Annotated in this window: 47 protein-coding genes and 4 pseudogenes; 29 read left to right on the top strand and 22 right to left on the bottom strand. The window is 73.3% G+C overall.

From position 1 onward, the window contains the following. Positions 1-630: pseudogene (locus tag E1265_RS04880) on the bottom strand (hypothetical protein); the annotation flags it as partial. Beyond that, positions 627-1,511, bottom strand: coding sequence for a zinc ABC transporter permease AztB (aztB, locus tag E1265_RS04875; protein ID WP_132928957.1), 885 nt, complete (start codon positions 1,509-1,511; stop codon positions 627-629). The gene aztB and the pseudogene E1265_RS04880, both read right to left, overlap by 4 nt. Before the next feature lie 60 nt (positions 1,512-1,571). Between aztB and aztA the strand changes: the two genes are divergently transcribed. The 5 genes and pseudogenes from aztA (at position 1,572) to E1265_RS04850 (ending at position 5,728) form a co-directional block, all read left to right on the top strand. Next, positions 1,572-2,360: a zinc ABC transporter ATP-binding protein AztA gene (aztA, locus tag E1265_RS04870; RefSeq protein ID WP_132928956.1), complete on the top strand. Its 789-nt coding sequence runs from the start codon at positions 1,572-1,574 to the stop codon at positions 2,358-2,360. Between the two features lie 72 nt (positions 2,361-2,432). Then, positions 2,433-3,176: pseudogene (locus E1265_RS04865) on the top strand (glycosyl hydrolase family 5); the annotation flags it as partial. 149 nt (positions 3,177-3,325) lie between these two features. Next, complete coding sequence (locus tag E1265_RS04860; RefSeq protein ID WP_207930949.1) at positions 3,326-3,982, top strand: GNAT family protein; 657 nt, start codon at positions 3,326-3,328, stop codon at positions 3,980-3,982. Between the two features lie 109 nt (positions 3,983-4,091). Further along, entirely contained in the window at positions 4,092-5,240 is a 1,149-nt protein-coding gene (locus E1265_RS04855) for a hypothetical protein (protein WP_132928954.1), read from the top strand. Between the two features lie 74 nt (positions 5,241-5,314). Continuing rightward, positions 5,315-5,728, top strand: a complete 414-nt coding sequence (locus E1265_RS04850; protein WP_132928953.1) for a hypothetical protein — start codon at positions 5,315-5,317, stop codon at positions 5,726-5,728. A 360-nt stretch (positions 5,729-6,088) separates the two neighbouring features. Here the strand turns inward: E1265_RS04850 and E1265_RS04845 are convergent, their stop codons facing one another. Continuing rightward, positions 6,089-7,075, bottom strand: a complete 987-nt coding sequence (locus tag E1265_RS04845; RefSeq protein ID WP_132928952.1) for an aldo/keto reductase — start codon at positions 7,073-7,075, stop codon at positions 6,089-6,091. Positions 7,076-7,175: 100 nt separating this feature from the next. After that, positions 7,176-7,562, bottom strand: coding sequence for a cupin domain-containing protein (locus E1265_RS04840; protein ID WP_243740536.1), 387 nt, complete (start codon positions 7,560-7,562; stop codon positions 7,176-7,178). An 89-nt stretch (positions 7,563-7,651) separates the two neighbouring features. Here E1265_RS04840 and E1265_RS04835 point away from each other — a divergent pair, with 89 nt between their 5' ends. Both E1265_RS04835 and E1265_RS04830 read left to right on the top strand, forming a co-directional pair. Beyond that, on the top strand, positions 7,652-9,091 hold the full coding sequence (locus tag E1265_RS04835; RefSeq protein WP_132928951.1) for a PLP-dependent aminotransferase family protein: 1,440 nt from the start codon (positions 7,652-7,654) through the stop codon (positions 9,089-9,091). A 175-nt stretch (positions 9,092-9,266) separates the two neighbouring features. Beyond that, positions 9,267-9,774, top strand: a pseudogene (locus E1265_RS04830) (DUF6624 domain-containing protein). Between the two features lie 21 nt (positions 9,775-9,795). Here E1265_RS04830 and E1265_RS04825 read toward each other — a convergent pair. Beyond that, the gene (locus tag E1265_RS04825; protein WP_132928950.1) at positions 9,796-10,224 is read right to left on the bottom strand and encodes a nuclear transport factor 2 family protein; all 429 of its coding nucleotides are present in this window, start codon (positions 10,222-10,224) and stop codon (positions 9,796-9,798) included. A gap of 143 nt (positions 10,225-10,367) precedes the next feature. Here E1265_RS04825 and E1265_RS37845 point away from each other — a divergent pair, with 143 nt between their 5' ends. The 5 genes from E1265_RS37845 to E1265_RS04810 all read left to right on the top strand — a co-directional run bounded on the left by E1265_RS37845 (position 10,368) and on the right by E1265_RS04810 (position 14,197). Continuing rightward, on the top strand, positions 10,368-10,775 hold the full coding sequence (locus E1265_RS37845; protein WP_207930948.1) for an ATP-binding protein: 408 nt from the start codon (positions 10,368-10,370) through the stop codon (positions 10,773-10,775). Next, positions 10,688-11,305: a hypothetical protein gene (locus E1265_RS37840; protein ID WP_207930947.1), complete on the top strand. Its 618-nt coding sequence runs from the start codon at positions 10,688-10,690 to the stop codon at positions 11,303-11,305. The genes E1265_RS37845 and E1265_RS37840 overlap by 88 nt, the downstream gene beginning before the upstream one ends. Beyond that, a complete protein-coding gene (locus E1265_RS37835; RefSeq protein ID WP_207930946.1) occupies positions 11,239-12,036 on the top strand; it encodes a hypothetical protein in 798 nt (265 codons plus the stop codon). Before E1265_RS37840 ends, E1265_RS37835 begins: the two co-directional genes overlap by 67 nt. A 541-nt stretch (positions 12,037-12,577) precedes the next feature. Beyond that, a complete protein-coding gene (locus E1265_RS38605) occupies positions 12,578-13,519 on the top strand; it encodes a DUF4240 domain-containing protein (RefSeq protein ID WP_243740535.1) in 942 nt (313 codons plus the stop codon). Positions 13,520-13,558: 39 nt separating this feature from the next. Next, the gene (locus E1265_RS04810) at positions 13,559-14,197 is read left to right on the top strand and encodes a 1,4-alpha-glucan branching protein (RefSeq protein WP_132928949.1); all 639 of its coding nucleotides are present in this window, start codon (positions 13,559-13,561) and stop codon (positions 14,195-14,197) included. Here E1265_RS04810 and E1265_RS04805 read toward each other — a convergent pair. From E1265_RS04805 to E1265_RS04795, 4 genes are all read right to left on the bottom strand, one after another. Continuing rightward, positions 14,194-14,439 carry a hypothetical protein gene (locus E1265_RS04805; RefSeq protein ID WP_132928948.1) on the bottom strand — a complete coding sequence of 82 codons (246 nt, stop codon included), beginning with the start codon at positions 14,437-14,439 and terminating at the stop codon, positions 14,194-14,196. The two genes, E1265_RS04810 and E1265_RS04805, sit on opposite strands and share 4 nt — an antisense overlap. Further along, positions 14,436-14,564: a hypothetical protein gene (locus tag E1265_RS40195; protein ID WP_279571404.1), complete on the bottom strand. Its 129-nt coding sequence runs from the start codon at positions 14,562-14,564 to the stop codon at positions 14,436-14,438. Before E1265_RS40195 ends, E1265_RS04805 begins: the two co-directional genes overlap by 4 nt. A gap of 121 nt (positions 14,565-14,685) precedes the next feature. After that, entirely contained in the window at positions 14,686-14,877 is a 192-nt protein-coding gene (locus tag E1265_RS04800; protein WP_132928947.1) for a DUF397 domain-containing protein, read from the bottom strand. 10 nt (positions 14,878-14,887) lie between these two features. Continuing rightward, positions 14,888-15,739, bottom strand: coding sequence for a helix-turn-helix transcriptional regulator (locus E1265_RS04795; protein WP_132928964.1), 852 nt, complete (start codon positions 15,737-15,739; stop codon positions 14,888-14,890). 183 nt (positions 15,740-15,922) lie between these two features. On the opposite strand from E1265_RS04795, the gene E1265_RS04790 reads away from it, so the two are divergent. The 4 genes from E1265_RS04790 to E1265_RS04775 are packed head-to-tail and all read left to right on the top strand — an operon-like array spanning position 15,923 to position 18,377. Then, positions 15,923-16,336, top strand: a complete 414-nt coding sequence (locus E1265_RS04790; RefSeq protein ID WP_132928946.1) for an ATP-binding protein — start codon at positions 15,923-15,925, stop codon at positions 16,334-16,336. 35 nt (positions 16,337-16,371) lie between these two features. Further along, positions 16,372-17,229, top strand: a complete 858-nt coding sequence (locus E1265_RS04785; RefSeq protein WP_132928945.1) for a hypothetical protein — start codon at positions 16,372-16,374, stop codon at positions 17,227-17,229. Between the two features lie 16 nt (positions 17,230-17,245). After that, complete coding sequence (locus tag E1265_RS04780; RefSeq protein WP_132928944.1) at positions 17,246-17,914, top strand: hypothetical protein; 669 nt, start codon at positions 17,246-17,248, stop codon at positions 17,912-17,914. A gap of 10 nt (positions 17,915-17,924) precedes the next feature. Beyond that, on the top strand, positions 17,925-18,377 hold the full coding sequence (locus tag E1265_RS04775; RefSeq protein ID WP_132928943.1) for a nuclear transport factor 2 family protein: 453 nt from the start codon (positions 17,925-17,927) through the stop codon (positions 18,375-18,377). Between the two features lie 97 nt (positions 18,378-18,474). Here the strand turns inward: E1265_RS04775 and E1265_RS04770 are convergent, their stop codons facing one another. Then, positions 18,475-19,329 (bottom strand): NmrA family NAD(P)-binding protein, encoded by an 855-nt coding sequence (locus tag E1265_RS04770; RefSeq protein WP_132928963.1) that lies wholly within the window; start codon positions 19,327-19,329, stop codon positions 18,475-18,477. Between the two features lie 87 nt (positions 19,330-19,416). Between E1265_RS04770 and E1265_RS04765 the strand changes: the two genes are divergently transcribed. Beyond that, positions 19,417-19,839, top strand: coding sequence for a helix-turn-helix domain-containing protein (locus tag E1265_RS04765; RefSeq protein ID WP_132928942.1), 423 nt, complete (start codon positions 19,417-19,419; stop codon positions 19,837-19,839). Between the two features lie 24 nt (positions 19,840-19,863). Here E1265_RS04765 and E1265_RS04760 read toward each other — a convergent pair. Together E1265_RS04760 and E1265_RS04755 are read right to left on the bottom strand one after the other, a co-directional pair. Then, positions 19,864-20,269, bottom strand: a pseudogene (locus E1265_RS04760) (transposase); the annotation flags it as partial. 149 nt (positions 20,270-20,418) lie between these two features. Further along, positions 20,419-20,658 (bottom strand): hypothetical protein, encoded by a 240-nt coding sequence (locus E1265_RS04755; RefSeq protein WP_132928940.1) that lies wholly within the window; start codon positions 20,656-20,658, stop codon positions 20,419-20,421. 10 nt (positions 20,659-20,668) lie between these two features. Here E1265_RS04755 and E1265_RS04750 point away from each other — a divergent pair, with 10 nt between their 5' ends. Further along, complete coding sequence (locus E1265_RS04750; protein WP_243740534.1) at positions 20,669-20,980, top strand: helix-turn-helix domain-containing protein; 312 nt, start codon at positions 20,669-20,671, stop codon at positions 20,978-20,980. Positions 20,981-20,998: 18 nt separating this feature from the next. Here the strand turns inward: E1265_RS04750 and E1265_RS04745 are convergent, their stop codons facing one another. Together E1265_RS04745 and E1265_RS04740 are read right to left on the bottom strand one after the other, a co-directional pair. After that, complete coding sequence (locus E1265_RS04745; protein ID WP_243740533.1) at positions 20,999-21,241, bottom strand: DUF6011 domain-containing protein; 243 nt, start codon at positions 21,239-21,241, stop codon at positions 20,999-21,001. Between the two features lie 13 nt (positions 21,242-21,254). After that, entirely contained in the window at positions 21,255-21,782 is a 528-nt protein-coding gene (locus tag E1265_RS04740) for a helix-turn-helix domain-containing protein (RefSeq protein WP_243740532.1), read from the bottom strand. A gap of 65 nt (positions 21,783-21,847) precedes the next feature. Here E1265_RS04740 and def point away from each other — a divergent pair, with 65 nt between their 5' ends. Beyond that, a complete protein-coding gene (gene def, locus E1265_RS04735) occupies positions 21,848-22,480 on the top strand; it encodes a peptide deformylase (RefSeq protein ID WP_132928937.1) in 633 nt (210 codons plus the stop codon). 39 nt (positions 22,481-22,519) lie between these two features. Here def and E1265_RS04730 read toward each other — a convergent pair whose 3' ends face one another. Further along, positions 22,520-23,791, bottom strand: a complete 1,272-nt coding sequence (locus tag E1265_RS04730; protein ID WP_132928936.1) for an LCP family protein — start codon at positions 23,789-23,791, stop codon at positions 22,520-22,522. Between the two features lie 116 nt (positions 23,792-23,907). On the opposite strand from E1265_RS04730, the gene E1265_RS04725 reads away from it, so the two are divergent. After that, positions 23,908-24,423, top strand: a complete 516-nt coding sequence (locus E1265_RS04725; protein WP_132928935.1) for an acyl-CoA thioesterase — start codon at positions 23,908-23,910, stop codon at positions 24,421-24,423. A gap of 15 nt (positions 24,424-24,438) precedes the next feature. On the opposite strand, the gene E1265_RS04720 is transcribed toward E1265_RS04725, so the two are convergent. Continuing rightward, the gene (locus E1265_RS04720) at positions 24,439-25,296 is read right to left on the bottom strand and encodes a DNA-3-methyladenine glycosylase 2 family protein (protein ID WP_243740538.1); all 858 of its coding nucleotides are present in this window, start codon (positions 25,294-25,296) and stop codon (positions 24,439-24,441) included. Positions 25,297-25,360: 64 nt separating this feature from the next. Beyond that, positions 25,361-26,620, bottom strand: coding sequence for an N-acetylmuramoyl-L-alanine amidase (locus E1265_RS04715; RefSeq protein ID WP_132928933.1), 1,260 nt, complete (start codon positions 26,618-26,620; stop codon positions 25,361-25,363). 139 nt (positions 26,621-26,759) lie between these two features. Between E1265_RS04715 and E1265_RS04710 the strand changes: the two genes are divergently transcribed. The 4 genes from E1265_RS04710 to E1265_RS04695 all read left to right on the top strand — a co-directional run bounded on the left by E1265_RS04710 (position 26,760) and on the right by E1265_RS04695 (position 32,255). Beyond that, on the top strand, positions 26,760-27,512 hold the full coding sequence (locus E1265_RS04710) for a TIGR03089 family protein (protein ID WP_132928932.1): 753 nt from the start codon (positions 26,760-26,762) through the stop codon (positions 27,510-27,512). Between the two features lie 39 nt (positions 27,513-27,551). After that, positions 27,552-28,508 (top strand): LCP family protein, encoded by a 957-nt coding sequence (locus tag E1265_RS04705; protein WP_132928931.1) that lies wholly within the window; start codon positions 27,552-27,554, stop codon positions 28,506-28,508. A 213-nt stretch (positions 28,509-28,721) separates the two neighbouring features. Continuing rightward, positions 28,722-30,404: an LCP family protein gene (locus E1265_RS04700; RefSeq protein ID WP_347877152.1), complete on the top strand. Its 1,683-nt coding sequence runs from the start codon at positions 28,722-28,724 to the stop codon at positions 30,402-30,404. Between the two features lie 66 nt (positions 30,405-30,470). Further along, complete coding sequence (locus E1265_RS04695) at positions 30,471-32,255, top strand: LCP family protein (RefSeq protein WP_243740531.1); 1,785 nt, start codon at positions 30,471-30,473, stop codon at positions 32,253-32,255. A 49-nt stretch (positions 32,256-32,304) separates the two neighbouring features. Here E1265_RS04695 and E1265_RS04690 read toward each other — a convergent pair whose 3' ends face one another. Then, positions 32,305-33,318, bottom strand: a complete 1,014-nt coding sequence (locus E1265_RS04690; RefSeq protein WP_132928960.1) for a glycosyltransferase family 2 protein — start codon at positions 33,316-33,318, stop codon at positions 32,305-32,307. A gap of 102 nt (positions 33,319-33,420) precedes the next feature. Between E1265_RS04690 and E1265_RS04685 the strand changes: the two genes are divergently transcribed. Then, a complete protein-coding gene (locus E1265_RS04685) occupies positions 33,421-34,509 on the top strand; it encodes an LCP family protein (protein WP_132928929.1) in 1,089 nt (362 codons plus the stop codon). Positions 34,510-34,695: 186 nt separating this feature from the next. Here E1265_RS04685 and E1265_RS04680 read toward each other — a convergent pair whose 3' ends face one another. Genes E1265_RS04680 through E1265_RS04670 form a run of 3 tightly spaced genes read right to left on the bottom strand, consistent with a single transcriptional unit; the run spans position 34,696 to position 37,494 of the window. Then, positions 34,696-36,018, bottom strand: a complete 1,323-nt coding sequence (locus E1265_RS04680) for a coenzyme F420-0:L-glutamate ligase (protein ID WP_132928928.1) — start codon at positions 36,016-36,018, stop codon at positions 34,696-34,698. Then, positions 36,015-36,980 (bottom strand): 2-phospho-L-lactate transferase, encoded by a 966-nt coding sequence (gene cofD / locus E1265_RS04675; RefSeq protein ID WP_132928927.1) that lies wholly within the window; start codon positions 36,978-36,980, stop codon positions 36,015-36,017. Before cofD ends, E1265_RS04680 begins: the two co-directional genes overlap by 4 nt. A 13-nt stretch (positions 36,981-36,993) precedes the next feature. Continuing rightward, positions 36,994-37,494: a cysteine dioxygenase family protein gene (locus E1265_RS04670; protein ID WP_132928926.1), complete on the bottom strand. Its 501-nt coding sequence runs from the start codon at positions 37,492-37,494 to the stop codon at positions 36,994-36,996. Between the two features lie 509 nt (positions 37,495-38,003). Between E1265_RS04670 and E1265_RS04665 the strand changes: the two genes are divergently transcribed. From E1265_RS04665 to E1265_RS04655, 3 genes are all read left to right on the top strand, one after another. Next, complete coding sequence (locus E1265_RS04665) at positions 38,004-38,267, top strand: WhiB family transcriptional regulator (RefSeq protein ID WP_132820341.1); 264 nt, start codon at positions 38,004-38,006, stop codon at positions 38,265-38,267. Positions 38,268-38,382: 115 nt separating this feature from the next. After that, complete coding sequence (locus tag E1265_RS04660) at positions 38,383-42,036, top strand: glycosyltransferase family 2 protein (RefSeq protein ID WP_132928925.1); 3,654 nt, start codon at positions 38,383-38,385, stop codon at positions 42,034-42,036. Continuing rightward, entirely contained in the window at positions 42,033-43,562 is a 1,530-nt protein-coding gene (locus E1265_RS04655; RefSeq protein WP_132928924.1) for a DUF5719 family protein, read from the top strand. The genes E1265_RS04660 and E1265_RS04655 overlap by 4 nt, the downstream gene beginning before the upstream one ends. Positions 43,563-43,583: 21 nt before the next feature. On the opposite strand, the gene E1265_RS04650 is transcribed toward E1265_RS04655, so the two are convergent. Continuing rightward, positions 43,584-44,048: a metallopeptidase family protein gene (locus E1265_RS04650; RefSeq protein WP_132928959.1), complete on the bottom strand. Its 465-nt coding sequence runs from the start codon at positions 44,046-44,048 to the stop codon at positions 43,584-43,586. 178 nt (positions 44,049-44,226) lie between these two features. Here E1265_RS04650 and E1265_RS04645 point away from each other — a divergent pair. Then, the coding region (locus tag E1265_RS04645) for a DUF3499 domain-containing protein (RefSeq protein WP_132928958.1) at positions 44,227-44,513 on the top strand (287 nt) is incomplete at its 3' end.

Raw genomic sequence — 44,513 nt, 5'->3', positions numbered from 1 at the left:
GCCCTCCCGGTCGTACACCGCGACCCCCTCGGCACCCGGCACCAACACCCGGCCCTCGAAGGGGACGGCGGCGGCCAGCGCGCCCGCGTCGAGCCTGGCGGCCTCGGCGATCTCGCCCTCGTCCTGCGCCTCCCGATCGAGCAGCACCACCGTGCCGTCGTCGTAGGTCAGCGCGGTGATGGCGGCGTCGGCCCGGGCGCCAAGGAGTTCGCCCCCGCCGCCCGGCACCTCGCCCACCACGGTCGGCTCGGTCCGGTAGTAGTGCGCGTGGTCGCCGTGGTCCACGGTCCAGGCGCCGCCGTCGACCACCGTCACCGTGCCGTCGTCCGCCGTGAGGTAGCCGTAACGCCCGTCGCCCGCCAGGCCGTTCGCCGCCGGCAGCGAGCCGAGACTCGTCGCCTCCTCGGTGGTCAGGTCGAGCACCCGCACCTCGCCGGTGCCGGCCTCGGCCAGCACCAGCCTGGTCTGCGGCTCGGCCGTCTCCTCGGCGCCCGCCACGTAGCCGTGCGGCGTCGCCTCGTCGCCCGGCGCCCCGGCCTCGGCCGCCGAACGGTCGCCCTCGCCGCCGCCGCACGCCGCGAGCAGCAGCGGAACCGCCGCCAGCGCCAGCCTCCGTCGTCTCCGTATCACCTGGTGAGCCCTGCCTGTTCCCTGCGTATCGTTCGGGTCGTCCGGGTCGTTGGGGTCGTCCGGGTCGTTCGGGTGGCGACGGCCGAGCCGAGCGCCGAGAGGAAGAAGCAGCTGACCGCGACCGCGGCGATGGTGGCGCCGGCGGCGGTGCCGCCGTGCCACGAGATCAGCAGCCCGAGGACCGTGGCGGCGCTGCCAAGCACCGCGGCGACCAGCATGATCAGCGGGATCCGCCGCACCCACAGCGCGGCGGCGGCCGGCGGCGCGATCAGCAGGCCGAACACCAGCAGCGTCCCGACCACGTGGAAGGACGCGGTGATCGCCAGCGTCACCAGGCCAAGCAGCGCCGCCTGCGCGAGGCCGGGCCGCAGCCCGAGCGTGCGCGCCTTGCGCTCGTCGAAGGCGAGCGCGGTGAACGACCGGTGTCCTGCCGCCGCGATCGCCGCCGCGACCGCCAAAGCCCCCGCGAGGTAGGCGAGGTCGCGGTCCCTGACCGCCAGCACGTCGCCGAAGAGCAGCCCGGTCAGGTCGACCGCGAACGACTGCGAGCGCGAGACGATGATCACGCCGGCCGCCAGCATCCCCGCGAACAGCAGGCCGATCGCCGTGTCGGCCGAGAGCCGGCGCGACCGGCCGAGCGCCGTCACGCCGAGCGCCATCGCGCCCGCGCTGAGCGCGGCCCCCACCAGCGGGCTGCCGCCGAGCAGCGAGGCCAACGCCACGCCGGGCAGCATTCCGTGCGACATCGCGTCGCCGAGGAACGCCATTCCGCGTAGCACAACCCAGGTGCCGGCGAGGGCGCAGATCAGCGAGACGAGGATCCCGCCCCAGAGCGCCCGTTGCACAAAGGACACCTGGAACGGATCGGACAACCACTCCATGGCGTATGACCATACAATGAAAATGAAAATGGTTGTCACTATGGGAAAGTGAGGTCCGTCATGCCGACGAGCCACGACGCGGTCACCCTGCGGGGCGTCACCGCCGGCTACCCCCGCCGCCCGCCCGCGCTGCGCGACGTCACCGCCCGGCTGCCGCGCGCCGGCCGCACCGCCGTCGTCGGACCCAACGGCGCCGGCAAGTCCACGCTGCTCGGCGTCGTCGCCGGCGTCCTGCGGCCCGCCGCGGGCTCCGTCGTCCACCGCGGCGACGCCGGTCGCCGGCCCGCCCTGGTGGTGCAACGCAGCGCCGCCGCCGACGCGTTGCCGCTCACCGTGCGCGACGCCGTCGCCATGGGCCGCTGGGCGCACCGCGGCCCCTGGCGGCCCCTCACCCGCGAGGACCGCGCCGTCGTCCACGACTGCCTCGACCGGCTCGGCCTACTCGACCTGGCCGGACGGCAGTTGGGTGAGCTCTCCGGCGGCCAACGGCAACGGGCCCTGGTCGCCCAGGGGCTGGCCCAGGACTCCGGGCTGCTCCTCCTCGACGAGCCGGCCGCCGGCGTCGACCTCGCCGCCGGCCGTCGGATATCGGCCGTGCTGGCCGAGGCGGCCGAGCGCGGCGTCACCGTCGTCCAGGCCACCCACGACCTCGACGAGGCGCTGCTGGCCGACCACTGCCTGCTGCTCGCCGACGGCGAACTGCTGGCCGAGGGCCCGCCGGCCGCCGTCCTCACCGGCGAGTCGTTGGCCCGCGCCTGGGGCCTGCCGCGCCAGACGCCGAACGCGCCGAGCCTGTCGAGCCTGTCGAACGTGTCGAACGGGCTTGTCGGCGACCCGAGTTGCCCCTAGAGTCCGGCGCGGCATCGCCTTGGGAGCGCTCCCCGACCCCGTACCCCACTCGATCGAGGGAGCAGCAACATCATGAGGAACCGCCTGCGCTGGACGCTGGCCATCATGGGCACGCTCGCCGCCCTGCTGACGACGGCGCCCGCCGCGCACGCCGACGTCCAGATCTGCGACCAGTACGGCACGACCACCATCCAGGGGCGCTACACCGTCCAGAACAACCGCTGGGGCACCGGCGCCACCCAGTGCGTCAACGTCACCGGCACCGGCTTCCAGATCACCAGGGCCGACGGCAGCGTGCCCACGGACGGCCCGCCGAAGTCGTACCCGTCGATCTACGTCGGCTGCCACTACGCCAACTGCTCGCCCGGCACCAACCTGCCGCGCCAGCTCTCCAGCATCGGCAGCGCACCGAGCAGCATCTCGTACAGCTACGTCGGCGGCGCGACGTACAACGCCTCGTACGACATCTGGCTCGACCCGACGCCCCGCACCAACGGCGTCAACCAGACCGAGATCATGATCTGGTTCAACCGGGTCGGCCCGATCCAGCCCATCGGCTCCCCGAGCGGCACCGCCACCGTGGGCGGCCGGAGTTGGGAGGTGTGGACCGGCAGCAACGGCTCCAACCGGGTGATCTCCTTCGTCGCGCCCTCCGCCATCAACAGCTGGAGCTTCGACGTCATGGACTTCGTCGACGTGGCCGTCGCGCGCGGCATGGCCACCAACTCCTGGTACCTGACCAGCATCCAGGCCGGCTTCGAACCCTGGCAGGGCGGCGCGGGCCTCGGCGTGAACTCGTTCTCCGCCTCCGTCAACTGACGGGCCTCCGGGTCCGGTCGTGGGGCGCCCGCAACCGGACCCGAGACGCCGAGCGGCCCGGCGGCCGTCGCCGATCGGGCGGGCCACGCCGCGCGCGGCGGAATTCGGATGCCGGCACCGGTTCCGCCGCCGCACAATGCGGTGGCATGCACACCATCCTCACCGACTACTGGCCGCTCGCCGGCCTCCGCGTCACCACGCCGCGGCTCGAACTGCGGCTGCCCACCACGGACGAGCTGGTCCAGCTGGCCGAACTCGCGGGCGAGGGCGTCCACCCGCCCGAGGAGATGCCGTTCCTCTTCCCCTGGACCGACCTCCCGCCGCCCGAACGCGGCCGCTCGGTCCTCCAGTACCAGTGGCGGATGCTCGGCCAGTGGACCCCGGAGAACTGGGCGCTCGAACTCGCCGTCTTCCACGAGGGCCGGCCGGTCGGCATCCAGAGCCTCACGGCCAGGAACCACGCCACGCTCCGCCAGGTCGAGAGCGGCTCCTGGCTGGGCCGGGCCCACCAGGGCAAGGGCATCGGCACCGAGATGCGGCACGCCGTCCTCCACCTGGCCTTCGCCGGCCTCGACGCCACCGACGCCGTCTCCGGCGCGCTCTGCCACAACGCCGCCTCGCAGGCCGTCTCCCGCAAGGTCGGCTACCGGCCGGACGGCATCGCCCGCCACGTGGTCCGGGACGTCGCGGTCACCGAGCAGCGCTTCCGCCTCACCCGCGAGGAGTGGACGGCCGGCGCCGCCGAACGGCCGCCCGTCACCATCACGGGCCTGGAGCCGTGCCTGCCGCTCTTCGGCCTCTAGCCGCGTTGCCGCGGTGCGGAACGTGACCACGGCCATGCTCGCCACCACCGGCATGCCAGGATGAGCGCGATTTGATCATGAACCGTCACCTCGGGGGAGCAACGCCACCATGACCACGAGCGGCTCCTACGACCGGCCGCCCTACCGCGTCCCCGAGCCCCCGCCCCGCCTGACCGGGCCGGCCGCCTGGGCGCTCGACGCGCTGCTGCCCTGGCGGCTGGCCCGGCGGATCTACGGCCCCTTCCGGGTGTTCCGGTTCACCGCGGCCGACGCCGTCCAGCTCGCGGCGTCGGCCGGCGGGCCGCTCGGCGCGTACGGGCAGCCGGTCGTGACCACGCTGGCGCGGCAGGCCGCCGACCCGCTCATCGAACGGCTGCTGCTGCCCCGCGCCCTGCTCTGCCTCGGCCTGCTCGCGTTCTTCGTCGGCCTGTTCACCGGCGACGGCCTCCTGGAACCGGTCGAACAGGGTTTCACCAGCGGCCTGTTGATGCTCCTCACGGGCCCGGTGTCGCTGCTCGTGGCCTGCGGCTCGCTGGTGGCCCTGGCCCGCCCCGGCACGCGCGTCACCGTGCTCCGCCTGTGCGGCCGCCCGCTGCTCACCGCGCTGCTCACGGCAGCCTTCTGCGGCCTCTTCCTGTACTGGGCGGTCAACCACTACGACCACACGCCGGACGACCCCGGCTGGCTGCTCCTGGTGCTCGTCCTCGGCCCGTGGCTCACGGTCTTCTTCGGCTCCGTCCTCTACCTGATCAACCGCAACGCGTTCGGCGTCCGCGGCCACCCGCTCGTCCGGCCGCTGACCAGCGTTCCCCTCGCCTGGCTGACCGCGGTCGCGCAGGCCGTCCTGGTCGACTCCGTCGAGGCGTACCCGGGCTCGACCCCGCTCCCCCCGTACTGGGTCGCCCTGTTCGCCGGCCCCGTCGGCGTGACGGCCACCGCGGTCGTCGAGATCGTGCTGCTGCGCCGTCGGCACGGCGTCGGCTTCCGGGGGCCGCTGCCCGGCTGGCGCCCGCCCTCGCGTCCCGTGGCTCCGGTGCCCCCGGAGATCGTCGAGCACCTCCGCGCCGACGTGGCCGCCGGCGCCGCCGCCCACTGGCGGCTCAGCACCGACCGGGACGGCGTCGTCTGGGCCACGACGCCCGCCACGCACGCCGGTCAGCAGGTCATGTGGCCGTACGTTCCCGCCTTCACCGAACGGCACCGGCCCACGTTGTGGTCTGAGGTGGAGCGGACGGCGGGGCCGCTGCGGGCACGCTGAGGTGTCCCCGGAGCGTTTCGGTGGCAAGGAGTGGAGAAGGCGCCGTGGGAACGCCGTACGAAAGGGGAGGGCCTGTGGATCCGGAGATCGCCGCGTTGGCCGGCTCGGCGGGGACGACGATCGTGACGTTGGCGGCCACCGACGCGTGGGAGCGGGCCAGGGACGGGCTCGTCGCGCTCTGGCGCCGGGTGCGGCCCGAGGGCGCCGACGCCGTTGGCGACGAACTGGCCACCACCCGCGACGAACTGGCCAACACCCCGCCCGAGGACACCGAGACCGAGGGCGAGTTGGTGGCCCAGTGGCGCGGCCGGGTCCGGCGGCTGCTGGCCACCCACCCCGAGGTCGCCGATGAACTACGAGACCTGCTGACCGAGTTGACCGAAGAGCAGGACGGGCCGCCGGCCGCCGGGCCGACCATCACCCAGCACGCCACCGCCTCCGGCCACGCCCGCGTCTACCAGGCCGGTGGCGACATGCGCATCGGCTAGTGCCGTGTCAGCCAAGGTTTGCCCGTCAAGGAGCGGCGTCCGGTGCGGTGCATCGCAAGGCGCCGGATCGCAGCTCATACCTGGCCGTATTCGCGCGATTCGGTAACGCAGCGAGGTGCCGTGCCGGGCGTCGCGACGGGGGCGAACCTTGGCTGATGCGGCACCAGGCCCCGGCGGCCGGCTCCCCGGCGGTCTTTCCGGGCCGCGACGCCGTACCCGGCCCCTCGCCGCGTTGCCCCGGGCCGCTGCGCGGCGCGTCGGGCGCTGCGCGCGCGTGCGGCCGAGTGCGAACCGCGCCGCTGCCGGGCGGATCCTCGAAGACCGCCCGGACGGGCCCGGCGGCCGGCTCCCCGGCCGGGCTCAGCCGTTGACGAAGGCGAGGCTGGTCGCGTCGTAGCGGTCGCCCGCGATCCGCTCCGGCGGGGCGGCGGCCTCGATGGCGGCCAGGTCGTCGGCGGACAACTCGACGTCGAGGGCCGCGAGGTTCTCCTCCAGATACCGCTGCCGCCGGGTGCCGGGGATCGGCACCACGTCCTCGCCCCGGTGCTGCACCCAGGCCAGGGCGAGCTGGCCCGCGGTCACCCCCTTGACCTCGGCCAGCTCGTGCAGCTTCGCGACGATCGCCAGGTTCCGCTCCAGGTTGCCGTCGGCGAAACGCGGCTGGCCGCGCCGCATGTCGTTCTCCGCGAGCCCCTCGACCGAGCTGTAGCGGCCGGTCAGGAAGCCGCGCCCGAGCGGCGAGAACGGCACGAGACCGATGCCGAGCTCACGGCAGACCGAGGCGATCTCCGCCTCCAGGTGCCGGGTCCACAGCGACCACTCGCTCTGCAGCGCCGCGATCGGGTGCACCGCGTGTGCCCGCCTGATGGTCTCCGCGCCCGCCTCGGACAGCCCGAGGTGGCGGACCTTCCCCTCCCGCACCAGCTCGGCCATGGCGCCGACGGTCTCCTCGATCGGCACCCGCGGGTCCACCCGGTGCTGGTAGTAGAGGTCGATGTGGTCCACCCCGAGCCGCCGCAGCGACGCCTCGCACGCCTGCCGCACGTAGGCAGCGTCGCCGCGGATCACGATGGGCTCGCCGAGGCGGTTGGCGAAGCCGAACTTCGTGGCCAGCACCACCTCGTCGCGGCGCCCCGCGACGGCCCGGCCGACCAGTTCCTCGTTGTGCCCCGCGCCATAGAAGTCGGAGGTGTCCAGGAGCGTCACGCCCAGGTCGAGGGCGTGGCGCAGGGTCGCCGTCGACTGCTCGTCGTCCGCCGCGCCATAGGCGTGGCTCATGCCCATGCACCCCAGGCCCTGCGCGGAGACGGCAAGTGCGCCGAGGTGTCGGGTGGGGAGTGTGGTCATGGCGTCGCCTCCTGCGATCGGAACTCTCCGTGCCAGACGCTAGGGGTTGGAGCGCGCTCGAAGTCAACGAGACGGCCAACCAGACGGCCAGCGAGCATGGTCAGTCGTTCCCGTACTGCTTCGTGTCCGGGTGCTCGACCAGCAGGACGTGGGCGTGCTCGTCGGCCACCGGCCGGTGCCGCACCCCGCGTTCCACGACGAACAGCTCGCCGGCCCGCAGCAGGACCGGGTCCTGGCCCTCGAGCTCGATGCGGAGGCTGCCGTCCCAGCACAGGAACATCTCGTCCTCGTCGTGGTGGTGCCAGGGGAACGAGCCCTCGACCCGCGCCAGCCGCACGACGGTGGTGTCGTTCACCCGCGCCAGCTCGTGCTGCTGGAAGGGGCCGGGGAGCGCGGCGATGGCCTCGGGCACGGACCGCGCGGCGGCGTGCGTCGTCGTGTCCGTCGTCTCCACCGTCTCTGTCATCTCTGTCGTCTCTGTCGTCATGCCGTGATCCTCGCCGGGGGCGCGGCCGCCGCCCAGGGCCAATGCCGCAGAATTGGTTCGTCAACCGAGCCAAAGCGGAGAGGTGGGCCATGGCCCTGACACCTGCCGATCTCGCCGACCGCCTGGGCCGCTGGTCCTCGGGTCGCGGCCCGCTCTACCTGCTGCTCGCCGCGCGGCTGCGGCGCCTCGTCGACGAGGGCGAGCTGCCGCCAGGTGCCGCCCTGCCGCCCGACCGGGCGCTGGCCGGCGCGCTCGCGGTCGGTCGCGGCACGGTCGTCGCCGCGTACGAGCAGCTCCGCGTCGAGGGCCGCATCGTCCGCCGCCAGGGCAGCGGCACCCGGGTGGCAGGTCCGGCCCGCCCTGGCCCGCGCGAGACCACCGGCGCGCCCGTCTTCCTCCACCTGCTCGAACCCAGCGACGACGTGATCCAGCTGGCCTGCGCGGCGCCCACCGCACCCCCGTCCGCGCTGCTCGCCGCCTACGAGCGGGCGCTGCCACGACTGGCCACCGTCACCGACGACATCGGCTACCGCCCCGCCGGCCACCCACGGCTGCGCCACGCCGTCGCCGCGTACTACGCGCGGCGCGGCCTGCCCACCGAAGCGGAGCAGATCGTGATCACCAACGGCGGGCAGCAGGCGCTCTCGCTGCTCGCCCGGGCCTTCGTGGAGCCGGGCGGCCGGGTGCTTGTCGAGGCACCCACCTACCCGGGCGCGTTGGAGGCCTTCGGCGAACAGGCGGCGCACCTCCGGGCGTTGCCGGTCGGCCTCGACGGCTTCGAGTCGGCGGTCGCCGCCCCGGCGCGCCGCCCCGACCTCGCCTACCTGGTCTCCACCCACCACAACCCGACCGGCGCCGTCCTGCCGCCGCTCGTCCGCCGCCGGCTGGCCAGGGCCGCGGCCGCCGCGGACGTGCCGCTCGTCGACGACGAGGTCCTGGCCCACCTGACCTTCCCGGGACACGAGACGCCGCCCCCGCTCGCCGCGTACGCCGAAAGCGGCGTCGTCACGGTCGGCTCGCTGAGCAAGAGCGTGTGGGGCGGGCTGCGCGTCGGCTGGATCCGCGCCGCCCGGCCGGTCGCCGACCGCCTCGCCCGGCTCCGCGCCGTCCACGACCTCGGCGGCAACCTGCCCGCGCAGCTCGCGGCCGCCGAACTGCTGCCGGGGTTCGAGGGGCTCTGTGCCGAGCTGGCCGCCGAGCGCCGGGTTCGACACGACCACCTCCGGGCCGAGTTGGCGCGGCTGCTGCCGGAGTGGGAGGTCCCGCCCGCCATGGGCGGCCAGACGCTGTGGGTGCGACTGCCGCACGGCGACGGCGACACCTTCGCGCAGGCGGCGCTGCGGCACGGCGTGGCCGTGGTCCCCGGCGCCGGCCTCGACGCCTCCGGCGGCAGCCGGCAGCACGTGCGCCTGCACTCCTTCGCCCCGACCGAGACGCTGACCGAGGCGGCCCGCCGACTGGCCACGGCCTGGGGCGCCTACGGCGGCGACCACGACGCCGGACAGTCCCCGCGCGCGATGGCGGTGTGACGCGGGCGCGCGCGTAAGCCGGGCTCTGGTTTCGGGGGTAGGTCCATTATGCGAGTGCGCGAGGGCGCCTGTCACCGTTCCCCAGCATGATCTTCGCGTACGTGAACTCCCTTTAGGGTTGCGAACGGGTTGCGAACGTCGAACCCAACACACTTGTCTGACCTGGGAGTCGAGAGTGGCACACGACATCGCGGCGCTGGCGGCGGAACTCGAGGAGATGGCCAAGGCCGACCATCGGCTGGCGATCCGGGGGCACGGCGAGGACCCCGCCGAGCAGCTGGCCTGGCGCCGGCTGACCGCGCGGCACGGCGACCGGCTCAACGAGATCATGGACGCGTACGGCTGGCCGACGGCGGACGCGGTCGGCGAGGAGGCCGCCCGCGCGGCCTGGCTGGTCGCCCAGCACGCCGACCGGCAGCTCGACGTCCAGCGCCGCGCCCTCGACCTGCTTGAGCAGGCGGTCGCGGCGGGCTTGGCCAGCCCGCGCGACCTGGCCCCTCCTCCGCGACCGCACGCTGGTCAACGAGGGCCGAGAGCAGATCTACGGCACCCAGATCGCCGGCGTGCGGGACGGGGCACCGGTCCCGTGGCCCTGCGCCGAGCCCGAGCGCGTGGACGACCTGCGCGCTGAGGTCGGCATCGAGCCCTTCGCCGAGTACGTGGCCAGGCACGCGCCCGCCTGACGCCGATGGCTCGCGGCCGCCTCACATGTCCGGCGGGCACCAGGCCGTCAGGTTCTCCGGGTTGATCGGCACCGAGATGTGTTCGTGCGTGATCAGCCACGTGTCACCTGACCGCCGGCAGCAGACGCTCGACCGCACCCATATCGCACTCCGGAGCCCGTTGGTGCGGTTTCCGGAGTCCAGGTGCAGCATGTGCGCGAACGCGACGTCGTCGCCGGTCGCGACGGTGAGGTCATGGGTCTCCAGGCTGATGGGGCCGTCGTAACCGGCGAACCACCGCTCGAAGTTGCGGCGCACCTCGTCCTGCCCGGCGAACCGCAGGGGCGGCACGACGTCGTAGTAGACGATGTTGTCGGCGTAGAGCGACATGAGGCGATCGACGTCCTTGGCCTGACAGGCGTCGACGCGGCTCTCCAGCAGAGCCCTGACGTCGGAATCGTTCGAGTTCATCGCGTCCTCCGGTGGTGAAACGTCGGTCCACCTGTACGACCCGACAGCCCACCGAAATGTCAGGCCACGCCCTGTTGGCGGGCGCGCGGTGTGGCGCGGGCCTTGGTTGGTAGGGAGTTCGGTGGAGAGAGGGGGTTGAGGTCGTGAGCGTGCGCAACGACGGCCGGGCGGACGGCGAGGGTCGGGTGTATCAGGCGGGTGGGGACCAGCACATCACCGAGCACCACCACCACGCGGGGATGGCGGAGCCGTCCAGCCCTGACTCGGTGCGGTGGCCGCCGGTGGGCCGGGCGCCGGTGGTGCTGCGGGACCGGGGCGAGGTGATGGCGCGGCTGCGGGCGGCCGTCGCGCCGGGCGTGGGCGGTGGGGCGTATGTGCTGCACGGTCTCGGCGGCTGCGGCAAGACCGCCGTGGCGTACGAGGTGTTCCGGCACGCGACGAGCGCCGGCGGTCGGGTCGGCCTGTGTGGGTCAACGCCTCGGACACGGCGTCGCTGCGGGCCGGCATGCTGGCGGTGGCGGCCGACCGGGGCGCGAGCGACGGCGAACTGACGGCCGCGCGCGACGGGTTACGTCCGGCGGCCGACCTGGTCTGGGACTACCTCGACCGTTCCGAACAACCCTGGCTGCTGGTGTTGGACAACGCGGACGACCCGGCGGTGCTGCGGGACGGCGGCTGGCTGCGCACCAGCGCGGCCGGGACCGTCCTGGTCACCTCGCGGCAGGCGGCGGCCCACTGGTGGCCTGGCGCGGAGCGGCTGCACATCGGCGTGCTGCCGAGACAGGACGCGGCGCAGGTGCTGCGCGATCTGGCGCCGGAGGCGGGGACCGAGGAGGAGGCGGCTCAGGTCGCCGACCGGCTGGGACGTCTGCCGCTGGCGTTGACGCTGGCCGGCGGGTTCCTGGCCCACCAGGTGATTGAACGCTGGACCCTGGCCGACTACGGCCGCAACCTCGACGCGGACCCGATCGAACTGATCGACCAGGGCGCGGATCCGGGGGCGACTCCCGCCACATGGTCAGCTCCACCTGGGAGCTGTCCCTCCGGGCACTGGCCGACGGCGGACTGCCGGAGGCGGTGACCCTACTGCGGCTGCTGTCCTGCTGGACCGGCGATCCGTTGCCGTTGTCCCTGCTGTCGGGTCTTGAACTACCCCGCGCGGAAGCCGCGTTGCGCGGACTCCTCGACCAGTCGCTGACCGAGGTCGTCCCCGGCCCGGTGCGGTGCCTGAGAACCCACGGCGTACTGCTCGACAGCGTCGCCAGGGGCATCCCAGCCGAACAACGGGCCGGTCTGGTGGAGATGGCGGCCAGTCTGCTGCTCGCGGTCCTGCCCGAGATTCCCGTGCGCGGCGAAACAGATGAGAGATACGGCTTGCTGGCACCCCACGCGATTGGTCTGCTGCGGCGGGACCGGCGTCGAGGCCGCGGCGGAAGCGTTGCTGCGATTGGTCGTGGCCACTCACCGGAGTGGCGATTATGCGGCAGCGCTCGTGCTGGCAACGGAAGGTTCGGCCCTGTCGCAGCGGGGGTTGGGGCCGGAAGATCGAATCGCCCTTCGATACACCAGGATCGTGTCGGTCGTGCGGTGCATCGACTTGGGCGCGCCGAAGAGGCAGTTGATGAGTACCGGCGGTTGCTTGCGGACGGTGAACGCCTGCTCGGGCCGGAAGACTTGGACGTGTTCGAGCTGTGTCTTGGCTTGGCTAACCCGCTCAGAGCGCTTGGGAGTGGGAGCGAGGGCGTCGCTCTCATTCACCGGGCCGTGATCGGCCGCACGGCCGCCCTGGGGCCCGATCACCCGCTGACCTGAACGCAAGGACCGCTCTGTTGGAAGCCTTTCCGGGCCCTGAGTTGGATGAGCTGGTTTCCACGGGGCCGGCACTGCTAGCGGACTGCCATCGGACTCTGGGGCCGGACGATCCGATCACGCTGGCTGCGGAACTCAACTACGGCGCGGCACTCTTTGAGACCAATCAACTGACCGAGGTGCTGCCTGCCACCCAACGCGCGCTGCTGGCGCGTGATCGTCAGTACGGTGCCGAGTATCCCTTGACTCTCTGGGCCCGCACCCTGCTGACGCAGGTGCTGTCTGGGCTTGGCCGGCGTAGTGAGGCCGTTGAACGCATCAACGCCGCTCGAAGCACGCCGGCGGGTGCTGGGGCCCACACACGCGCTGACCAAGTACACCGAGGAATGGCAGGCTCGAATCGAGCTGACCCAGGTATGGGCACGGGCGGCAGCCACGTCCGTAGATCGACGGCCGTACCGTTGCTGGGGTTCGGGAAGATCGCTGCCCGCCTACCCGCGGCACGCCCCGGCCGCTGTCACAGCCCTCCGGCATGCTCTGCCGCATGAACGAGGACGCCTTCTGGCAGCTCATCCACGACTGCACGCCTGCCACGCCCGACCCCGACGCCGAGCGACTGGCGGCGGCGCTGACGGATCGGCTGGCCGCCGGGCAGTTGGAGGTGATCGTCGGGTTCGCCGAGCAACTGGCCTGGGCGCTCCACCGGTTGGACCGCAGGGAGTACGGGAGCGAGCTGTCGGGCGACAGCTTCCTCTACGCGCGCGCCGCCGTCGTGGCCGCCGGGCGTGGGGCGTACGAGGCGGTGTTCCGTGATCCGGCGCGCTTCGTTCCCTACGCCAGGGATCTGGTCTGGGCGGAGAGCCTGGTCTACGTGCCGGACGAGGCGTACCGGCGCGTCACCGGTGAGGAGTGGGACCGCGACACCCGCTACTCCCACGAGTCCTTCGCCAACACCGCCGGCTGGGCTGTCTCCACGTCGAGGCTGATACGCCGGGCCGCCGTGCCGGACGTGTTCGTCGACGCCTCCGCGATCGACGTGGCCGGCGAGTCCCTGATGGTGGAGTTCGAGCCCGTCTGGACGGTCAACGGCCTGGTCGAGGCCGACCCGGATGGCGAGGGCATCCGCATCATGTGCGGGCAGGAGATCGGTACGGTCGCCGTCACCGCCGAACTGTGGGACGGCCCGCCGCCGTTGGACGTCGAGGGCTGGCAGGACGTCGCCGAGGTCTCCGCCTCCTGGGAGTCGCCGTTCATGGACTTCGCCACGAACCAGCGGGAGGACGACGAGGAGGCGGTGCTGCCGTTGCCCGGCCCGGGGGGCTACCGCGTGCGGGCGCACGGCAGGAACCGTGACGACGGCCACCCGCGCGGGGACGACGACCCGCCTGAGGAGTACCTCGTCCAGGTGTGGGCGGCCCCTGTCGCCGAGCCCACGCTGCACAGGGTGACCAGCGCCACCGGTATCGGGTGGCACGCCAAGGGCTAGATGAGAAGGTGTGGGGACTCAAGGGAAGGGAGCCCTCGCATGGCCGTCATCCACCGCACCACTCTCACGCCGACCAAGCTGGCGTTGCTCACCTCCTGGCTGCCCTCCCGCCCCTGGTATCGCGGTGGCGCGGGCGAACCGGAGTTGGCAAAGGCCGGTGGCTTCCGGCTGGACGACCCGGAGGGCGAGGTCGGGATCGAGTTCATGGTGGTCACCGACGCCTCCGCCGCCCGGCCGACGGCGTATCTGGTGCCGCTCACCTATCGCGGTGCGCCGCTCGACGGGGCGGAGCACGCCCTGGTCGGCACGATGGAGCACGGGGTGCTGGGACGGCGCTGGGCGTACGACGGCTGCCACGACCCGGTGGCGGTCGCCCAGTTGCTGGCCCTGGTCGAGGGCCGGGTCGAGGCCCAGAAGCAGAGCGTCAGCGACACCATCGACCGCGAGATCGCCCGCGCCTACAGGGGTGACGGCACGGACTTCACCGGCGCCGCCGTCGTCGACGACCAGGAGGGCACCGAGCTGCGGGCGCCGGACGGCACGACGCTCCGCCTGTGCCGGGTCCTGGAGGGCGCGTCGCTCCCGCCGCAGGGCGCGGCCGGGCACGTCGCCGGCGCCTGGCAGCTGCCGGACGGGACCGGGGTCCGAGGGCTGTTCGCCGCCCTGCGCGTGGCCTAGGGGTTCACGGCGTTCGGCATCCACGCCCGTAACGGCCGCTGGATCAGTTCGCGGTAGGAGTGGTGGGAGGGGTGGCGCCCGGCGTGGTCGCGCACCCAGTGGGCGACCTGTTCCTCGTCGGCGAGGGGGTCGGAGGCGTTGAGGCAGACCGCGCACTGGGCGCCGAAGACGGTGGGTTCGGCGTCGGGCTCGTCGTCGAGGGCGACGATCCACTCCTCGAACCGGTGGACCGAGCGGGTCACTTGGGGTCGCCGCCGTTCCTGCTCAAACGGTTCGCCTCGCTCTTGGCGTTGACCTCACGCAACCGTTCACGCAGCCGATCGGCGGGGCTCTTCTCCGGCTCGGGGGTTGATGGCGTGTCGTTCATGGATGTGCTCCCCTCCACCTCGGCGCGATGGCAGAGCGCAACCGTAATACTGCGGAGAGGAGCGTCACAACTGTGTGTCGCGATGGAGATGGGGAGATCCTGCGGTGGTTTGCGCCACTGGTCAGCTCAGGCGCACAAACCTGCCGGTCTTGATGCTGCGAAGAAGCGCGTGGAGGCGTGGCAGGTTGGTCGCTGCTATCACATCCGGCGCATCACTCTCTCGTACGTTCAGGAGACTGCCGGAGCGGGCCAGCTCCAGGCAGTTTCCGGCCTCTGACGAATATGACGACTTCTGCCAACGAGTATCCGGCATTTCCGCCTTCCTAGAGGTTGCGCACGATATCCAGAATGAGATCGAGCGTCTTCTCGGGGCTGACAGCCAATTCTTGCACGCGCTCAATGATGGCTCGGTAGTTCTCCAGGTGCGTCTCGGCGTCGAGCAGGACGGATGCGTGGCCGGAGTCCAGTTGGACCGTGTCGAGCGCGGGCACCGCCCCGTCGGCGTAGAGCATGGTGGTGCCCGAGCCCGGGAAGGCGCCTGCGGTGAACGGGACGACGCGCACAGTGACGTTGTCCCGGTCTGCGGCATCGAGTAGGTACTCCAGCTGACTCCGGATAACCTTGCGGCCGCCGATCTGAATCCGAAGAGCTGCTTCGTGGATGATAAAAGTGCAGTGGGGTGCGACCGTCCTGTCCAGAAGGTCCCGACGTCTCATCCGGTGTGAAAGTCTTCGGCGGAGTTCGACGGAGGTCAGGGGTGGAACGGCCGTCGCGAACACCGTCCTGGCGTATTCCTCGGTCTGTAGTAATCCGGGGATGTGAGTCACCTGCATGGAGCGGAGCGCCCTCGCGTGGTGCTCCAACTCGGCGAGGTCCAGCCAGCCGGGCGGGAGCGTCCCGCGATACTCCTCCCACCATCCCTTGACGCGCTCGTCGGCCATCGCCGCCAGCGCCTCCACGTACTCCTTGTCGGGACAGGCGTAGGCGCGCGCGAAGGTGCGCACGCGCTCCGCGCTCACGCCGAAGCGACCCGACTCCGTGTTGCTGATCCGGGCGCGGTCCATGTCCAGTAAGGCTGCCGCCTCACCGCCGTTGAGGCCGGCGCGCTCCCGCATCTTGCGCAGCTCGGCGCCAAGGCGGCGCTGTCGGGCGGTAGGTGCTGACCTGGGCGGCATCCGGTTCCCTCTCGTGTGATGAGTTGCTTGCTCTCCGTACTCTTCCATGAACCGAGGGTCGCAAAGCTGTGACTGGCAATGTAGAAAATATCTTCCTCCGTGCCGTAGGGTCATCCCTGTCTCACGTTGGGTAAGTGGACGAACCCGCTCCGCGCCCAACCGTGTTGGGAGGGAAGCGCAACCATGTCCATCGCCGTCGCCCGTTCGTACCACCTCACCGCGCCGAACGTCGTGGACACCCCGCGGGTCGCGCGGAACCACGTCGCCGAGCTGCTCACCCTCGCCGGGCACGGAGAGCTCGTGGAGACGGCGCGGCTACTTGTCAGTGAGGCGGTAACGAACGTGTACCAACACACCTCCGTCGCGCGGCTCTCGATCCGCACCGACATCGGTTCCGGGCAGGTTCGGGTGGCCGTGAAGGACGCCGCCCCACGCCGCTGGCCGGCCGTCAACGGCCTTGGATCCGACGCCGAAAGCGGCCGTGGCCTGGCGCTTCTCGACATGCTCGCCGCCGCCTGGGGTGTGACCTACCACGGCGCCCCGCGCCCGGAGGCCAAGACGGTCTGGTTCGAACTGCGGTCCGACGGGGGTTGCTAGCCTGCTGTCCTGTTCAGGACACACGGGGGAACGACATGAGTGGCATGCAGGGTTGGCCGGGCGCGGGTTACCCCCCGGCGCCCGGGCCCGGCGGTGGGCCGGCCAACACGGCCGACAACAGCGGCAAGCGGTTCGGGATATGGGCCGGAGTCATCGTGCTGACCGTGGCCGCCTCGTTCGGGCTGGCCGCCGCGACCGGGGCGGACGCCCGTGGCGGCGGGGCCAGCGCCGCGGCTCCTTCCGACCTGCCGACGTTCGACGGCACGGACGGCCTCGAGGACCTGGAGGACTTCGAGACGCCGGGCGACACCGGCCTCGGCGACGGGTCCGGTTCCGGCGGAATCGACGACAGCAGCGGCGGTGGCGGTGGTCTGGAGACCACGGCCCCCACCCCCGAGACGCCAAGCGACCCGACACTCGACGCCTTCCTGGCGGTCAGCCAGGGCGACTGCCTGGCCAACTGGATGACGGACGAGACCACCTGGAGCTCCGACATCCCCGAGGTGGTCAGCTGTGACGACGAGGCCGCCGCGCTCTGGGTCTCGCAGACCAGCGAGTTCGCCGTCGACTGCGCCGCCGGCCCCGGGCAGTCCTACTTCAGCTACACCTCCTACGGCGCCGAGGTGCAGAACATCTACCTGTGCGTGACCCGCCAGTTCGATGTCGGCCAGTGCTTCCTCGGCATGTCGGACGGCAGCGCCAACCTCCTGAGCTGGGTGGACTGTGAGGGGAGCATCGCGCCGCCCTACAGCCAGCTCTACAACGTCACCGCCGTCTACGACGCGCCGGCCAACACCGACGGCGAGGAGTGCCGTTCGGCGTCCGGTGACGACTTCTGGTGGTGGACGCTCGACAATGACTCGGTGCTGCTGTGCGCCGTGATCTACCGCTGAGTTCGGGGGAGATTCGGTGAGCAATCCATATCAGCAGCCGCAGCCGCAGCCCAACGCGTACCAGCCGACCCAGCCCGCGATGCAGCCGATGCCGCCGCAGCCGGGCTACGGCTACCCGCAACCGCCGCAGCCGCAGCCCGGCTACGGGTACCCGCAGCCGGCCCCGGTGCCCGGCGCGCCCGGCGGCTGGCCGGTTCCCGCGCCGCGCAACGGCAACCCAGGGCTCGCGCTCCTCCAGGCGCTCGTCCTCGCCCTCGGGCTGATCCTGGTCTACGGCTTCATCACCGGCGCGGTCGTCGACTTCGATTCGCTGATCGAGGAGGCGATGCGCGAGGGCACCGAGCCCGAGGTCGCCCAACTCACCTGGCTGGGCGCGCTGCTCGGTGGGATGATCGGGTTGCCGGTCGGCAGGTTCGCGCCGGGGCAGCCCGCGCTCTACTGGCTCGCCGGCCTGCTGGCGCTCGGCAGCGTGCTGTTGGGGGAGACCTTCGCCACCGCCGTCCTCGCCTCCGAGTCCACCGACGGGGCGAAGGGCGCCCTCGAGTACTTCTCCGAGGACTTCGGCGACTGCTGGGACGGCTGGACCACCGACGCGCACGGGCTGACCTGGCTCTTCGTGGCCCTCGCCCCGGCCGCCGCCGTGTTCACGGGGTACCTGCTCGGGCAGACCAGGCGCCCCGCGTAGTCTGCCCGACATGATCACGAGCAACACGAGCAACACAACTGACGCCACCCGGGAGGCCGTTCAGGCGCTGCTGGGGCGGATGGGAGAGGGCGACCCGGCGCGGATCGCGGAGTTGTTCGCCGAGCGGGTCGACTGGAAGCTGGACTGGCCGGCGGAGGAGCACGGCCGCGCCGTCACCCCGTGGATCCGGGACCGGTCCACCCGGGCGGAGGTGGCCGACCATTTCCGCCAGATCGGCGAGCACCACGTGTCGGGCGAGGCCGGCAACGTGATCGAGCGGATCCTGGTGGACGGCGCGGACGCCGTCGTCACCGGCGAGATCCGGCAGACGGCCAGGCCCACGGGCCGCCCCTACCGAGCCCGGATCGCCCTGTACCTCACCGTCGAGAACGGCCTCGTCACCCGGTACCACGTGTACGAGGACAGCCTCGCCGTCGCCCAGGCGTTCCAGAGCCACGGATAGAGAGCCACGGATAGAGAGCCACGGATAGAGCCACGGATAGAGAGCTGCGGGTAGGAGGCGGCCGGGACCCGTGCGTTCGGCGGCGCGCGTGGCCGGCTCAGGCCGTCGTGGGCCGCGCGTCGCCGGCCGGTGTCCGGTCGGGCGCCGGCCTCGTGGCGGCCGCGGCCGCGGCCGCCGTGGTGAGTGGGTCGCGGAGCGGGCGGCCGAGGATGTCCACCAGGTCGGAGCAGGTGCCGTCCAGAAAGCGGTGCCGGACGCTGGTCGCGATCGAGGCGAGCATTGGCGGCTGGAACGGCAGCAGTCCCGACCCCTCGTCGAGGAGCCTGCGCCGGTACTCACCCAGGCCGATGCTCCGGTGCGGGACTCCCAGCTGGTCGGCCACCCGCGCGGCCGTGATCGGCGTGCCGACCAGGTCGTAGGCGCGCCCGCCGTGTGGTGCCGGATCCGCCGCGACGATCGCGGCGGCCTCGGCGAGGTCCGCGCGGGCGACCGCGGCCAGGGCGCCGTCGCCGAACGCGGACTCCACGACGTCGTCGGCCCACATCAGCAGACCACCGAAGAGTTCGGCATAGAGGCCGTTGCGCAGGATCGTCCACGGCAGCCCGCACGTGCGCACCAGTCGTTCGGTGGCGCGGTGCGCCAGCGCGAAGGCGAGGTGGTCGCCGGCGCCGGTCAGGCTCGTGTAGACGACGTGCCGGACCCCGTCCTGGACGGCGGCGTCCAGGACAGCCGCGTGCCGCCCGACGACCTGGTCGTCCTCGGCGTAGCCGGCGGAGACCAGCACCAGGGTCGACACGCCCGTGAGGTCGATGCCGGAGGGGGCGTCGAAGTCGAGCCGCCGCATCCCGTCGGTCGGGGTGCGGCTGCCGCCGGTCGCGAGCGCACCGCGGGCGTGCAGCGCCGTGAGGGTGGCCGCGCCGAGATTCCCGTTCGCACCGGTCACCAGGATCATGTCAGTCATGCTCTTCCGTCGTGGTTCTCACCGGTAACTACGCTTGATCCTGATCCGCCGACGTACCGGCCACAAGGAGGCAGTTCGATGTCACCCACGCACACCGGGGTAACCAGCGCGCCCGCCGACCTCGACCCCTGTGGGCGCGCGGATCACCCGGACTGCGGGATCCGCGACGTCCTGGACCGCGTCGGGGACAAGTGGTCGGTCCTCGTGATCGTCGAACTCGCGAGCGGGCCGCGCCGGTTCCGCGAGCTGCAACGCGCCATCGACGGCATCTCCCAGCGCATGCTCACCCTCACCGTACGCAGGCTGGAACGCGACGGGCTCGTCCTCCGCACTGTGTACGCGACCGTCCCGGCCCAGGTCGACTACCGGCTGACCGAGACCGGGGCCAGCCTCACCCACCTGGTCAAGGCGCTCGCCGACTGGTCCCTCAGCCATCGCGCCGTCATCGCCGAGGCACGGCGCCAGTACGACCGCGCCCACCCCGACCACGACATCCGGTAGCCGCCGCGGATGCTCCTGTAGGTGTCAAGCCGCAGGAGCAAGGTCGGTTTGAGTGGTTTGTTGGGCTGGTGTGCCGGTCAGGGCGCGGTAGACCTCGCGGGCGACGAATCGCTTGAGGCAGCGCATGATCTCTGGCTTGGACAGTCCTTCCTTCGTGCGGCGTTCGACATAAGTGCGGGTGCGTTCGTCGTAGCGCATGCGGACCGGCACGATGGTGTGCAGGGCGTTGTTCGCGGCTCGGTCGCCGCCCCGGTTGAGGCGGTGGCGGTGGGTGCGGCCGGACGACGCTGGGATCGGGGCGACGCCGGCCAGGTGTGCGAACGCCGCCTCGGAAGCGCATGCGCTCGGGGTTGTCCCCGGCTGAGGCCAACAGCTGCCCGGCGGTCTCCGGGCCGACACCGAACAAGTCCAGTAGTACGGGGGCGGCCTGCTTCATCAGGGGACCGATCTCCGCGTGCAGTTCGGTGATCTCGGCGTCCATGGCCTGGTGACGGCGGGCCAGGCGGCGCAGGGCCGCCCGGGTCGCGGCCAGCGGGCGTGCCAGGTCGTCACCGGGCCGCAGCCGGGCCAGGGTGCGTATCAGCGCGGTCCGGTCCAGGCCCGCGACCTGCTCACGCAGCATCGCGGGAGCCGCCACGAGCAGGCCCCGGATTGGTTCATCGCCTGGGTGCGGGCCTTGACCGCGCTGCGGCGGGCGGTCCGCAGGGCTCGGACCGCCTCGACCACGCCGTCCCGGCTCTTGGGAGTGCCCGTGGCCCGGCCGGACAGCACGGCCGTCGCGGCGGCATAGGCGTCGATCGGGCCGGACTTGCCCCTCATACGCCGCGTTGTGCGATCCGGCCGGTCACCATCGACGACGGCGCTGCTGATCACCGAGGCGCTGGGCGAGCGGACGCTCCGGTTCAGCGAGCTGCGGAACGAGGTGGAGGGCGTCAGCCACAAGATGCTCACGCAGAACCTCCGCATGCTGCAGCGCAACGGCCTGGTGGCGCGGACCGTGTACCCGATCGTGCCGCCGCGGGTCGACTACGAGCTCACCGAGGCGGGCCGTGGCCTGCGGAAGACGGTCGACGCGATGTGTGACTGGACCCACCGGTATCTCGGTCACATCGACGACGCCTGCCGCCGCTTCGACGCCTGACGTGGCGACGAGGCGGGCTCACACCCCGGGCAGCGGGTCCTGCTCCACCGGGTGCTCCGGCGGGCGCGGGGCCGTGCGGAGGGCGAGCTTGGCGCGGCAGTCGGGGCCGAGGCCCCACAGCCGCGCCTCGCGGTCGTGCAGCGGCCGGCCGCAGAGCCGGCAGGCGACGCGGGGCCGGCCGGCCCCGCCATCCGCGGCCGACGGCTCGGCCACGCCGGGCAGTTCCAGGTCCACCACATCCATGGGCACCGGATAATCCATGGGCACCGGTCTATCACTCGTCCCTCGGCGCGACCAGCGGGAAGAGGCGGGCGATCGCGGCGACGGGCGCGGCGGCCGCCGGTCGGCCGCGCCGGTCCTGGTAGGGGGCGAGGAGGGCGCGGATCTGCTCGCCGAGGCGGGCCAGCTCGGCCGGGGTGACGTGGACGACGGCGGAGAACGCCTCGTCCCGCCGCCACTCCTCGGGCGCGGCGTCGCGGTGGGCGAGCCAACGCTGGTAGCTCTCGTCCTCCAGGCCGCGCGCGAGGAGGTCGAAGCCGGGGTCCGGCTCCGCCGGGGCGCGCAGCCGCCAGGGGCGGATCCGGCCGCCGCCGGTGTGCGGGGCCTCCTCGATCAGGCCGTGCCGGGCGAGCTGGCGCAGGTGGAACGAGCAGAGCCCGGAGCTGTGGCCGAGCCGGCGGGCCGCCTCGGTCGAGGTGACGGTGCCGAGTTCGGCCAGCAGGTCGAGCAGCGCCCGGCGCACCGGGTGCGCCTCGAAGGAGGTGTCGGCCGGGCGGGCGGGGGACTCGTCTTCTTCGGTCACTTTGCAAAGTCTGGTACTTTGCAAGGCGCAGGGTCAAGTCCCGGAGCCCACGAAGGAGTTGCGCCATGGCCGCCGTGTTGGTCCAGGGGGAACCCGTCGACGCCTACCCCGTACCCTCGCCCGAGGCGGTGCGCGGGTCGGTGCGGCTGATCACGGTGATCGGCGAAAAGGTGCTGCACCGGCCCTGCCGCGAGCTCACCGAGTTCGGCTCCGCCGAGCTGGCCACCCTGGTGGACGACATGTTCGCCACCCTCGACGTCGCCGAGGGCGCCGGGCTCGCGGCCAACCAGGTCGGCGTCGATCTGCGGCTCTTCGTCTGGGACATGACGGACGAGTGGGGGGTGCGGCACGTCGGGCACATCGCCAACCCGGTGCTCGACGAGGTGCCTGCCGAGCGGCGCACCCTGCTCGAGGAGCCCGAGGGGTGCCTGTCGGTGCCCGGGCCCTATGTGCCGCTGGCCCGCCCCGACCACGCCGTCGTGCGCGGCGTGGACCTGGCGGGCCGACCGCTGGTGATCGAGGGCCGCGGCTACTTCGCGCGCTGCCTCCAGCACGAGACCGACCACCTGAACGGTCGGCTCTACGTGGACCGGCTCGCGGCCCGCGAGCGGAAGGCCGCGCTGCGGGAGATGGGGACCCTGCGGGACCAGGTCATCGCCCGCCGCGCGGCCCGGGCGGAACGGCGTGGAAAAGGGTGAGAAAAGAACGGGGTGAGGGAGAAGGGGTGAGCCGGCCCGTCACTCCTGGCCGACCGTGACCTCCTCGTCGTTGCGCAGCTGGTTCATCAGCGTCTCGGTCTGCTCCATGTCCCACAGCACCGCCGACTGCCCGTCCGGGGTCTGGAACCCGGGGTCGGCGATCGGGATGTTCATCCGGTTGGCGCCGCGCATGCCCCAGAACATGGAGCGCAGGTCCCACAGCGACATGTCCTCGTCGACGATCAGCGAGTCGAGCGACGCGTTGGCCACCGGGAAGAGGCGGAACGGGTTGAGCAGCGTGGCCGGCGAGGCGGCCTGGTCGGCGAGGGTGCCGAGGAACTCCTGCTGGTTCTGGGTGCGGCCCAGGTCGCCCTCGGCCTCCTGGTACCGCTGGCGGTTGAAGGCCAGGGCCTCGGCGCCGTTCATCTGCTGGCAGCCGGCCTCGAAGTTCGCGCCCGAGTTCTCGTCCTGGATCGGCTCGTCCAGGCACATCTCGACGCCGCCCAGCGCGTCCACGACATTGGCGAAGCCGGCGAAGCCGATCTCGACGTAGTGGTCGATGCGGATGTCCAGGTTGTACTCGATGGTGCGGGTCAGCAGCCAGGGGCCCTCGATGGAGTAGGAGGCGTTGAGCTTCTGCTGCTGCTCGGGGATGCGGTTGCCGGACTCGGAGCCGGTGAACTCGGGGATCGTCACCCAGGAGTCGCGGGGCAGGCTGATCATGGTGCTGCCGTTGCTGCCGACGTGCAGCAGCATCATCGTGTCGGTGCGTTTGCCCTCGACGCTGCCGGTGTGCAGTTCCTGCTGCTGCTCCTCGGAGAGGCCTTCGCGGCTGTCGGAGCCGACGATCAGGTAGTTGGTCCCCTCGCCGGCGGGCGGGCGGTCCTCGACCATCGAGAGGTCGACCTCGCGGCGGAGCCTGGAGTCCGCCCAGAAGTAGGTGGCGGTGGCGACCGTCACCAGCGCCAGCACGAGGGCGAGCGCGGTGTAGCCGATGCGGCGGCCCCAGCGGGGGCGGCCCGGCGGGTGCGCGTCATAGTCGTTGCCCGGCGGTGGGGGCGGGGGTCCCTGGCGGCCCGCGCCCCGGTAGACCTGGCCCTCGTTGTAACCGGAGTCGTATCCCGGGGCGTGTCCCGGCCCCTGGCCGCCGCCCTGCCCGGGCACCGGGCCAGCCGGCTGGTACGCGTCGTGTTGCGGTGAGCGCTGCCGCGGGGGTCTCTGGACGTGGGGCATGACCCGCGCGCCCTCGGGCGTGGGGCGGCGGTTTCGGTTCTGGTCGTCGTCGGTCCATCCGTCGGGCCAGTCGCTCATAACACAGCAGTCTGCCTGCGGTAAGACGACCCGCGGGAGCTGGGGGGCCGACTGTGGCCTACCTGACACAAACGGTCGCACTGGGTGGCCGCGCCGCTGCTGTCTAGGCTGAGGATATGACCGACCTTCCCGGGAAGCCGACCGCGGCCTCGCGCACCACGCTCTCCCACATCATGTCGCCGAACGACGTCAACCTGCTGGGCACCGTGCACGGCGGCGTGATCATGAAGCTGGTGGACGACGCGGCCGGTGCCGTCGCGGGTCGGCACTCGGGCGGTCCCGCCGTCACGGCCTCGATGGACGAGATGGTCTTCCTCGAACCGGTCAGGGTGGGCGACCTGGTCCACGTGCACGCCCAGGTCAACTGGACGGGACGCACCTCGATGGAGATCGGCGTGAAGGTGCTGGCCGAGCGGTGGAACGAGTCACGGCCCGCGAGCCGGGTGGCCACCGCCTACCTGGTGTTCACGGCCGTCGACGAGAACGGCAAGCCGCGCCCGGTGCCGCCGGTGATCCCCGAGAACGACCGGGACCGCGGCCGTTACCAGGAGGCGCAGATCCGCCGCACCCATCGACTGGCGCGGCGCCGGGAGATCCAGGAACTGCGCGACCGGGCGCAGGAGCGGGCGTAGGGCCCGTCTTCCGGATCACAGCCGGGCGATGCGGGCGTGCCGCTGGCGCGGCGCGCGGCGCGGCGGGCGGACGCCGGCGAGCAGGATCAGGCGTGCGGCGCGGTACCGCTGGCCGGCGTAGGGGGCGAGCAGTTCCAGCATCCGCTCGTCGTCCGCGTCCCGCTCGCCGGCCAGCGCGTAGCCGACAGTCCCGGGCAGGTGCAGGTCGCCGACGGTGACGGCGTCCGGGGCACCGTTGCTGCGCTGCAGCGTCTCGGCCGCCGTCCACGGGCCGATGCCGGGGACGGCCTGGAGGCGGGCCAGCGCCTCCGGCAGCGGCATCGCGGCGGCCTCCTCCATCCGGCGGGCCAGCCGCGCGGCGCGCACCACGGCCGCCGAACGCTTGCCGTCCACGCCGGCCAGGTGCCACTCCCAGGACGGCAGCAACGCCCAGGTCCGAGGCTCGGGCGGCACGAAGAGGCCGAGCTCCGCGCCGGGCCCGGGGGCCGGCTCGCCGAAGCGGCGCAGCAGCAGGCGCCAGGCGCGGTAGGCGTCCTCGGTGGTGACCCGCTGTTCGAGGATCGAGGGGATCAGCGACTCCAGCACAAGGCCGGTGCGGGCGAGACGCACCCCGCGGTGGCGGCGCAGCGACTCGGCGACCAGCGGGTGGCGGGGGACGAACGCGGCGGGGTCGTCGTCCGCGCCGAGCAGCGCGGGAAGGGTGTCGAGCGCCCAGTCGGCGCCGGGGCCCCAGGCGGTGGCGGCGACCACGCCCGCCGGCCCGGCCGTCAGCCGCAGGGTGGCCGGGCCGTGTGGGGTGCGGGTGGCGCGCCACAGCGGGCCGTCGGCGGCGGCCCGGAACGCGGGGTCGTACGGCCCGCGCCGCAGCACCATCAGGCTGCGGCGCAGGTCGTACGGGTCCTGGGGAGTCCACTCACGATGCGGCACGCCCGGCAGGCTACGCGACGGGCTGCGGCGTCTCGTCGTCCGGCTGGGTGCCCTGGAGTTCGGTGGCGGTGGTGCGGATGGTGGGCAGCAGGTCGTAGAGCTTTCCGCCCGGGCAGTCCGTCGGGTACGCGTCCTGGTGTCCCGACACGTTGTCGAGCTCCACGGTGGTACCGGCCGGCCACTGGCCGCCGGTGCTCGTGCGGTTGCTCGTGCCGCTCGGGTCGACGCCGTGCAGGCCGAGCTTCCAGGCGACCAGTCGCGACAGCGCGTCGCGGGCGTCGGCGCTCACCCCGGTGTCGTCGTAGGTGCCGAGGACGGCGACGCCCGCGCTGTTGTGGTTGAAGCCGAGAGTGTGGGCGCCCTGCACGGGCTCGGCGATGCCGCCGGCGCGGCCCTCGTAGAGGGTGCCGCACCTGTCGACGAAGAAGTTGTAGCCGACGTCCCGCCAGCCCTGGCTCTCCACGTGGTAGAGGTAGATGCTCCGGATGAGCGACGGCACCTCGGAGCAGGCGTAGTCGTTGCTGCCGGCGGTGTGGTGCACGAAGACGGTCTTGACGGTGTCCGTGTAGACGAAGCCGCTCTCCCGCAGGCTCTCGTCGGCGCCCCAGCCGGCGCGGGTCACGATGGGCGGCCGCAGGCCGTCGTCGGCGGCGCCGGCGAGCGGCGCCGGCTCCTCGCCGGGGGCCGGGGCGTCCCCGGCGCTCGGCGTGCCGGGGACGACCAGTTCGAGGCGCAGCCCGGCCGGCAGTTCGCGGGCCCGCGTGTCCTCGCCCCCGCCGGAGGCGGCCGGCAGTACCCGGACCTGGACGCCGTCCGACGGGCCGACCCACAGCGGCGCGGTGCCGCCGCGCGGCTCGCCGCCGGCCGCCTCGGCCGAGCCCGGCCCGGGGGCGTGGTCGGGCCACGGGTCGAGCTGCCGCCAGTCGGACCAGTCGCCGGTGTCGGCGTCCCTGGTGCGAACCCGTACCTCGCCGTTCAGGGGCGCCTCGGCGTCCGTCCAGACGACGCCGAGCAGCGAGAACGGATCGGTGACGGTGGCCGGCAGCCCCCGCAACCCGGACTGCTCCGCGCCGCCACCCTCGGGTCTCGGGCGGGCGTCAGGCGGCCGGGCGGGGCCGATCGCGGCCAGCGGCCCCAGGGCGAGCGACTGGAGGCCGCCGGCCGGCGGCGGCGCCGGGGCGGTGGACGGCCGCCCGGTGGCCAGGGCGGGCGCGGCGAGCAGGGCGGCCGAGCAGGCGGTTCCGATGAGGGAGACAAGCAGTGCACGCATGGCAATGATCCTGGGCATACCTGGAGAGATCTGTCCATTCGGGGAGTAATCGGATGAGCGCGGAGCGTGCCCGCGGCGGCGCGCCCCGACGCCCGCCGCCGACCGCCGCCGCGGACCGCCCCGGGGCTACCCTGGCGGCGTGAACACCGCCGACCACACCCCCGCCGACCTGCTGCGTTCCGCCCTCGCCGCCGACCCGGGCCGGCCGCTGCTCACCTACTACGACGACGCCACGGGGGAGCGCGTCGAGTTGTCGGCCGCCACCCTCGCCAACTGGGTGGCCAAGACCGGCGGCCTGCTCCAGGACCAGCTGGGCGTGGCGCGCGGCGAGCGGCTCGCCCTGCTGCTGCCCGCCCACTGGCAGACCGCCGTCTGGCTGCTGGCCGCCGCCGCCACCGGCGTCGTCGTCGAGATGAACGGCGACCCGGCCGACGCCGACCTGGTGGTCGCGGGCCCCGACCGGCTCGAGGAGGCCCGCGCCTGCAAGGGCGAGCGGGTCGCGCTCGCGCTGCGCCCGCTCGGCGGCCGCTTCCCGCAGCCCCCGGACGGCTTCGCCGACTACGCCGTCGAGGTCCCGGGCCACCCCGACACCTTCGCCGTCTACGACCCGCCGGGGTCGCACGACCCCGCGCTGGTGGTGGCCGGCCGCGCGTTCACCGGCGGCGAGCTGCTCGCCACGGCCCGCGCCGACGCGGCCGAGCGCGGCCTCGGGTCCGGCGACCGGGTGATGTCGCTGGCCGGATACGACACGTGGGCCGGGCTCTCGGCCGGCCTCTACGCGCCGCTCGCCGTCGGCGGCTCGGTGGTGCTGTGCCGGAACGCCGACCGACTCGACGCCGAGGCGCTCGCCGCGCGCCGGGAGAGTGAGCGCGTCACCCACTTCGCCGACTGACGGTGGCCGGGGCACCAAGGCGCCCCCAGGATCGACACCATGAGGGTGCCGAGACAGCCCGCCTACCACGCGCCGGACCGCGCCGCGGAGCCCGAGTCCACGCCTCAGGCGCCGCGCGCCGGCCGGCGCCGCAGGTGGTGGCGCCGGTCCTGGCGCCGCGTCAGGATGCGCTGGTTCGCCGCCGCGCTGGCGTTGGTGGTGCTCGGCTCGGCCACCGCCGGTTGGTGCTATCTGCGCGGCCTGGACGGCAACATCGTCACCGACGTCACCACGGCCGACGAGCTGGAGCGGCACCGCGCCGAGCGCCCGGCCCGCACCCCGGGCGAGGCGAAGAACATCCTGGTGATCGGCGCCGGCGAACGCAGCCCCGACACCGTGCTCCTCTTCCACCTGGCCGGCGACCGGCGCAGCGCCACCGCGCTCGCCCTGCCACGCGCGCTCGCCGTCGACGTGCCGCGCTGCACGGGAGCCGACGGCGCCCGCCTCGCCGCCCGCCGCGCCACGCTCGACGCCGCCCACGCCTCTGGCGGCGCGGCCTGCCTGATCCGCGCCCTGGAGGGGCTCACCGGCATCCGGGTCGACCACCACCTGATCGTCGACTACGGGGTGCTCGGCCAGATCGCCGACGCCGTCGGCGGCGTCGAGCCCTGCACCCTGGACGCGCTGGCCAGAAAAGTCGCCAGCAGCGGGGTGCTGCTCAATCCCGCCAAACTTTTGCCACTGCTTGACGCTCTCACCTCATCCATCACATCCGACACGGAGCTCAACTCGCTCCGCGAGCTCTACGACCTGATGCGCGAGATCCGCGCCGTGCCCCGCGACGAGCTCCGTTTCCTCACCGTTCCCACGGAAAGGGGCGACCAGAAGGACCTCGCCGAGGCCGACGCCGACGCCCTGTTCACGCTGCTGCGCGAGGACCGGCCGGTGTCGAAGGAGGACGGCGGACCGCCACTTGTGACCTCGGGCGGCGCCGCGGCGAACACCATGTGCGAGTAAAGAGCAAGGCGATAAAACAGTGAAAAGGGGGAGTAGCGGGAGGTTTGGCGTCGCTGGCGGGGGTGGAATGCGTCACCGTCATCGCTGCGCGCGGAACCTGGGGGCTAGTGTGTGCCGTCTGATCCTTGAGCAGGCACACGGAGGGCGCACGGAAACGTGGACGCGCAGGGACGTGGGGGAGCGGGCGATATCGACCCCGCGGATCAGTGGGTATTGAACCCGGAGACCGGCAACTACGAGCTGCGGCTCCCGGGTGCCCGACAGCCGGGGGCGACCGAGGGGAGAACCGGGTCGGCGTCCGGCAGCGGCGCGCGCACACCGCGTAACGCTCCGCCACGACAGCGTCGCGCCCCGTCCGCTCCGGGCGATCGCGAGACGCCGGGCACCGGCGACAAGCCGGTACCCGGGCAGCGCGACCGGCGTGCCCCCGTCAACCGCAGGAAGGGCAGGGGCGCCAAGAAGAAGCGCAGCCGCGGCCGGCGAATCCTGACCTGGGCGGGCGGCACGCTCGCCATGATCGTGCTGGTCGCGGCGCTCGGCGCCTGGTACCTGTGGGAGCGCCTCAACGGCAACCTGACCCGCGTCGACGCCGGCACCAGCGCCGACTACGACGACGACGACCCGGTCAACATCCTCTTCATCGGCACCGACAGCCGCACCGGCGAGGGCAACGACTCCTACGGCGGCGAGGCCAGCGAGGGCAACGACACCACGATCCTGATGCACTTCTCCGCAGGTCGCGAGCACGCGACCGGGCTGAGCATCCCCCGCGACATGATCACCGACATCCCCGCCTGCGAGATCACCGGCGAGGACGGGACGACGGAGACCATCCCCGCCTCCGAGGGCGTGCGGTTCAACCAGGCCATGGGCGCCATGGGCCGCGACCCGAGCTGCGTGGTGAACACCGTCCAGGAGATGACCGGCGTCACGATCAACCACCTGATCATGGCCGACTTCAACGCCGTCAAGGAGCTCTCGTCGGCGGTGGGCGGGGTGCCGATCTGCCTCGAGGAGCCCATCGACGACCCCAAGTCGGGCCTCAACCTCCCCGCCGGCGACCACGTCGTGGAGGGCGAGGAGGCGCTCGCCTTCGTCCGCACCCGCTACGGCGTCGGCAACAGCGGCGACCTGGACCGGATCAAGCTCCAGCAGCAGTTCGTCGCCTCGATGGCCCGGCAGATCACCGACGGCGGGATCCTCTCCAGCCCCACCAGGCTGCTCGAGCTCGCCGACGTCGCCACCCGGGCGCTCACCGTCGACGACGAGATCGAGAACGTGAACGACCTGCGGCTGCTCGCCGAGGACCTGGGCCGGGTCTCGATGTCCGAGATGAACTTCGTGACCCTGCCCGTCGTCGACAACCCCGACGAGCCGGCCGACGCCCGCGCCACCGTGGTCATCGACGAGGCCCGCGCCGCGCCGATCTTCCGGATGATCCAGGAGGACATCGATCCGAACCAGGCCGCGGAGGAGGAGGCCGCGGCCGAGGAGGAGCAGGCCGAGGCCGTCGAGCCGGCGCCGGCCGCCGAGGTCCGGGTCGACGTCTACAACGGTGGCGACGTGATGGGCGCGGCCCAGCAGACCCTGGAGTGGCTGCAGAACGTCCAGGGCATGCCGCTGACCACCAACAAGAGCAACGCCCCTGAGTCGCAGGAGACCACGACTCTGGAGTACGGTGCCGACCAGGCCGACCAGGCCGCCACGCTCGCCGAGGTCATGGGCCTCCCTGACTCGGCGCTCCAGCAGGTCGACGAGGACCGCGGGGAGACGCCCATGGTGCTCATCCTGGGGAACGACTTCCGTGGCCCGGGCCAGCCCATCGAGGTTCCGGCGGAGCTGCCGGAGGACGTCGACAGCATCACGGCGGACGACGAGAACGTCTGCGCCAGTTGAACCAGGCCACTTGAACCGGGCCACCCGGCCTGGGCGGCCCGACCTCCGCCCGGCCGGGTGGAGCCGATGACAGCGGAGGTGGGGGAACCCGTGCGGAACACCGGGATACGCGACGGGGGCGAAGGGGGAGGCGGCCCGGCCGGGCCGGGCGGCCGTGACGAGGGCACGGTCCCGCTGCCGCGCGTCGCCGAGCCGGACGCCGCGGCGCCGGCCGCGACGACCACCGAGGCCAAGGCCGAGCCGGCCGCCGGTGCCGGCCGCGCCGAGACGCGCCGCGCCCGCAGGAAGACCAAGCCGCGCTGGCGCCGGGTCCTGCTGTGGACCTCCGGCTCGCTCGCCTTCCTGGTGCTGGCCGCGGCGGCGGCCGTCTACTTCTACATCGAGCACCTCAACGGCAACATCGAGTCCGACGAGCTGAACCTCGGCAACAACCAGCTGGAGCGATCCCAGCCCAACGCCGACGGCCAGGTCCCGCTCAACATCCTGCTGCTCGGCTCGGACACCCGCGAGGGCGCCAACCAGGAGCTCGGCGGCGGCAGCGAGGGCGGCGAGCGCGCCGACGTCCAGCTGCTGATGCACGCCTCGGCCGACCGCAGCAACATCACGCTGATCAGCGTGCCGCGCGACACGGTCGTCACCATCCCCGAGTGCACCGACCCGGAGACCGGCGAGGTCTACCCGGAGACCCGGGGCCGGATCAACTCCTCGCTCGGCCACGGTGGGCCCGGGTGCGTGGTCGCCACCTGGGAGGAGTTGACCGGCATCCCGATCGACCACTTCATGATGCTGGACTTCCAGGGCGTGGTCAGCATGGCCGACGCGGTGGGCGGCGTGACGGTGTGCGTGGAGGACAACATCCAGGACCCCGAGTCGCACCTGCGGCTGCCGGCCGGCGACAACGTCGTCGAGGGCGAGGACGCCCTCCGGTGGCTCCGCACCCGGCACGCCTTCGGGGACGGCAGCGACGTCGGCCGCACCAGGGCCCAGCAGATGTATCTGAGCAACATGGCCGACGAGCTGCAGAACAGCACCTCGCTGACCAACCCGACCGAGCTCATGAACCTGGCCGAGGCCGCCACCAACGCGCTCACCGTCGACAACGGGCTCGCCAGCGTCCAGGACCTCTACAGCCTGGGCGAGGACCTGCGCTCGGTGCCCGGCGACCGGATCAACAGCATCACCATGCCGTGGCTGCCCGACCCCGCGGACCCGGAGGTCACGGTGGTGCCCGACCCGACCGAGGCCGAGGCGCTGTTCGCCCTGGTCAGGGACGACATAGCGCTGGATGACCAGGACGCCGCGCCCGCCGGGGACCAGGGCGAGGGCGGGTCGGCCTCCCCCGAGGCCACCGCCGACCCACCCGCGGAGGTCGAGGTGCTGGTGCGCAACGGCACCGGCGACGTCGCCACCGGCGAGGCCCCGGTGGACGGCAGGGCCAGCGACATCACGGAGGAACTGGTCGCCCAGGGGTACACAGGCGCCGCCACCGACCTCGCCTCGGAGCCCCAGGCGAACTCACAGGTGCTCTACCCGGACGCGGGGGACAGGGCCAACGCGGAGGCGGTCGCCGAGGCGGTGGGTCTGCCCCACTCGGCGGTCCGGATATCCCCGAGCGCCGAGGGGGTGACGCTGATCGTCGGCAACGACTGGCGGGAGGGCACGGCCTACCCGGAGCCGACCCCCGACGAGAGCGCCGACCCGGACTCGGGCTCGGGCGCGGATTCGGGCTCCGGCTCGGGTTCGGACTCGGGTTCAGGCGACGAGGAGCAGGCCGTCGACGACGACGCCATCCTCTTCGGTGACCAGGAGGACTGCATGGCCGTCAACCCGCTCCCGCAGTACACCTGGTAGGAGCGCGGGCGAGCCGGGAGGGCGAGGGACCGGTCCTGGCGGACCGTGGTCAGGGCTGCTCCGCGACGACCGGCTCGCGCCGGGAGGCGATGACCTGCCGGGCCAGCTTCCTGGGGCTGGTGAGGAAGCCCCAGCCCCAGGAGAGGTGCATGGTGGCGAGTGCCAGCGGGATCCTGATCCGTGCGCCGAGGCCGAGCCCCCTGCCCGCCGGCACCGAGCCCAGCGCGATCGCCGCCAGGTAGCCGCCGGGCACCAGGAGCCCCCACGGCGTCAGCACCGCGCCCACCACCATGCCGGCCGCGATCGCCACCAGCGCCACCGGCGGCGCCAGGTAGCGCGGGTTGATGGACCCGGCGTGGTAGCGGGCCACCACGTGCCGCCAGCGGCCGTAGTTGCGGTACTGCTTGGCCAGCGCCGCGACCGAGGGTCGGGGCCGGTAGGAGACCAGCAGCTCGGGCGAGAACCAGATGAGGCCGCCGGCCTGCCGGATGCGGTAGTTGAGCTCCCAGTCCTGGGCCCTGATGAACTCCTCGTTGTAGCCGCCCTGCCGCTCCAGCACCTCGCGCCGGAACACGCCCAGGTACACGGTCTCCGCCTCGCCAGCCACGCCGCCGGTGTGGAACGCCGCGTTGCCGACGCCGATCTTCGAAGTCATCGCGGCGGCCACCGCGCGCTCCCAGTCGTTCTCGCCCTCGGCGTGCATGATGCCGCCGACGTTGGCCGCGCCCGTCTCGTGCAGCAGCCGCACGGCGGTGGCGATGTAGCCGGGCGAGAGCATGCCGTGCCCGTCCACCCTGACCACCACTGGGTGCGAGGACGCCCGGATCGCCGCGTTGAGGCCGGCCGGCGTCCGTCCCGTCGGGTTGGGGACGGTGCGCACCCGGTCGTCCCCTGCGGCCAGCTCGGCGGCGATCTCGTCCGTCCTGTCGGTCGACGGGCCGAGCGCGATCACGACCTCGATCTCGCCCGGGTACTCCTGATCAAGAATGTGCCGGACCGAACTGCGCAGATGCCGTTCCTCGTTGAGCACCGGCATGATCACGGACACGGCGGGGGTCGGAATGCTGGTCACCGGCTCACGTTACCGCGAACGGGGGACCCCGGAGCGCGCCGGCCCCGAGTCGAAGATCGTATGGACATACGGTGACCGCGGGAGGTGCCCAGGATGCCCGCGACCACGTCACGACCCGAACGCCACCGAGGATTCCTCAGCCGCTGGTCCCTGCGGCTCGCGGCCGCGCTCGCCGCCATGGTGCTGCTGACCAGCGGCGTCGGCCACGCGATGGTCGACTCCGTGGCCGGTGCCGTGCGGCGGGTCGACCCGTTCCAGGGACTGCGGGAACGCCCGGACGCCGGGCGCGGCCTCAACATCCTGCTCATCGGCACCGACTCCAGGGAGGGTCTGACTGAGGAGCAGCGCCGCGGCTACCACGTCGGCGACGTCGGCTGTCACTGCGCCGACGCCGTCATGCTGCTCCACCTCTCCGAGTCCCGCGACCGGATGACGGTGGTCAGCCTGCCGCGCGACACCTACGCCCAGCTGCCCGCCCACGACCTCGTCCTCTCGAAGGGCCACCACGAGGGGCACGCCGACAAGCTCAACGCCGCCCTCTCGCACGGCGGCCCGCCGCTGATGGTGCGCACCGTGGAGTCGCTGACCGGGCTGCGCGTCGACCACTACCTGGAGGTCGACTTCGCCAGCTTCGTGCGGGCGGTGGACGAGGTCGGCGGCGTCGAGGTGTGCACCGCCGAGCCGCTGAAGGACGAGCGCGCCGGCCTCGACATCCCCGCCGGACGCACCATGCTCGACGGCGTCGGCGCGCTCTCCTACGTCCGCGCCCGCCACCTCGACGGCGGCTCCGACGTCCACCGGTTGGAGCGGCAGCAGGAGTTCCTCGCCGCCTTCCTCGACCGGGCCATCAACGACCGCGTGCTGCTCAACCCGGCCCGGCTCGGCGGCACGGTCGACGCGCTCGTGGACTCCGTCGCGGCCGACCCGGACTTCGGGGCCGAGGAGATGCTCGAACTGGCCAGCCTGATGCGGGACTTCGACCCGGCCAACACCGAGTTCGCGGCCGTGCCCGTGGCCGACGACGCCCGCGAGGTCGAGGGGCTCGGCTCCACGATCATCTGGGACCGCCCCGAATCCGACCGCCTCTTCGACGCCCTGCGCTCCGACGAGCCGCCGCCGGCCCCCACCGACGCCGGCCCCGCGGCGGCCCCACCCCAGGAACGGGACGAGGCCTACTGCTGACCCGCCCCGGCCTCCGGCCAGGGACACCGTTCGGCGCGGCCGGCCGTAGGTTGGCAACCGCCCCGGCCGCTCGTCGCCGGCTCCGGCCGGAGGCCGGTGGCGCCCGACCAGGCGCGGGCCTACGGCCGCGCGCGGTGCCGGCCCGGGCCTTGGGCCCGGCGTGGCCATCCGGTCGGCGTGGCCGGCCTACCGCACCTCGATGAACGCGTCGGCGTCGCGCGGCGCGCGACTGCGCGGCCGAGCAGCCGCGTGGCCGACGGCGACGGCGCCCATCGGGTCCCAGTCGTCCGGCAGGGACAGCTCGGCGCGGACCACGTCGCGACAGAACATCGTGGACGAGACCCACGCCGAGCCCAGGCCCTCGCCGGCCAGCGCGACCAGCAGGTTCTGGACGCCGGCGCCCGCCGCCACCACGAACATCTCGCGCTCGGCCGCCGCGCGCCGCTCGTCCGGGTAGTCGTGGGAGCCGTCCATCACCAGGCACGGCACCACCAGGTAGGGCGCGGCCCGCAGCACCTCGCCCCGCCGCACCCGGCGCGCGATCGACTCCTCCGACCTGCCGTCCCGCCGCAGGTCCGCGATCCACGCCGCGCGCATCGCGTCGAGCAGCCGGGTCCGGCTCTCGGCGGACTCGAGCAGCACGAACCGCCACGGGGTGGTGTGGTGCGGGGCCGGCGCCGTCACCGCGGCCGCCACGGCGCGCCGCACCGCGGCCGGGTCCACCGGCTCGGCCGTGAACTCCCGCACCGTGCGCCGCAGCGCCACCGCCTCCCGCACCGCCTCCGACGTGCCGAGGCGGAACATGTCGGACGCGGCGTCCCGCACCAGGTCCCGCGCCGTCGCCGGCCCCTCGGCGACGAGGCGGCCGAGGCCGCGGACCACGGCCACCGGCAGGCCGGCCGTCTTGCCCTTCACCAGCTCGGCCGCGGCGGCCAGTTCGTCCCCGACCGCGGTGATCGTGACGCCCAGCGCGTTGCCGTACGGGTCGACCGTGCCGCGCAGGTCGTCGAGGACGGCGATCCCGGCGGCGCCGATCGCCACGTCCGTCTGCCCCTCGCGCCACGGCCGCCCGAAGGTGTCGGTGATCAGCACGCCGACGTCGACGCCGAGCAGTTCCCGCAGCCCGCGCCTGATCCCGGCCGCCGAGGCGTCCGGGTCCTCCGGCAGCAACAGCACCGTGCCGGCCGGGGTGTTGGACGCGTCCACGCCGGCCGCCGCCATCACGAAGCCGTGCCGCGACTCGACGATCCTGGTGCGCCCGCGCCTGGCCACTATCCGCACGGCCTCCTCGTCGACGGCCGCCTCCCGGTCGTCCGCGAGGCGGACCCGGCCCTCGGCCTTGCTGACGATCTTGGAGGTGACGACGACCACGTCGCCGTCGAGCAGCCCGGAGGCGCCGGCCGTCGACGCGGCCGTGGCGATCAGCTTGACCAGGTCGTCGCCCTCGGCCACCTCGGGGATGCCGGGCAGCGCCCACACGCGGTACGAAGGGGGTTCTGTGGTGCTCACGCCGCCCCGACCTCCTCGGCGAGCTCGAGCGCGGCGGTGGCCATGGCCGCCGCCGCTTCGATGTCGGTCATCATCAGCGGCACCGCCCGGCAGCGGATGCCGTCGTCCTCCACCGCCTTGACCACGTGCGCGTCGATGGTGTCCACCAGCCAGCCGTCGAGCAGCCCTGAGCCGTAGTGCCGGGCCACCGCCGCGGCGGTGGCCTCGACGCCGACGGCCGCGAGCACCTTGTCGGCCATGCCGCGCACCGGCGCGTCGCCGACGATCGGCGACAGGCCGACGACCGGCACCCCCGCCTCCGCGATGCCCTCGCGCATGCCGGGCACGGCCAGGATGGTGCCCACGCTCACCACCGGGTTGGACGGCGGGAAGAGGATGACGTCCGCGGCCTCGATGGCCTGCAGCACGCCGGGCGCAGGCGACGCCTGCTCGGCGCCGACCGGCACCACCGCGTGCGCGGGGACGGCGGCCCGCAGCCGCACCCAGTACTCCTGGAAGTGCACCGCCTTGCGGCCGCCGACCCCGTCGTCGATCAGCACGTGGGTCTCGACCCGGTCGTCCGTCATCGGCAGCAGCCGGACGCCCGGCCGCCAGCGCTGGCACAGCGCCTCGGTGACCGCGCTGAGCGGGTAGCCGGCCTCCATCATCTGGGTGCGCACGATGTGGGTCGCGAAGTCCCGGTCGCCGAGGCCGAACCACTCGGGCCCGACGCCGTAGGCGGCCAACTCCTCCTTGACCGTGAAGGTCTCGTCCGCGCGGCCCCAGCCCTGGCCCTCGTGGATGCCGCCGCCCAGCGTGTACATCACGGTGTCGAGGTCGGGACAGACCTTGAGGCCGAACAGATGGATGTCGTCCCCGGTGTTGCCGATGACGGTGATGTCCGCGTCGGGAGCGGCCCGCTTCAGCCCACGCAGGAAGCGGGCGCCGCCGATGCCGCCGGAGAGAACCACGATGCGTCGCATGCCCGTCAGTCTGTCAGCAGGCCAGGGCGTCGCGCGGCACGGGTGCGGAACGGGACCGCGGGTGCATCCGCATCTGGGTGAGCCCCGGGAAGTAGACGTGCAGGCTGACGGCCGGCTCCAGCGAGGCGTTGACCACCTCGTGCACGAAGCCGGGCGCGAGGACCCGCAGCGAGCCCGGGGTGAGCACCCGGCCGCCCCGGTCGGCGGTCGTCTCGGTCAACGCGCCGGCGAGCACGCCGTAGACGCCGCTCGACTCGCCGTGGTCGTGCCACCCGCTGCCCTGCCCCGGCACCCAGCTCAGCAGCCACACCTCGTACCCGGGCCCGGTGCGCAGCCGGTGGTACCAGCGGCTACTCGGGTCGTACCGCACCAGGGGCGCCCAACACTCCCGGTCCCCGGCCAGCGCGGTGGCCAGGGCGGCGAACTCCGCCACGGTGGCGGGGTGCTCGGGAACGGGCGGCAGTAGATGCGGGATCGCCAGCGGGTTGCCGGCGATTTCGTTGTCGTTGTCCATGGGGTCTGAGGTGTGCCTCGGAGAGCTCGGTTGGTCGAAGTCGGACTCGAAGGATGCCCTACTGGAACGGCGTGGCCGCGCCGACGTCAACTGAACGCGCGACCGCGGCCATTGTTTCATCACTTCCGGTCGCCGCGGATGCGGAATGGTTTATGAGCGGGGTGGGCCGGACAGGTGCCGCGTTGCCCATCCGTGATCCCGCTGTGATCTTCGTCGCTGACGTCCGCCGGTCGCAACAAATCCGGTGTCTCGTTCGTCCTTCCTCACACACGGGACGGACAGGGGAGGGGGAGCGAGGGATACGGCCGGCGCGGGCGGGCGAACGCGCATAATTTGTGGCGATTTGAACACTTTCCGTATGGCTGTGGTGCCACAGGGTGAATCATCGGGTGAATGGCAGATCGTGGCTTGTCCGGGCGGCGACCCCACTTGTAATTTCACTCATGTCGTTCGAGCGGTATCGATAACGACGGCATCACGGGGACGCAAAGAAGACGAGGGGCGCGCATATGACCGAGCTGTTCCAGCAACTGCTGGTCGACGAGGCGGACGAAGAACTCGGCTGGCAGGAGCGCGCGCTGTGCGCCCAGACCGACCCGGAGTCCTTCTTCCCCGAGAAGGGTGGATCCACACGCGAGGCCAAGAAGGTCTGCCTCGCCTGCGAGGTCCGCTCCGAATGTCTCGAATACGCCCTGGCCAACGACGAACGGTTCGGAATCTGGGGCGGATTGTCCGAGCGTGAACGCCGCCGCCTGAAGAAGGCCGCCGTCTGACGGCGGTTTGACGACCGTTCGACGGCCGTCCGGTGGACCGAGGGGCCCTGACACTCCCAGCCGCTAGTGTGGTGCGACGTCCACCACCCTCCAGCGAACCGGGGTCCGCACCTCGATGTCCGTGCAACGTCATCCCGAATTCCCCCAGCACGTCGTCACGGCGGTGCTCGTCTCGCATGACGGCGAACGCTGGCTCCCCGAGGTGCTTGCGGGCCTGCTCGGCCAGGATCGCCAGATCCAGGACGTCATCGCCGCCGACACCGGCAGCGCCGACTCCTCGGCCACCCTGGTCAGCGACGCCATCGGCCCCGAACGCGTGCTCCACCTCGCCCGCCGCACCGGCTTCGGTGCCGCCGTCGCCGAGGCGGTCCGCACCGCGCCCGTGCTCACCCCGGACGACCTGCCCTATCTGAAGCGGCCGAGCGCCTGGGACCCCACCACCCGCACGTGGAACAACGACGTCTACGACCTGCCCGAACTCCCGCACGGCGAACCGGTCCACTGGCTGTGGCTGCTCCACGACGACGCGGCCCCCGAGCCCGACGCGCTGCTCGAGCTGCTGCGTCAGGCCGACGCCAGCCCGTCCGCCGCCGTCATCGGCGCCAAGCTCCGTGGCTGGTACGACCGCAGGCAGCTGCTCGAGGTCGGCGTCTCCATCGCCAACAGCGGCCGCCGCTGGACCGGACTCGACCGCCGCGAGCAGGACCAGGGCCAACACGACCAGGTCAGACCGGTCCTCTCGGTCTCCACCGCCGGCATGCTCGTCAGACGCGACGTCTTCGACCGGCTCGGCGGCTTCGACAAGCGCCTGCCGCTGATGCGCGACGACGTCGACCTCTGCTGGCGCGCCCAGGCCGCGGGACACCGGGTGTTGATCGCGCCGGGCGCCGTCCTGCGGCACGCCGAGGCCGCCTCCCGCGAGCGCCGCACCATCGACTGCGCCGGCCGGCTGGGCGGCAGCCCGCACCGCGTCGACAAGGCCGCCGCCGTCTACACGCTGCTCGTCAACGCCCGCACCGCGGCGCTGCCGTGGGTCCTCTTCAGGCTTGTCCTCGGCACCCTGCTGCGGGTCCTCGGCTACCTCGTCGGCAAGCTCCCCGGGCGCGCCCTCGACGAGGCCGCCGGGCTGCTCTCCACCCTGCTGGTGCCGGGACGCGTCCTCGGGGCCCGGCGCCGCCGCCGCTCCATCGCCGACCCGGGCACCGACCCCAAGGAGCTCCGCCCCTACTTCCCGCCGGCGGGCGCCACCGTCCGCACCACCCTGGAACAGGTCGTCAGCAACGTCGGCGGGCGCTCTGAGCCCGCCGCCTCCTCCGGCGGCCGGCACGGCGCCGTCGAGTCGGGGCCGACCGACGACGAGGCGGACTCCCTGGAGATCGAGCAGTTCGCCCGGATCAGGCGGCTGGCCCGCCGCCCGGGCCCCATGCTCTTCCTGGTCCTCTTCCTCGCCTCGCTGCTCGCCTGCCGCGGCCTGCTCGGCTCCGGCGCCCTCACCGGCGGCGCCCTGCTGCCGGCGCCGGGCGAGGCCGACGCCCTGTGGGACCGCTACCTGGAGACCTGGCAGCCCGTCGGCACCGGTGGCGACGCTTCGGCCCCGCCCTACCTCGGCCTGCTCGCGCTGCTCTCCAGCCTGCTATTCGGCAGCCCCGGGCTCGCCATGACGCTGCTGCTGGTGGCCTCGGTGCCGCTCGCCGGCGTCAGCGCCTACTTCAGCTCCACGCCGCTGGTCATGTCCCGGCTGCTGCGCGCCTGGGCCAGCGTCGCCTACGCCTTCCTGCCCGCCGTCACCGGCGCCCTGGCCTCCGGCCGGATCGGCACCGCCGTGCTCGCCGTGCTGCTGCCGCCGCTCGCCCGCACCGCCGTCGCCGCCGCCGGCCTCGCCAACCCGACGGGCCGCGGCTCCTGGCGCGCCGCCTGGGCCTGCGCCCTGCTGCTGACCGCCGCCACCGCCTTCACGCCCGTCGTGTGGCCCATGGCCGTGCTGCTCGCCGTGCTCGCCCTCGTCCTGCCGCTCCGCCAGGAGCCGGGGCCGCGCCGCGCCCGCGTGTCGCGCTTCGCCGCCGCGCTGCTCACCCCGGCCGTGCTGCTCGGCCCCTGGTCCTGGTCGGTGCTGCTGAGCCCGTCCGACTTCCTGCGCGAGGTCGGGCTGCCGTTCAGCACCGCCCAGGCCGGCGCCTTCCAACTGCTCAACATCAACCCCGGCGGCCCCGGCACCCCCGCCACCTGGCTGCTCGCCGGTCTCGTGCTCGCCGCGCTCGCGGCCCTGCTGCGCGCCGAGCGGCGGCTCGCCATCCTCGCCGCCTGGGCCTGCGCCCTGGTCGGCCTCGTGTTCGCCGTCTGGTCGGACGGCGAGGGCTGGGCGGGCCCCGCCACCCTGGTCTACGGCCTCGCCCTGCTGTCCGCCGCCGTGCTCGGCGCCGACGGCGCCCGCTACCGGGTCGCCGCCCAGAGCTTCGGCTGGCGGCAGCCGGTCGCCGTCGCCATCGCGGGCGCCTCGGCCGCGGGACCGCTGCTGGTCGCCGCCGGCTGGATCCTCTCCGGCGCCGCGGGCCCGCTCGAGCGGGCCAACCCCGTGCAGGTGCCGGCGTTCGTCGCCGAGGAGAGCTCCACCCGCGACCAGGCACGTACCCTGGTGCTGGCCGGCGCCAGCGGCTCGAACGGCGGCTCGCCAGGTCACGTCGACTACACCCTGACCCGCGGCTCCGGCGCCCGGCTCGGCGACGCGGAGCTCGCCGAACTCGTCGGCGACGACACGGACCTGGGCCGCGCGGTGGGCAACCTCGCCGCCGGCTCTGGCGCCGACCAGACCGCCGTGCTCGCCGAGTACGCCATCCGCTACGTGCTGGTCAAGGACGGGTCCCCGCGCGGCCTGCACCGGGTCCTCGACACCACCCCGGGACTCCAGCGGCTCAGCCAGGAGGACGGCAGCGCCCTGTGGCGGGTCGGCAGCGAGGTCTCCCGGGTCACCGTGCTCCCGCCCGAGGAGGGCGAGGGCGCCGACGCCGAGCCCCTACCGGTCCCGGCCGGCGCCGTCGAGGTCCACACCGACCTGCCCGAGGGGCCGGCCGGCCGCGTCCTGCGGCTGGCCGACGCCGCCTCGCCCGACTGGCGGGCCACGCTCGACGGCGCGCCGCTGACCCCCGTCACCCTGGGCTGGGCGCAGGGCTTCGAGCTCCCGGAGGGCGGCGGCCGGCTCGACATCGTCCACGAGACGCCCACCACCCACACCGCGTGGGTGTGGACCCAGGGCTTCGCGCTGCTGGTGCTGACGGTGCTCGCGCTGCCCGGCCGGCGCCGCGAGCTCGACGACGACCTGCCCGAGGAGGACGCGCCGCCCGCCGAGGCCCCCCAGGGCCGCCGGGCCCGCCGCATGGCCGCCGCCGAGGCCGAGGCCGAGCCGACTCCCGCGCCGCCGGCCGAGGACGCGCCGCGGCCGGAGCCCGCCTACGTCCCGCAGCAGGCGGCCCATGCCCAGGACCAGTGGGCCGACCCCGGCTACCAGCAGCCCTATCAGGGCCAGTACCAGCAGCCCGGGTACCCACCCGGGTACCCACCCGAGTACCAGCAGCCCGAGTACCAGCAGCCCGAGTACCGGCAGTCGGAGTTCCAACAGCCCGAGTACCAGGACCCGGCGGCCTACCCCCAGGCCGGCCAGCCGATCCCGCGGCAGCAGGGCCACGACGGCTGGGGCGACCAGGACTACGACCAGAAGTATGTCGCGCCGTATGACTATCCGGGCGACTACGGCGACGGGAGCGACCAGCGGTGAACCGCGCGACCATGTCCCTGCTGGCCGGCGTCGCGGCGCTGGCCGCCGTCACCGGCGCCGCCATGCTGCGGCCCGCCGACGACGTCGAGGTGCGGACCCTGGAGGCACGGCTGCCACGCCCGGTCGAGCGCAGCGCGCTCACCTGCCCGCGGCCCAGCGCCTCCGAGTCCGCCACCACCTGGTACACCGCCTTCACCCCGCCGCCGGACGACGGGCCCCCGGCGTCGGAGAACGAGGGCGAGAGCAGCGCCGCGCTGCTGCCCGCCCCCGAGTACTCGCCGGGCGCCACCGACGACGAGATCACCGAGAGCCCGGACGACGCGGAGGCCGAGCCCGTGGCGCCGCTCGCCGAGCCGGGCGCGCCGGTCACCGTCACCGTCACCGACGCGGGCGCCCCCGCGCTCACCGGCATCGCCGAGGCGGGCCTCGCCCCCGGCTGGACCGTGCAGCAGACCACCCGCGTGGAGGCCGGCACGGGCCGCGGCCTGCTCGGCACCGCCTGCCAGACCCCGGACACCGAGTTCTGGTTCGCCGGCGCGAGCACCGCCGACAGCCGCCACGACTACGTCCACATCACCAATCCGGACGCCGCCGCCACCGTCGTCGACATCGAGCTGTACGGCCCCGAGGGCCGGGTCGAGACGGACACCGCCGAGGGCTTCACCGTCCCCGGCGGCACCACCGTCCCGGTCCGGCTCTCCACCCTGACCGACGAGCCGCTCGGCGACCTGGCCGTGCACGTCACCGCCCGCACCGGCCGGATCGGCGCCCAGATCGAGGCCGTCGACGACCAGCGCGGCGCCGACTGGCTGCCGCCCGCCACCGCGCCGGCCGGCGGCCCCGTCGTGCTGCCCGGCATCCCGGCCGCGGCCACCGGCGTGCGGCTGGTCGCGTTCGCGCCCGGCGACGAGGACGTCACCCTGGAGGTGGGCTTGGCCGGCCCGGGCGGCACCATCACCCCGGCTGGCTTCGAGACCGTGTCGCTGCGCTCCGGCGAGCTCACCGCCCTCGACCTCGGCAACCTCACCCAGGGCGAGGCCAGTTCACTGGTGCTGACCCCCGCCGGCGGCTCGGACGACGGCCGCGTGGTGGCCGCGCTCCAAGTCGTCGGCGGCGAGGAGGACGCCGCCGAGATGGCGTTCATCCCCGCCACCTCCGCCATCGAGGAGCGCGCCACCGTCTCCGGCAACACGGGCTCAGGCACCACCCTGGCGCTGGTCGCCCCGGGCGACGCGGTCGAGGTCTCCGTCACCATCTCCGCCGGCACCGAGGGCGGCGAGCCGGTCACCGAGACCTACACCGTCGACGGCGCGACCACCCTCACCGTCACCCCCGAGATCCCCGAAGGCACCGAGGGCAGCTACGCGATCACCGTGCGGCCGAACGGCGCCCCGCTGTTCGCCGCGCGCACCCTCACCATGGGCGACTCGGCCGACCGCGTCTTCACCGTCCAGACCCTCCCCGACGACCGCTCGGCCGTCGAGGTCCCCGAGACCGGCCAGGACCTGTCGATCCTGCTCGACTGACCCGCCCCCCTGTCCGGCCCCTCATTCCTGTCCGTACCGGGGGTCGACCGACTCGGGCGCGAGCCCGAGCAGGTCGGCCGCCTGCTCGACGCAGACCTCGTGCACCAGCTGCGCGCGCTCCTCACGGTCCCGACTGCGCAGCTCCACCGGCCTGCGGTAGACCACGATCCGATCCGGGCGGCCGCGCCGACCCCGCACCACCCGGCCGAGCGGCACCGAGTCGGCGGCCTCGGCCCCCGCCCCACCGCCGCCCTCCAACCAGGGCACCTCCTGCACCGCGAAGTCCACCGAGGTCAGCTGCGGCAGCCGCCGCCGCAGCCGCTCGGCCGAGTCGTGCACGAGGGAATCGAAGGTCTCGGCGCGGCTGGCCGCGAGCGGCACCTGCGGCGGGGCGACCGGCCCGCGCATGCCGCGGCCGTGCCGGTCCCGATGCCGATGACCGGCCGGGCCGGACGGGGCCGGGGGGACGCTGTTGGATCTGTCCATCAACCATCGACCATAGAGGACGGAACGGCCCGGGGGTCAGAACGCGCACCACCCTCGGCACCGGACAACGCGGAACCTCCAGACGAATCCCCACACCGCGGACACCCCGGCGGCGACACGGCGGGGTGACGCCGCCCCGAGTCGTCGCGGCCCGCTCAGGAGTGCGGTACGGTCCAACATCGTGAGCCCCGTCCGTCGCTGTTCGCGCACCGCGTGCGCCCGCCCCGCCGTGGCGACGCTGACATATGTCTACGCGGACTCCACCGCCGTCCTCGGCCCCCTCGCCACCTACGCCGAGCCCCACTGCTACGACCTCTGCGCGGAGCACTCGGAGCGGCTGACCGCCCCCCGCGGCTGGGAGGTCGTCAGGCTCGCGATCGACTCCGCCGCCGCCCGGCCGAGCGGGGACGACCTCGAGGCGCTGGCCGACGCCGTCCGCGAGGCCGCCCGCACCCCGCCGCGCCC

This window comes from Streptomyces sp. 8K308, assembly GCF_004348315.1.
Taxonomy (GTDB): Bacteria; Actinomycetota; Actinomycetes; order Streptomycetales; family Streptomycetaceae; genus Streptomyces.
This window is presented reverse-complemented; position numbering and strand designations above follow the sequence as displayed.

Excerpts from the sequence above, each read along its gene's own strand:
- E1265_RS04790 (WP_132928946.1), top strand. The coding sequence starts at position 15,923 with ATGTCCATCGCCGTCGCCCGTTCGTACCACCTCACCGCGCCGAACGTC.
- def (WP_132928937.1), top strand. The coding sequence starts at position 21,848 with ATGGCCGCCGTGTTGGTCCAGGGGGAACCCGTCGACGCCTACCCCGTA.
- E1265_RS04730 (WP_132928936.1), bottom strand. The coding sequence starts at position 23,791 with ATGAGCGACTGGCCCGACGGATGGACCGACGACGACCAGAACCGAAAC.
- E1265_RS04825 (WP_132928950.1), bottom strand. The coding sequence starts at position 10,224 with ATGAACTCGAACGATTCCGACGTCAGGGCTCTGCTGGAGAGCCGCGTC.
- E1265_RS04770 (WP_132928963.1), bottom strand. The coding sequence starts at position 19,329 with ATGATCCTGGTGACCGGTGCGAACGGGAATCTCGGCGCGGCCACCCTC.
- E1265_RS04725 (WP_132928935.1), top strand. The coding sequence starts at position 23,908 with ATGACCGACCTTCCCGGGAAGCCGACCGCGGCCTCGCGCACCACGCTC.
- E1265_RS04715 (WP_132928933.1), bottom strand. The coding sequence starts at position 26,620 with ATGCGTGCACTGCTTGTCTCCCTCATCGGAACCGCCTGCTCGGCCGCC.
- E1265_RS04775 (WP_132928943.1), top strand. The coding sequence starts at position 17,925 with ATGATCACGAGCAACACGAGCAACACAACTGACGCCACCCGGGAGGCC.
- E1265_RS40195 (WP_279571404.1), bottom strand. The coding sequence starts at position 14,564 with ATGAACGACACGCCATCAACCCCCGAGCCGGAGAAGAGCCCCGCCGAT.
- E1265_RS04705 (WP_132928931.1), top strand. The coding sequence starts at position 27,552 with ATGAGGGTGCCGAGACAGCCCGCCTACCACGCGCCGGACCGCGCCGCG.
- E1265_RS04670 (WP_132928926.1), bottom strand. The coding sequence starts at position 37,494 with ATGGACAACGACAACGAAATCGCCGGCAACCCGCTGGCGATCCCGCAT.
- E1265_RS04810 (WP_132928949.1), top strand. The coding sequence starts at position 13,559 with ATGGCCGTCATCCACCGCACCACTCTCACGCCGACCAAGCTGGCGTTG.
- E1265_RS04665 (WP_132820341.1), top strand. The coding sequence starts at position 38,004 with ATGACCGAGCTGTTCCAGCAACTGCTGGTCGACGAGGCGGACGAAGAA.
- aztA (WP_132928956.1), top strand. The coding sequence starts at position 1,572 with ATGCCGACGAGCCACGACGCGGTCACCCTGCGGGGCGTCACCGCCGGC.
- E1265_RS04650 (WP_132928959.1), bottom strand. The coding sequence starts at position 44,048 with ATGGACAGATCCAACAGCGTCCCCCCGGCCCCGTCCGGCCCGGCCGGT.
- E1265_RS04755 (WP_132928940.1), bottom strand. The coding sequence starts at position 20,658 with ATGAGGGGCAAGTCCGGCCCGATCGACGCCTATGCCGCCGCGACGGCC.
- cofD (WP_132928927.1), bottom strand. The coding sequence starts at position 36,980 with ATGCGACGCATCGTGGTTCTCTCCGGCGGCATCGGCGGCGCCCGCTTC.
- E1265_RS04685 (WP_132928929.1), top strand. The coding sequence starts at position 33,421 with ATGCCCGCGACCACGTCACGACCCGAACGCCACCGAGGATTCCTCAGC.
- E1265_RS04840 (WP_243740536.1), bottom strand. The coding sequence starts at position 7,562 with ATGACGACAGAGACGACAGAGATGACAGAGACGGTGGAGACGACGGAC.
- E1265_RS04845 (WP_132928952.1), bottom strand. The coding sequence starts at position 7,075 with ATGACCACACTCCCCACCCGACACCTCGGCGCACTTGCCGTCTCCGCG.
- E1265_RS04660 (WP_132928925.1), top strand. The coding sequence starts at position 38,383 with ATGTCCGTGCAACGTCATCCCGAATTCCCCCAGCACGTCGTCACGGCG.
- E1265_RS04800 (WP_132928947.1), bottom strand. The coding sequence starts at position 14,877 with ATGCCGGATACTCGTTGGCAGAAGTCGTCATATTCGTCAGAGGCCGGA.
- E1265_RS04720 (WP_243740538.1), bottom strand. The coding sequence starts at position 25,296 with ATGGTGCTGCGGCGCGGGCCGTACGACCCCGCGTTCCGGGCCGCCGCC.
- E1265_RS04835 (WP_132928951.1), top strand. The coding sequence starts at position 7,652 with ATGGCCCTGACACCTGCCGATCTCGCCGACCGCCTGGGCCGCTGGTCC.
- E1265_RS04795 (WP_132928964.1), bottom strand. The coding sequence starts at position 15,739 with ATGCCGCCCAGGTCAGCACCTACCGCCCGACAGCGCCGCCTTGGCGCC.
- E1265_RS04695 (WP_243740531.1), top strand. The coding sequence starts at position 30,471 with ATGACAGCGGAGGTGGGGGAACCCGTGCGGAACACCGGGATACGCGAC.
- E1265_RS04765 (WP_132928942.1), top strand. The coding sequence starts at position 19,417 with ATGTCACCCACGCACACCGGGGTAACCAGCGCGCCCGCCGACCTCGAC.
- E1265_RS04785 (WP_132928945.1), top strand. The coding sequence starts at position 16,372 with ATGAGTGGCATGCAGGGTTGGCCGGGCGCGGGTTACCCCCCGGCGCCC.
- E1265_RS04855 (WP_132928954.1), top strand. The coding sequence starts at position 4,092 with ATGACCACGAGCGGCTCCTACGACCGGCCGCCCTACCGCGTCCCCGAG.
- E1265_RS37835 (WP_207930946.1), top strand. The coding sequence starts at position 11,239 with ATGGTCAGCTCCACCTGGGAGCTGTCCCTCCGGGCACTGGCCGACGGC.
- E1265_RS04860 (WP_207930949.1), top strand. The coding sequence starts at position 3,326 with ATGCACACCATCCTCACCGACTACTGGCCGCTCGCCGGCCTCCGCGTC.
- E1265_RS04745 (WP_243740533.1), bottom strand. The coding sequence starts at position 21,241 with ATGGATTATCCGGTGCCCATGGATGTGGTGGACCTGGAACTGCCCGGC.
- aztB (WP_132928957.1), bottom strand. The coding sequence starts at position 1,511 with ATGGAGTGGTTGTCCGATCCGTTCCAGGTGTCCTTTGTGCAACGGGCG.
- E1265_RS38605 (WP_243740535.1), top strand. The coding sequence starts at position 12,578 with ATGAACGAGGACGCCTTCTGGCAGCTCATCCACGACTGCACGCCTGCC.